Raw genomic sequence first — 57,671 nt, 5'->3', positions numbered from 1 at the left:
AATTAGCATCGGTTACAGGTGTTGAACTGCCCAAAAATCTTAGTATTACAAAAGAGGACAATAAACTATTTTTAGCGCTTGATTTAGCTGCAAATTGGTTTGCACAAAAAAATCAAGGTGTTGTAGATTATTTAAAGCAGCGTAAGATTTTACCTAAAATCATAGATAAATTTAAGATAGGTTATGCACCAAGCTCTGGTTTGAAAGAGTATTTAAACTCTTCAGGTATTGAAGACAGAATTTTGATTGATATTGGATTAGTAAACAAAAATTTTCATGATTATTTTTATGACCGGCTGATATTTCCTATACAGAGCATTGCAGGGAGAGTTATTGGTTTTGGCGGACGTGCGCTAAGTTCTGAGCAACAGCCGAAATATTTAAACAGTCCAGAGAGTCAGCTCTTCAAGAAGAGGGAGAATTTATACGGATTAAACTTTGCTTTAAGCGAAATACGTAAAAAACAGCACATACTCGTTGTTGAAGGATATATGGACGCTATAGCGCTACATCAAGCAGGAATTAGTAATGCAGTTGCTCCGCTTGGTACCGCAATTTCTGCAGAACAGATAAAAAATCTATGGAGATTTGCTAAAGAAATCTCCATCTGTATGGATGGCGATAGTGCTGGACGTCATGCTGCTACTCGAGTTGCAGAACTTGCTCTGCCAATATTAGAGCCTGGATACACGTTAAAGTTTGTGACTTTGCCAAGTAATAAAGATCCATACGATATATGTAACGAACTGGCATACAAGAAAGAAGACGTGTTGACTGCTCTTGACCATTCAACAAAACTGCATTCTGAATATTTATGGCATCACATAATCGATAGCAATTTGCAAAATTATGAAAAATTTGCTCCGGAAAAATATTCAATTCTTGAGCACAAGTTCATGGAATATGTAAATACTATTAGCAACAGCAGTATTAGAAGGTATTACAGAGATTATTTTTACAATAAGGCTAGTGAACTAAGAAGTAGCTTCAAAAAACAGATTTTTAATAGTAAAACTAGAGCAACAAAAGGTGAGTATCTTCATAACAAGTCTCCAGAGCTAATTGAAGCAGAGCAAAATCAGGCCGTAATTTTGCGTATAGCCGTAGAATTTCCTGAAATCTTGAACCGTCCTATATTTTTTGAGCAATTTTCTCATTTTGAATTTACTAATGAGATGAAAAGATTACAACAGCGTATAATTGATGTAATAAGTAACAAAAGCAAACTCGATAAAGAGGCTTTGTTACAAGAATTGAAACAGTTTAACGTTATAAAGTATGTATTTGAAAAAACTAGTGTACTAAATAGCCAACTGAACGAGAGAAAATCTGCAGAAATTGTGTGGAATAATATAGTGTTACTAAAAGAGTTAAATGCATTACGAAAAGAAAGAACCGAGGCGAGGCTGAGCGGTAATCTTGACTTAGAGGAAAGGTTGATAGAACAAATAGAGCAAATAGAAAGCAGTATACAAGAAATGCAAATGGAGTTTATTGAAAAGTAGATATCGTCTCGTTAGTCAACAAGAAAATTACAAAATAAGACAATATTTTACATAAGATTGAAATTTTTAACTAATTAAGCCTTCCTCTAACAGCTTTGCCCTGTAGTTTTTGATATGGTTAGGATCACTTGAAAATGTATAATTTTTGTAGTTAGCTCTGCTGTGCATATAAAGTTTACTATTGACTTTTATCACATTATCTCACATAATATGCATGTGAGAAGAATATGAACTGGAAGAATTTTCGTCTTAGTACGCGTCTCAACCTAGAAGGGCCTGTAATTGAGCAAGTGTACGAGTTAATTACTGCAGTTGATAGTGTTAAAAATAGCTGGCAGATAACGAAAAAACTACTACCACAAACAATTGAAAGATTAACTCATTCAGTTATTGTTACATCTTCTGGCGCTTCTAACCGTATTGAAGGAAATCGTCTAACCGATAAAGAAGTTGAGGATCTATATAAAAACCTACGTGTCAAAAAATTTAAAAATAGAGATGAGAGGTTGTCCGGAAACAAGTAAAAGGCTATAATATCTGAAATTTTAGTACGGGGTAAAGATGAGAAAAAAGTATCCAACAGATCTAAGCGAAAGGGAATGGGCAAGAATAGAAAAACACTTCAGAGTATCATACAAGAAAGGAGGAAGGCCGCCAAAGTATAGCAAAAAAGAAATATTAGAAGCAATTTTCTATGTATTGCGTACAGGGTGTCAATGGCGGTATTTACCAAATGATTTTCCGCTATGGAAGACTGTGTATGAGCAGTTCAGGCAATGGAAGAAGCAGGGAATTTTTGAGAAAATGAATTATGAAATTACAAAATATAGTAGAAGAAAAATAGGAAGGAATGAGCAGCCGAGTGCCTGTATAGTAGATAGTCAATCTGTAAAGACTACAGAAAAGGGGGGATCAAAGGCTATGATGGAAGTAAAAAAGTAAAGGGTAGAAAAAGGCATATAATTACAGACACTCAGGGTTTTATACTAGGTTGTTACGTAGGCGCTGCTAACGAAAATGATAGAGATGGTATTAAAATAGCATTAAACAATATGAGAACAAAATATACTAAAGTTAAAAAAATGTGGGCTGACATGGGATACCAAGGAAGAAATTTAAAGAATCACATAAAGGAAGAATATGACATAGATATTGAAATTGTTAAAAGGCCTCCATGTAGATTTTGGGTGCACAAAGATACGCCACCTGAGCTACTACCAACAAGAGAACAAGGGTTTAAAGTACAGCCAAGAAGATGGGTTGTAGAAAGGACTTTTGCTTGGGTTAATAGGAATAGAAGGCTATCGAAGGAGTATGATTTACTCACAACATCCACTGAGAATTTCATATACCTAGCTATGAGTAGGGTTATGTTAAAGAGGGAATATGCTTGAATTTACTAGTTTCCGGACAACCTCCTATAGTATTTTCTAAAACGAATGATAAACGTCTAAAATGGTATTACCAACTAAAAGGTGTAAGTTTGTACATTGATGCATTAGAGGTCTGAGGCGACTTTTGATGGTGTGCCAACAATGCTCTATCGGATTTAGATCTTACTATTACCCACAAATATAAATGTTTGTTGCATAGCTCTTAATGGCATAACTTTTGCTTGAAATAACTGTTTATATGGTGCAATTTACAGCTTTTAGTTGCTAAAATTATAACTCTTAGTTTAATAATTTTAATCTAATAAGCTTTCAGGTTAATAAAATTAAATTATTTGAGTAAATACAATACTATGTTTTTATTTGTGGGTAATAGTAAGGCTTAAAGCAAAATGTAGTACGAACGGTAGGTGGATCTAAAAGATCGAATTACAATCCTGTATACAGCATTTTGCATTATTGTTTGATTATATTTATAGGTACAAAAATGGCTAGAATAATTTTCATGGGAGTAGATGTTTCCAAGGAAGCATTGGACATCTCAATTAATGGCAAGCATAAGCGCATAGCAAACGTGAGTGATGCTATATCTAAGTTTATAGAAACAAATATAGTCGATTTACCCATCAAGTTATGTGTAAGCTGGTGGCTATGAAAAGCTCATTATAAAATTGTTGCAAGATAACTGTCCATAAAGCTCACCCGAATCGGGTATATGCATTTGCCAAAGCTTGCAATCATTTTGCAAAAACTGACAAGTTAGATGCTAAATTACTGGAAAAATACGCTGAATTTGTCAGTAAAGACGGTGAAGTAAAAGGATGTATAATTTCACAAAAGCAAGAGGAATTAAAGGAGCTGGGGGCAGTTGAGCGTAATTTAAATGATGCAATTCATGCAAACAAGTGTCGCCTGCAAAGTGCGACGGGAAAAGCTAGAGAATACATAGAAAGACAGATAGGGTTTGCTGAAAAACAATTGAAAGAAATTAGGCAAGACATAGAAGACGCAATAGCTGAATTGAAAGGAAAAAATGAGCTTTTAATCAGCTATAAAGGTATTGGATCAAAGACGGCGAGCGTTCTACTGACAGAGGTGCCTGAGCTTGGTAGATTAGAGAATAGAGAAATTGCATGCTTAGTTGGAGTTGCACCTAAAACTAGTGAAAGTGGAAGAAAAGTTGGCAAAGCTCAAATCAAAGGAGGCAGGTTTTATGCAAGGAAAGCACTATACATGTCAGCTCTTGTTGCTATGCGCCACAACAGAAAAATGAAAGCGTTTTATCAGCGTTTGGTTGATTCTGGCAAAGCTGCTAAGGTTGCATTAGTTGCTGTCATGAGAAAAATTATCGTTTGTTTAAATGCCATGATAAAAAATAACAACTTTTATCTTGACTCTTAAGACGGTAGATGACAGACCATTGATTGTATGGGTTCCATCTGTTATATATAATCTTTTTGAATACGAAGAAAACTGATGAATGAGTATGATATTACGGTTATAGGTAGCGGTCCTGGTGGTTATATAGCGGCAATTAGGGCGGCACAGCTTGGGTTTAAAACTGCAATTGTGGAAAAAGAAAAAAATTTAGGCGGTATATGCTTAAATTGGGGATGTATACCAACAAAATCACTGCTTAGAGCATCTGAGGTTTATAGGCTAATAAAAAGATCAAAAGAGTTTGGTATAGAAGTAAAGGGAGCGAATTTTGATATACAATCAATAGTGAAATACTCAAGAAACGTTGTTGATAAATTGTCAAGCGGTGTTGCATATTTGATGAAAAAAAATAATATCAAAGTTCATCAAGGTTTTGGTAAACTTGCAGGCAATGGTACTATAAAAGTCGTTAGCGATAAGGAAGAACAAGAAATTGTTTCCAAGCATATCATTTTAGCAACAGGCGTGAGGGCACGGAATCTGCCTGGAATAGAGGCAGATGGAGATTTAATATGGAATGCGCAGCACGCTATGACTCCAGAGAGATTACCAAAATCGCTACTAATTATAGGGTCTGGTGCAATTGGAATAGAATTTGCAAGTTTTTATAGTACTTTGGGTGTTGATGTAACAATCATAGAGATAAAGAGCACTATTTTGCCGCTGGAGGATAAGGACATTTCAGATTTAGCACAAGAAATATTCACAAAACAGGGGATAGAAATATATACAAGCAGTAGCGTAAAAGCTCTTACTAAAAGTAAAGACTCTGCTCAAGTGCTACTAAGTAGTGGTGAGAGCAAAGAATTTGAGAGGGTGATTGTTGCGGTTGGAATTCAAGCAAATATTGAAAATATAGGTTTAGAAAATACAAAAATTAAATTAAGCCCTTCTGGCTTTATTGAAACGAATGAATGGTATGAAACTAGTGAATCAAATGTGTATGCAATAGGTGATGTAGCTGGCCCACCATGTTTAGCACATAAAGCGAGCCATGAAGCCGTGATCTGCATTGAAAAGATTGCTGGTAAAAATGCTCATGCGTTAAAAAAAGAATGCATACCAAATTGCACTTATTCTCATCCACAAATAGCGAGCATCGGCCTTACTGAGGAACAGGCAATAAAAGGTGGGTATGATATAAAAATAGGAAAATTTCACTCTAACTTTAATGGTAAATCTGTTGCACTCAGTGAAACTGAAGGGTTAGTGAAAACGATTATAGATAAAAAAACCGGAGAAATTCTGGGTAGCCACATGATAGGTGCAGAAGTAACGGAGTTAATTAGCAATTTTGCTCTTGCAAAGCAACTAGAAGGAACAGACTTCGACATAAAATCTACGATTTTTCCTCATCCAACCATTTCAGAGATGATACATGAATCAGTGCTTGCTGCAGATGTTAAATAGTTGAACTAACGTTCCATCGTTTTAGAGTTGTCAATGTCTTGAGTAGTAGTTTGATTAGGCACTTTAGTTTCAATAGATTGATTACCACCAGCATCAGAATTCTGTAACTCTTCTTTCAATCCCTTAGCTGCTTCTTTAACTTCAAGCTTTGCCTTTGGATGAAGATCTTCTGGGCCTTTTCCTTTAGTATCCAAACCTTGTTGTAGATTAGTGCTTTTCATTTTATTATGCTGCTCGTGCTCAGGTAGGTCAACGACCGAATTGAAAAGAATTTTTATTATATTTTTTAGCAGTTCTAAAAAACCTCCGCTTCTGCCTTCTCTTTGTTCTTGAGGTTTATTTTTCTCATTAGGTTCTTTTTTACTATTACTTTTAGGCATTTTTAACTCAACTATCATAACGCTTAATAAAATTCTACGTGCAAATTGTTAAATAACAGTTAACAATCTAGGATTTATTATTTACAGATGGATATTATTTTAGCAACAGGTGGCACAGGTGGGCATATCTTTCCGGCCATAGCTTTAGCAAAAGCACTAAAGACACAAGGATACAATTGCATATTATTCACTGATAAAAAAACAAATAAAAATACCGACATAGAAAGCTACACCTTACCATTACGTAGACCAAGCAGCAACAAATTTAAGTTTTTCCTTTTCTTGATATACAGCTCTATGTTAGCACTGTATCAAGTAAGAAAATTAAAACCAAAATCGGTCATTGGTTTTGGTAGCTATGCTTCTTTTCCAACTCTTCTTGCAGCAAGAGTTCTTTCTATACCTATAATTTTACATGAACAAAACACAGTTTTAGGGAGAGTAAATAGATTCTTTTTCAAGAGTGCAAAATTAATTGCAACCAGCTTTCCGGAGACTAAATATGCAGAGGGCAATAAATGTATTTTTACAGGAAATTTTGTTGATATAAAAGCACAGAGCCATTCTAGCACTGAGAAAATCCTAAATATATTGGTCATAGCAGGCAGCCAAGGTGCAAATTTTTTTGATGATGTAGTAAGCAGCGTAATTTGTGATTTACCTATTAAAATGAAAAAGAAAATTAGAGTGACGCAGCAATGTACGAAGAAAAATGTAAACAAGGTCAAAAGTCTATACAAAAGTGAAAAGATCGATTGTGAATTGAGTGAATTTTTTGATGATATGGAGAATAGACTGGCCAATGCTCACTTGGTAATTAGCAGAGCAGGAGCAACTTCAATAGCAGAGATCACTCTTGCTAGGCGTTCTGCTATATATATTCCTTACCCTTACTCAAAAGATAATCACCAATTTTATAACGCAAAATATATTGAAGACTCGAGAGCAGCTATAATAGTTAAGCAGAATAGTGAAGCAAAAAAAAATCTAACAGAGGTACTATTTGATCTATTAAATAATTCTCAAAAATTGCGTGATATGACCAATAGTACAGAAAAAACAGGGATAAAGAATGGGACTACTGAGTTTGTTAAGGTGATTGTTCACAGGTTTAGTTGATGGCTGCTTGCTTTTTCTTCAAACACGTCCCAAAGATCCTTTTCTAGCGATATATTATACAATTTATTGATATAAACTACTCCCGTGGGTGAAGTTGTGTTAATTTCGAGCAGGAAGTCATCTATAATATCAATACCAACAAATATTAGCCCTCTTTTCTTTAATTCAGGACCAATTTTGTTACATATTTCATTGTTTCTATCGTTCATTTGAGCGGGCTCAAAACTTGCTCCAAGTCGCATGTTTGTTCTGATCTCTCCACTGATTTTTGGAATTCGTTTCATTACACCAATTGGTTGGCCATAAAGTAGCAATATTCTTTTATCTTTATCTATGTTTTTACAAAATGATTGTGCAATCACAGGGCATTCGTATTTTGCTATCATGAGATCCACTACTACTTGAATACTATTCTCATCTTGTATTCTTATCACATCGTTTCCTCCATAACTATACAATGGCTTCAGAATAATATCTTGATAGTTGTAGTAGAAATCTCTAATCATTGATATATTTTCAGTAATCAAAGTTGGCGGAATTAGTTCTGGAAATAATGAAGTTATCAATTTTTCAGGACAATTTCTTATTTCTGTTGGATTGTTAATTACCAATGCGCTAGTTTTTTCTAAGATATATGTTGTTGTAATGTAACGCATATCAAAAGGTGGATCCTGTCTGATAAATATGATGTTCATTTCATTCAAGTTGATAGCTACATCTTTTTTGGAGATAAAACTAAAATCATCAACGCTGACTTTCTGAGCAAAAGCAATTGGATAGTTTAGCTTTAGTGCTAAATTATCAGGAGTATAAACAAAAATTTCATACCCCCTCCTTTGTGCTTCTTTTATTAGCGCAAATGTAGTATCAGTTTCAAAATTTATATTTTCATCCATCTGAAAGGCAATTTTCATTTATGTTCTCTACCTATTGTCACAACTGTACAAATGTTATAATTTGAAAGCGATTTTTGCCTAATGGCGTAACTTACTGTACCTGTATCGTACATAACTTACAACTTGTTTTACTCCCTTTACTTTTCTTGCAATTGCTATTACAGCTTTTAATTCCGCTTTATTTTGGGCTATACCCATCAAATAAACAACTCTATCAACCGTATTAACGCTATAATTAATTGATTTAATATTTCTTTTCCCCAGAAGTCTTGTTCTTATTTCCGCTGTTATCATGCCATCTACAGTAGTGTCTAGCATGGAAGCCATTTGAATTGGTATTACTCTTATTTCATTTATCACTTCTTTAATTTCTTTTTGCTGCCAAGCTATTTTTTCTGCTGTAAGTTGTTTTTCAGGAGTGTCAACACTTCCAATGAGCAATACTCTTCCTTCACTTACTTTAACCTTTATGGATGAAAATAGCCCATGTTTTAAGAGCCCCTTATTAATTCTGATGACCATAGTCGTATCATCAATGATATTTCCCAAGGATTTGTCCTGCATTGTTATTGCTGTAGCCACCACACCACCTATTATAAGGGTTGTGCAACCACTTTGTGTAATCAAAAAAATTGCGAGTAAGAAGCTTGTTATTAATCTCATTATTGATTTTCAGGGTTTAGAGCTTTCATTAAGAAATGTTAATAAGCTTTTTTGATTGTGTAAATACCATAAATTAAGTAAGACTTTAAACCTTGAATATTTTTAATGGAATACCTATAATAGGGTACTGAAAATTTCTTGCGGATATGGCGGAATTGGTAGACGTGCCAGGTTTAGGTCCTGGTGAGCTTGCTCGTGGGGGTTCAAGTCCCTCTATCCGCACTTTAAAGTCATGTAACTTAGGTTTTAAGGGAAAATTTATAATCACTAAATACACTTTTGTTTGTGTAAAAACCTGTTCTTAAGGATTGTGTTTAACTTAAATTCTGGTAAAATGACTCTATTAAGATATGAATTAAAATGTTAATAAATGAATTATGATGTCTAATAATATACCTCAAAATACAGTCGAAGTAAGTAGCGTATATACCTACAAAGAGCTTAGTATAGATAAACTAAAGTATGAGTATGAAATCACAGTTGGTAGTGATTATATAAAACAAAAGGTAAATTCCAGGTTGCAAGAGATAGCAGAAAATGCAAAATCACCTGGATTTAGGGCTGGAAAGATGCCCTATGACCTTGTTGTTGCAAATTATAAAAACGAGGCTTTGGAATATGTGATAAATAATACAATTGATTATTGCTCAAGTGATTTGATGAAAAAAATTGAAGTCAAGTCTCACATTTATCCTAAGGTTGATGTTATATCATTACCAGATCTGGGCAAAGAAAATGAGGAGGGCAATTTTGTATACAAGCTATCTTTTGAGTCGATGCCTGAAGTACCGATGATAGATCTTGACAAAATAAACTTAAAGAAAATTGAAGCAAAGATTGAAGAGGAAGATATAAAAGAATTTATTGATTCTATCAAAACAAAGTTCCCCAATTTTGCCTCTGTTGATGATGCTTCTTATCAAGCGAAAGATGGGGATAAATTGATAATTGATTTTGAAGGGCGGATTAGGAATAAGCTCTTTCAAGGTGGAAGTAGCAAAGATTTTGCCGTTAATTTAGGGTCTGGCACATTTATTAATGGTTTTGAAGATCAATTAACTGGTATGAAAAAGGGAGAAACAAAGAACTTTAAGTTGAAATTTCCTGAAAATTACCAAGCCATTTCCCTTGCAGGACAGGAAGCTGATTTTTCTGTGCGAGTTAATGAGATTCAAATTGCCAAAGATTTTGAAAATGATGATGAAATAGCTAAGAGTATTGGGTTTAAAGATTATTCTTTGCTAATAAATCATGCAAAAAAAATGATTGGTGATCAGTGCACCGAAATGAGAAATCTCTTAATTAAAAAGGAGCTGTTTGATTATTTGGATGCTAATTATAGTTTTGATTTACCCACAGACATAGTAAAACAGGAGCAACAAAGAATGGAAGGAGAATTGGGTGCTCAAAATGATTCTCGTAAAGAAGCTGAAAAACGTGTAAAGCTTGCTATGTTATTTATGAAATTTAGTGCAGAACATAAAATATCATTAACTCAAAATGATGTTTTGAGTGTTATTGTAAATCAATATGTCAGTAAAGATGTGCAATTTGACAGAGTACTTAAGCATTTTGAATCAAATAAACAATTTCAAGAATTAGTTAGAGGGCAAGCGCTTGAGTATAAAGTGACAGATTATATAATAGAAAAAGTTAGTAAAGAAGAGCAGATTGTTTCTGTGAAAGAATTAAAGGAATTATTTGATAATATTTAATAGGAAAAGGTATGACTCTTATACCAATTGTAGTTGAACAAACTAGTCGCGGTGAGCGCGCTTATGACATATATTCAAGACTAGTGAAAGAAAGAATAATTTTTGTAACAGGTCCTATTGAAGACAATATGGCCAGTGTAATAGTAGCACAGCTTTTATTTTTAGAATCGGAAAATCCCGATAAAGACATTTGTATGTACATCAACTCACCAGGTGGTGTTGTAACTGCTGGTTTGTCGATCTACGATACAATGCAGTATATAAACCCAGACGTTTCAACTTTATGTATAGGTCAAGCTGCGTCTATGGGTTCTTTATTGCTTGCAGCTGGTACAAAAGGTAAGCGCTACTCTCTACCTCATTCAAGAATTATGATACATCAGCCATCTGGTGGTTATCATGGTCAAGCAACTGATATAGAAATACATGCTAATGAAATTTTGCGGGTTAAGAAAAAACTAAATCAAATTTATGAAAAACATACTGGAAATTCACTGAAGAAAATTGAAGGAATGATGGAAAGAGATAAATTCATGGATCCTGAAGAAGCAAGGAAAATTGGCTTAATTGACAGGGTGATAGCTGAGCGTACAGATATTGAAATTGAAAATATTAAAGTTAAACAAAAGGTGGGTTAATGGATAACAATAATGATTTACACTACTGTTCTTTTTGCAACAAGGCGCAAGATGAAGTAGATAAATTGATTACTAACTCTTCGGATGGTTTAAAGGTGTTTATTTGTAATGAGTGCATAGAATTATCCCATAAAGCAATAAGTCAAAAGAAAGATAGATCTTTTAATTCAGATCGTATATCTGATATGAAGCTATTACTAAAGAAACCTGAGGATATAAAAAACTTTCTCAGCAAGCATGTTGTAGGTCAAGAACACGCGCAACACGTTTTATCTGTAGCTATGTATAACCATTGTCAATCCATGGTACAATTTCATGCTATAAGTGATATTGAAATCGAGAAGTCAAATATAATGCTTATTGGTCCCACTGGTTCTGGTAAGACTTTGCTAGCCAAAACACTTGCTAAAGTTTCAGATGTGCCATTTGCTATGGCTGATGCGACAACTTTAACTGAGGCAGGTTATGTGGGTGATGATGTAGAAAGCGTGTTGTCGCGTTTATTACAAGCTGCAAATTATGACGTTGTAAAAGCACAGCGTGGTATAGTGTTTATAGATGAAATAGACAAGATTACAAGAAAATCTGAAAGCACTTCAATAACCCGTGACGTTTCAGGTGAAGGGGTCCAGCAAGCTCTGCTTAAGATTATGGAGGGTACAGTTGCTTATGTTCCGCCACAAGGAGGGCGAAAACACCCACAACAAGAGTTTATACAAGTGGATACTAGTAACATACTGTTTATTTGTGGAGGAGCTTTTGAAGGCCTCGATAAAATTATTGAAGCGAGAAAAAAGGGAACGTCAGTTGGCTTTGGAGCAGATATAAGTCAGTCTAAAGAGCAAAAGAAAAAGAATGCTTTACATGATGTTCAACCTGAAGATTTAATCAAATTCGGTTTAATACCCGAATTTGTAGGGCGGGTTCCAATAACTGCTGTTTTAGATGAGCTGGATCATGAAGATTTAATACATGTGTTGACAGAGCCAAGGAATGCACTAATAAAACAGTACAAAGCATTGCTTGCGTTTAGCAAAGTAAACCTTGAGTTTTCAGATGAAGCAATATCAGCTATTGCTAAAAAGGCTATAAGCTACAAAACAGGTGCAAGAATGTTACGTGCTATCTTGGAGTCACTTTTGCTTGACATTATGTATACATCTGGAAACGGAGGCTTTGAAGGTAGCACTATAGTAATCACTAAGAAAATGGTAGAATTAGGAAAAGCAACGGTTAATCATAATAACAATGGCAATGTTATAACGGTTAATGATTAATTTGAGGCATATATTATGAACATTGAACGTGCTGTAAGCTCTAGTTTTACTGCATTGCCAGTATTACCTTTAAGAGATGTAGTAATTTTTCCAAATATAATGGTGCCTTTATTCATAGGCAGAGAAAAATCTGTTAATGCACTAGAGTATGCAATAAGTAGTAGTAATCACCAAAATGAGATTTTTCTTGTAGCACAGAAAGATGGCTCTGTTGATAATCCAGAGCCTGAAGATCTTTATGAAGTAGGTGTGTTAGCAAGCATTGTACAACCGTTAATAAAATTACCTGACAATGCAGTAAAAGTTATAATCCGGGGGATAAGAAGGGGAAGAGTTGTAGAATATATTAGCTCTCATACTTTATTACAAGCCAGGGTAGAGTTAGACAATTATTATAAAGAAGATGAAGACAATATTGATTTAGAAGCTTTAAGGCGGTCTGTTGTAGACGCGTTCGATAGCTGGTGTAAGCTAAACAAGAAAAATCAACCCGAGGTTGCCATTAACTCCATTGATCAAATCAAAGAAGTTGATCAACTTGTAGACACGGTAGCTTCACATTTAAATATAAAAGTATCAGATAAACAAAGTATACTTGAGGCTTATGACCCAGAAGAGCGTTTAAAAAAAGCTTTTACTTTTATTGAGAGAGAAATGAGTATTTTGAACGCACAAAACCGTTTATATAAGACAATTAAATCGCAAGTTGAAAGCACTCAGAAAGTTTACTACCTTAACGAGCAATTGAAAGCTATACAGAAAGAATTAGGCGAATTTGAGAATGGTGATGAAGGGAATATACTCAATGAATTTGAAAAAAAGATAAATGAAACAAAGCTTTCTCAGGAAGCAAGAGAGAAAGCTATAACTGATTTGAAGAGATACAAGAAAATGAATCCCATTTCTCCTGAAGCTACAGTTATATCTAGTTACTTGCATTGGTTGCTTGAGTTGCCATGGGGAAAGTACAAAGATGCAAAAATTAACTTAAATGCAGCTAAGAAAATCTTAGATGAAAATCATTATGGCATAGAGAAAGTAAAAGATAGAATAATAGAATTTTTAGCGGTATTAAAAAGAGTAAAAGAGATAAAAGGTCCTATACTTTGCTTAGTTGGACCGCCAGGTGTTGGTAAAACTTCTTTAGCTAAGTCTATGGCAAGAGCAGTAGGAAGAGATTTTGTTCGCATAGCTCTTGGTGGTGTGCGTGATGAGTCTGAGATACGAGGGCATAGGAAAACTTATATTGGCTCAATGCCTGGTAAAATCATTCAACACATGAAAAAAGCTAATTCATGCAACCCGCTTTTTCTGCTTGATGAAATAGATAAGATGGGTTCTGATTCGCGTGGCGATCCTGCGTCTGCATTACTTGAGGTTTTAGATACTGAGCACAATAAACACTTTACGGATCATTACTTGGAAGTTGAGTTTGATCTTTCAAGTGTAATGTTTGTAGCTACGGCAAACAGCTTAAATTTACCACATCCTTTGCGTGATAGGATGGAAATTATACAATTGTCCGGGTATACTGAAGATGAAAAAATCAGTATTGCTACACACCACCTTATTCCGAAGTTAAAGAAGGAGCATGGTTTGTATCAGAAGGAATGGGACATAACTAATGAGGCGTTATACGAGTTGATACGTTTATATACACGTGAAAGTGGTGTGCGGAGTATGGAAAGGGAGCTTGCAAAGCTCATGAGAAAGGCAGTTAAAGAAATATTGACTGATAAAAATAAGAAAATATCCGTAGGGGTTGACAATTTACAAGATTATTTAGGGGTACGTAAATATACCTTTGGCATTGCGGAAAATGAGAGTTTAGTAGGAATAGTAACTGGGCTCGCCTATACTGAAACAGGTGGTGATATTTTGATGATAGAATCAGTCCTAATTCCGGGCAATGGAGAAATAAAATACACAGGAAAGCTTGGAGAGGTTATGCAAGAATCTATAAAAGCTGCGTATAGTTATATTCGATCAAATTGTTTGTTTTTTGGTATAAAGCCCGAAAAATTCCAAAATAATGATATACATTTGCATGTACCTGAGGGTGCTGTACCAAAAGATGGCCCTTCTGCTGGCGGCGCGGTATGTACGTCTATTGTTTCTCTTATGACAAATATACCAGTTAACAAAAATGTTGCTATGACAGGCGAAGTGACATTGCGTGGTAGAGTTTTAGCTATCGGGGGCTTGAGAGAAAAATTGCTTGCAGCGCTCAGAGGATCAATCAAAACTGTGATTATACCAAGTGAAAATGAGAAAGATATGCAAGAAATTCCGGCAAGCATCAAAGAGGGGATCAACGTAGTTTTTGCTAAGAATATTGATGAAGTTATGAAAGTTGCTTTAATGCACCCTACTACTCCAATTAATGGTGATGATAATCAAAATAGTGTGCCTTCCTCTATAGAAAGTAAAGATGATACTTTTCCTATGTCGGAAACATTGAAGCATTAGATTAAAAAAATATTATCAATCTCCATTTCTCTTTTATCCGGCAAAAATCCACCAACTTGTGCATCCCATAAGGATATGACTTGCTTTGTTGTTATGTCATTCATATTTTTTACTTATTCTATCTCCCAGTTTAATTCAAGTAGATGATATATTATAATAGTCCTTTTCATGGAAACCTTTTCTGGTAGATTGCTTTCTAGAAAAACCTTGGTCAAGGTGCTAACTGTGGTTTATAATAATATAAATCATATCATAGTTGATTTGCGTTTATCAGAGCTGGAGTAGAGGTATGTTTTATCTTACAAATTTTTTGCCTATTTTACTGTTCCTATTTCTTTTTGTAGGAAGTGGTATATATTTTACTATTCTTGGCGTGTCAAATGCTTTTTATCAGTTATCTCCACTGGTATCCATTGTTCCTGCCATAGCTCTGGGTTGGGTTTTATACAAGGGCAATACTGAAGAAAAAATGTATGCCTTTCTAGATGGGGTAAGAGATCGTAATATTATCACTATGTGTATCATTTTCTTACTTGCAGGTGCATTCAGTGAAGTAACTAAAGCAATCGGTAGTGCTGATGCCACAGTTAATTTGGCTCTTTCATTTATACCAACACAATTTTTACTCATAGGATTATTTTTTGTAGCAGCTTTCATCTCCACTGCTATTGGTACATCAATGGGCACCATTGCAACAATTGCTCCTATTGCAGTTGAACTGACACAAGCTGGGATTTCTCCTTCCTTAGGAGTTGCAACCGTTGTAGGAGGAGCAATGTTTGGCGACAATTTATCTATTATCTCTGATACTACAATTGCATCTGTGATGTCTCAAAAGGCTGATATAAAGAAAAAATTAAAACTGAATGCAAAAGTGGCACTAATTGCTTCTATATTCACAATAATTATATTATTTTATAGCTCAAGCAATAGTGCTGCTATTTCAGTTAAGGAGTATTCTTTATTGCTTGTGACTCCTTACATAATACTTATATTGCTTGCAAACTTTGGAATAAATGTATTTACGGCATTGGTTTTAAGCATAACTTTTGCTGGAATCATTGGATTTATAAATAACAACAATCATGGTTTATTGTTTTTAAGCCAAAACATCACCAAAGGGTTTATGAGTATGCATGAAATTATGCTACTGTCATTGATGGTTGGCGGGCTTTCAGGACTGGTAGGTAAAAATTCTAAGGAGCTTGCAGATAAACTTTCATCTTGGGTTATGATACAACGTGGTGGACAAAAAACTGCGCAATTATTTATTGCAAAAATAGTCAGCATATTTGATATTTTACTTGCAAATAACACCATCGCTATAATTTTTAGTGGTGAAATTGCTAGAGATATTGCTAAGAAATATGAAATACCGCCTCACTATAGTGCAGCATGGCTAGGCATATTTTCTTGTGTATTTCAAGGATTAATACCGTATGGCGCTCAATTGCTTTTGGCTAGCACTATTGCTGGAGTTTCACCTTTGGCAGTCGTGCCACACGTATACTATTGCTATGTTTTAGGTATTATTGCAGTGTTATATATTGTATTGAACAAAATTGAGAAAAAAGATTGTGCTTAATATACAAGACAACGCTCCGCTCTGTAGAAAATGGATGTTCTTGGCAGTATGTGCTCTTGCTTGCTCTGGGTTACTGTCAATAATTGTTATTTTTCTACGATTGCCTTTTATCTCCTCTCTTGTTCCTTCTGCACAATATATTTTTGATAATGCGCTGGTAATACACGTGAACTTGTCAATTTTAGTGTGGATGTGCTCTATAATATCTCTGCTCTTTATCATAAACCTACAAAATACCAATAGTTGGTTTAACTTTTCATGGGTTCTATCAACCCTTTCGATGCTGCTCATGTTTATATCCGCATTCGTTCCAAACACTGAAGTTATCAAAAGTAACTATATTCCCGTATTACAAAACAAATTATTTTTACTTGGACTCAGTTTATTTATTGCCAGTATATTAGTAAATACAATGCTAGCATACACATCAAAAAAAGAGGTTTCATTTCTCTCTGTTGGGCAAATTGGGCTAGTTATTATACTTGTATCGTCATTTCTTTGCTTTGTTTTAGCATATAATAATATGCCTCCAGGTCTATATCACTCAGATAATAATTTATTTTACGAATATCTCTTTTGGGGAGGCGGACATTTATTGCAGTTTGCTTTTACTCAAGGAATGTTTTTAGTCTATTTAATAATGCTAAGTTCCAATGATATTAGTTTAGCTTCAAACAATAAAATTACTATTTTACCACTATTTATAAACACGATTTTAGCTGTAGGCGCACCGTTTGTATATTTTGTTTATCCAGTTGATAGTGCCAAGTTAATACAGTTTTTTACTTGGCATATGAGGATTGCTGGAGCAGTTTTGCCGTGCTTTTTGATAATATTAGTGTGCTACAACATCAGAACTTTTATTAATGATAAAAGCAACTATTTATTACATTCATTTTTGTTGTTCACTTATGGAGATGTGCTCGGAGTGTTGACTATTGAAGGTAATGTCACGATTCCTGCTCATTATCACGGTTCTGTAGTTGGTATCACTATAGCTTTTATGAATTTTGTCTACTGGATGTTACCTAAATTAAACTTTAAAGAGATAAAAAGTTCCATGGTAAGATTACAGATTTATGCCTACAGTATAGGGCATTTTCTCCATATCACTGGCCTTGTGTGGCTTGGTGGATATGGTGCTTTAAGGAAGGTTGCAGATCTGCCAAGTATTTCGTCAATGTTAGCACGCACGTGCTTCATTATAGGTGGCGCTATATCAGTTGTTGGTGGAATGTTGTTCGTAATAATTGTGCTTTTACATCTGTTAAAAGGCAAAGCGCGTACCAACTGACCCATAGAAACAAAAAAAACTTCCTTGACAAACTCCGCCAGCCCCCTTATCATGAAACTGAAGCTATTTATTTATCTTCTCTGTACAGATTAAATGACAAAAAAACTCACGTATCTGGCGTCCCATGTTTAATTTTTTGCACTATGTGCACCTTATGTCTTTATAAAATTTCTAGGTTTTTACCTAATATAAGCTGAAATGCGCTTATAAAGCATTTAAAACATCAAAAAACGCCGATTTAAAAAATGGATAGTGAATAACTAGCTACCCTAGGGTTTCTTTTGCCTTTTTTTCTGTTTAGTAAATTTCTTAATGTTTATAATTTAGATTAGTTGCGGCTTAAAAGCAACTAAATCGCGGTTATTAAGCGTTTAGAATAAAAAAACGCCATACTTGAAAGTATAATGTAAGTAATTAGCCAACCACGGGGCTTCTTTTGCCTTTTTTTTCATTTGGTAAATTTTTTAATATTTATACGGAAGGTAGCGCGTGACGCTGGAACCCCAAAAAAAGGATGATGTCATCCCAGTGCTCCTTTTTTTGTCATCCGAGTAGCTGACACTGTCCTCCTTTGTCATCCCAGTGCCCAGACACTGGGATCCAGCATTTCACGCAATCCCATCAAGAACGTTGTATTTTACATAACACTTTTATGCTTACCAACTTAATAAAATTCCTGGATCCCAGTGGGCTTTGTTGCATCGCTCTTCGGATAGTAGGTAACGCACAATAAATTTATGAAGCTATCTCAAATTTAGCCATACCAATATCAGTGAACTTATTGAGCAAATAGCATTTAACAAGTAGTTCCTTCTCTCTATTTGTCTCAGATTTATTCCTAAAACTAAACCCGAATGTTTGTTTCAGTCGCGAGAAAAAACTTTCTATATAAGATCTTTTTCCATAACTCATCTCTTTTTTCCACTTCTTTATACTATCTTCATCATATGACTTTATGAGCTTGACTGCAGAATTTCTCTCAGCCATATAGTCTAACTTTGGATGCTCTGCTGCGTTGTTTTTCGGAGGAATTTTCGTTTTTATACCATATTGATTACACAGCTTATAGAGCTTTTCTCTGTCATATGCCCTATCTGCATATAGTACTTTTATGACATACTGAAAATCGACTTCTTTTAGCAAATCACAAGCTCCATAGTGATCAGAGTAGACACCGTTACTGTATTTTACAGCTATGGCTTTTTTGCTGTTTGTATTCAACATTACATGCAATTTTCTTGTCTGTTCATAGCTGCGATACTTTCTATCTTCGCTATTTTCTTTGCTATGACCAGGAGTGTTGTTGTATATACTAATTCCTGTACTGTCTATAGCAATTTCGATATCTTCCATATTATTTTTATCAATTCTGCAATCATTGATCTTAATATTGAGTTTCTTAAACCTTCTTGATGATTGTGAATAGCTGATAACTTGCAAATTTTTCCCAATTTGCTCAAGGTATCCTGCTATAAACCCAACTGTTTGCCTCAGGCCTATTCTAAATAAACAAGTTATTATGTGCACCAAAATTACAACTTTATCGCTATAAATATTGTTGCCACCTGGTATTTTTGGACCATTCTCGTACCACTTTTCTATGGCTTCGTTGATATAATGAAAAATATTTCCTCTTTTTTCTAGAAATTTGTTATATTCGCTATGGTTACTGACCCTCATTTTTTGTGGCATATTTTTTCTTTCAAGGTTAAATGGCTATTTTATAATGAATTTTGTCAGTAGCCACCAGATTTTTTCAGTTGCTATGCAACAAAGCCATCCCAGTGTCAGCTACTCGGATGACAAAAAAAGGAGCACTGGGATGACAGGAGAGGGAGGCTACTTGGATGACATCATAGGGGCACTGGGATGACACCATTCTTTTTCCTGGATCCAAATAGTCAAGGCACTGGAATGACAAAAAAAGGAGGCACTGGAATGACAAAGTGGAGTGTCTGCTTCTGTCATCCTATGATAGCTAAAAAGACCTGGTCACGCGCTGGAATGACACCGAAGGGGCTACTGCCCTCTTGGATGGAGACCAGTGTCAGCTACTTAGATGATACCTTTTTTCTACTTAGTTTAGGTTATGCAGAAGTCTAATACAATTATAGAACAAGCTTAAAAATTCTGGTAAAGTAGTTTTATTTACAAAGAAAGAATATGCTACTTGAAATTGAAAAGCGCAGCATAACAAATGCATTGTGGAAGTTGCAAGAAGCAGATCAAAGGCAAATCTTAACTCTTACACAGAGATTTGAGTTACCAGAAATATTAGCAAGAATATTGGTTACTCGTGGTGTTAACATAGAAAATGCAAGCGACTTCTTATATCCACTAATCAGATCGCTATTACCAGATCCCTTTCACCTTCTTGATATGGATAAAGCTGTTTCTCGTATAATACGGGCAATAAAAAATGATGAAAACCTTGCAATATTTGGTGACTATGATGTTGATGGTGCAACGTCGTCAGCATTGATTAACAGGTACCTGAGAGCAATCGATATACACTCTATAATCTACATTCCAGATCGTGTTGATGAGGGTTATGGATTAAACACAGATGCTTTATTACAACTTAAAAAGAATGGAATTGATTTATGTATTTCCGTTGATTGTGGTACGCTTGCATATCAACCAATAGAAGATGCAAAGGCTTTTGGTCTTGATATTATAGTTGTTGACCATCACCTTGGTACGGAAAAATTACCAAGCGCCGTAGCAGTTGTGAATCCAAACCGCCTTGATGAGAGCTCTCCTTATAATAACCTAGCAGCAGTTGGAGTGTCATTTCTGCTAATTGTTGCTCTTAATAAAAGCCTACGTGAGCAAGGATTTTTTACCAACAAAAAAGAACCAGATTTATTTGATCTGTTGGATTTGGTTGCCCTGGGAACTGTCTGTGATGTTATGCAGATCACAGGCCTCAATAGAGCACTTGTCTCACAAGGATTAAAAGTTATGTCAACAAGAAAAAACGTTGGCTTGCGTGTTTTATTTGATGCTTTGGGAATCCTTGAAAAACCAAGTGTTTCTCGATTAGGGTTTAGTATTGGGCCATGCATAAATGCTGGAGGAAGAATTGGAGAAGCATCGCTTGGTGCAAGGTTGCTTTCCACCGATGATGATGAAGAGGCACATTCAATCGCGCTAAAATTAATAGATTTGAATAATGCAAGAAAAGTGTTAGAAAATGAGGCTCTCTTGGAAGCTACAGCACAAGCGGAAAAGTCTGCCCAATCAGGTGCGAATTTTATAATGACAAGTGGCAATTGGCACCAGGGAATAATTGGTATAATTGCATCAAGGCTAAAGGAGCAGTTTCACTTGCCAACAGTAGTGATATCTTTAAATAATGGAATAGGAAAAGCAAGCTGTAGATCAATTTTGGGAGTTGATATCGGTGCTGCAGTCCTTTCCGCAAAGTTTATAAATTTGATTATTGAAGGTGGTGGCCATAGTATGGCGGCAGGATTTTCAATTAAAGAAGACAAAATAAATGATTTGCATGATTTTTTTACTGAAAGATTTTCAAACTCTATAAATGAGAAAACTTTAAAAGCTGATAGTATAGTAACTGCTAAAGCAATAAACTTATCTCTGTGGAACCAACTGCAACGCTTGGGACCATTTGGAGTTGGAAATCCTGAACCAAGGTTTATTATCCAAGGAGCAAAGATAAGAAAGCCTGAAGTTATAGGAGTTGACCATATAAAATGTTTTATTGCTGATGATAATGTTATGGTAAGAGCTATTGCATTTCGTTCTGCAAATACTCATCTTGGCTCTGCTATCATGCAGGGTAATGTTAAAGCTATTTTGGGTAAAATCTCTATGAATTACTGGAATGGCAATGAATTTGTACAATTTTTAATAGAAGATGTATTGACCATTAGTTGAGTGTATCTGTTCAGCAGAGTGGCAAAATAGGTAGACAAGATAAACCAAAAAATCGAGAAAAAGTGAGTTTACAACAACTGGTGTCATGAAATTATCTGACACTGATTTCCATCCAAGAGGGTGTCATCCCAGTGCGTGACACTGGGATGACACCCTACTTAACCGTCATACCGCGATTCATTCGCGGTATCTCTTAGCCGCTAACAAGTAGCGGGATGACGAGCTTATCGTCACGCCGCCACGAACCGTCATACCGCCGCGGCGCTAACAAGAGATCCCGCTAACAAGCAGCGGGATGACGGTTGTCGTTTAGCCATAAACATTAAAAAATTTACCAAATGAAAAAAAAGGCAAAAGAAACCCTAGTCATTGTCTATTTTCAGTATTGGCGTTTTTAAGTCTTAAACACTGCAATTTAGCTGCTTTTGAATGCAACTAACCTACGCTGCAAATGTTTAAGAAATTTACTAAGCAGAAAAAAAGGCAAAAGAAACCCCGTGTTAGCTAGTTGTCACTCTCTAATCCTGCAAATTGGCGTACTATACTGTCTTAAACGACTTATAAGCGCGTTTCAGCTTATATAGGTAAAAACCCAGAAATGTTGTGAAGACATAAGGTGCACATAGTGCAAAAAATTAAAAATAAGACGCCAACTACGTTGTTTTCTTGCTGTTTAATCTGCACAGATGAAGATAACTGAATACCTTCAATACCATGATAAGGGGGCTGGCGGAGTTTGTCAAGCAAGTTTTTCGTTTCTATATGCGCTACCTTAAGACTTCAACGTCTTAACGCACCTAACTCCATCTGCATATAAATTTGCATGGCTCTTTCCAGTATTAAGCAATGCAAATCCAATGTTGTCTACACTAGAGCGCAGTTCCCCTATTTCCTCATTGTTTTCATTTGTCACTTTAGTGCCAATATCTGGAAGTGCGTTATCCCCCTCAACAAGGTAAAGTTTTCTTCTGAATATTTCTTGTCTGCTCATTCGATTTACAACTTCCTGACCTATATAACACCCCTTATTAAAGCTTATACCGTTTACTTTATCGATTAAAAATTGCAGCGGAAACGATGAATTCTGCACCATATCTTTCGCTCCATCTGGAACGAGATTTTGAATTCTGACTTTTTCATACTGAGTAAAATCCCCAACCGGCTCTTTTATTTCATCTTTATGTATGATCCTCATTCCTAGCAGCTTGTGCCTTGGATCTTGAAAAATAACTTGTGACTTACCACTACACTCCGCCAACTTAGTATTAAACAAAACTCCAACCTTATATAGTGCGCTAACGTCTTTAATCTTCACTCTCAAGTAAGTTTTAAGCAAATCCAGTTTCTCGATTATTTGCTGCAAGTGCATGTTTTCGCACTCTAAGAGGGTGTATTTACCATATTCAATAAGAAAAAAATCATATAGATATTTTCCCTGAGGGCTAAGCAATAAAGAGTAAATGGCTTTTTGGCTATCCAACTTATTAATATCATTGGTTATAATACCCTGCAGAAAATCTCTAGTGTCAGGCCCATATAGCACTATCACACCACGACTTAAAAATGGTATATAACTCATGAAATCTCTACAAATAAATCTAAATTTTATTATATAACATTAGGCTCTTTTAGAAACTGCTTTTGGCGTGCATATTTTATAATGGCGTGCATATTTTACAAGCTCCAGCCCTTGAAATCTAACTTACGAGTATATATATATAAACTCATAAGTTAATTTGTTGATGAGGAAAAACAAATGTCAAGTATAAGTTTAAATGTATTAGATGATAGCGTGCTGATCAAGCCTATTAGCGAAGAAAAGCAAGGTGGAATTGTGCTTCCATCAAGTGCTGAAAAGAAACCTACTAAAGGTGAAGTTATAGCAATTGGTGAAGGTTCACGCAATTCAAGTGGCGAACGCGTAACTTTAACTGTGAAAGCTGGTGATAAAGTGTTCTATCGCCAATGGGCTGGTACAGAAATAGAACATAATAATGAGAAGCTTATCGTGATGAAAGAGTCCGATATACTTGCTGTCATTAAGTAGCAGTCTTTATTTTACTAAACTAAAACAAAGCACGACATAGTGCATTGTAAGTAATTTTATTATAGTTTTCTAAATTTTTTATTAACAAGAGGTGATAAAAATGACTAATGTAGTAGTATCAGGTGAGCAGTTGCAAGAAGCCTTTCGTGAAGTTGCAGCAATAGTGGATTCAACGGTAGCAATAACTGCAGGACCTAGAGGAAAAACAGTAGGGATTAATAAGCCCTATGGAGCACCAGAAATTACAAAAGATGGTTATAAGGTGATGAAGGGTATCAAGCCTGAAAAACCATTAAACGCTGCGATAGCAAGCATCTTTGCACAAAGTTGTTCTCAATGTAACGATAAAGTTGGTGATGGTACAACAACGTGCTCAATACTAACTAGCAACATGATAATGGAAGCTTCAAAATCAATTGCTGCTGGAAACGATCGTGTTGGTATTAAAAACGGAATACAGAAGGCAAAAGATGTAATATTAAAGGAAATTGCGTCAATGTCTCGTACAATTTCTCTAGAGAAAATAGACGAAGTGGCACAAGTTGCAATAATCTCTGCAAATGGTGATAAGGATATAGGTAACAGTATCGCTGATTCCGTGAAAAAAGTTGGAAAAGAGGGTGTAATAACTGTTGAAGAGAGTAAAGGTTCAAAAGAGTTAGAAGTTGAGCTGACTACTGGCATGCAATTTGATCGCGGTTATCTCTCTCCGTATTTTATTACAAATAATGAAAAAATGATCGTGGAGCTTGATAATCCTTATCTATTAATTACAGAGAAAAAATTAAATATTATTCAACCTTTACTTCCTATTCTTGAAGCTATTGTTAAATCTGGTAAACCTTTGGTTATTATTGCAGAGGATATCGAAGGTGAAGCATTAAGCACTTTAGTTATCAATAAATTGCGTGGTGGTTTAAAAGTTGCTGCAGTAAAAGCTCCAGGTTTTGGTGACAGAAGAAAGGAGATGCTCGAAGACATAGCAACTTTAACTGGTGCTAAGTACGTCATAAAAGATGAACTTGGAATCAAGATGGAAGATCTCACGCTTGATGATCTTGGTACGGCTAAAAATGTTAAAATTACTAAAGATAATACCACAGTTGTCAGCGAAAATAGCGATTCTGACAGTGTGAAAGCTAGAATCGAGCAGATTAAATCTCAAATTGAAACTTCAACTTCTGATTATGATAAAGAAAAGCTAAGAGAACGTTTAGCGAAATTATCAGGTGGCGTTGCTGTGCTCAAAGTTGGTGGAGCAACTGAAGTGGAAGTTAAAGAACGTAGAGATAGAGTCGAAGATGCGCTGCATGCAACAAGAGCTGCAATTGAAGAAGGTATAGTTCCAGGTGGTGGGGTTGCGCTTCTTTATGCTTCATCTGTTCTCGACAAATTAAAAGGTGCAAGTGACGAGGAACAAATAGGCATAAACATTATCAAGAAAGTTCTCAGTGCTCCAATTAGAAGGTTAGTCAAAAATGCTGGTCTTGAATCTGCTGTTATAATTGACTATTTGATTAAGCAGAATGATAAAGAGCTTATATACAACGTTGAGGCTATGAATTATGCTAATGCGTTTACAGCTGGTGTGATTGATCCAGCAAAAGTGGTGCGTATTGCTTTTGAAACAGCGGTATCTGTTGCGAGTGTGCTGATAACTACTGAATCTATGATAGTTGATGTACCAAGCAAAGAAAATGCTTCATCTCCTATGGGTGCAGGAGAAATGAGTGGCATGGGTGGATTCTAAGTAGAATGAAACCGTGGAGCAATTGCTCCACGGTAGTTCCAAAAAATCTCACATTTTACTATTCGTTAAAGGTAATACGTTTGGTGCAGAAATGCACTACTGTTTGCATCCGTTTCACTCCTTTATATTGTGGTTGTCTAATAACAAAAAGGCAGCATAAGAAAACTATAACCCCTAGTATATTTATACTATAGCTGACCCAAGCAACACGTCATACCGCGATTCATTCCACAACTGTACGAACATTACAATATGGCACATAGTAAACAATGTCATGAAAGTAGCTGACACTGGAATGACACCCTTTTGGATGGAAACCAGTGTCACGCACTGGCATGACACCCATTTGTTCCTATAGTTGTCTTTTCTCGTCTACCTTATTTTGCCACTCTGCTGAACAGATACAATTTACAACCACCCCCCTACCCTTTTTAGTTGTTCAGCAAATATAGAGAGGTTAAAGGGAGTGGTATTACTTAAACAACTAAATAAAAAACCAGGTAGATCATTCTGAAATTCTTGCATTTTTGTCCATAATTTTGTTAAATAACTTCCCTTTTGGTCATATCGAACCAAATTTCTTTTTCACGCCACCTTTTAAGCCACTTTCGTTAGTTTTTGTCATAATGCGATCAAACACTCCCAATAACCTCTTTAATAGGTTTGGAGTTAGCGAAGAGATAAGATCAACAGATACGTTATTGTTTTTGTCATCACCACTTGCTTTATAGTCTATTGAAACGATTCCCCTACTTTTCCCACCAGTAAGAAGTTTTCCAATTATAGGAATTTTTAACAAAGATTTATTAATTGAATATGCTGGTATTACTTGTCCTGCAACCTGGAATTTATAATCTTTAATATCGAGCTTACCACCAGTGCTAATACCTAACTCCGCCCCTTCAAGCCAAGATTCTTCAATTTCAATAGTGCCATCTTTGTATGAAAAAGGTGCATTACATTTGTAAAAGTATACACCTTCATTTTTTATGGCATTTACAATGCCAGGCAATGAAGACATCGACAATAAAGTAGTAAGTAGTGGAGCATCTTTGATGTAGAAATTGCTAATGGATAACGTACCATAATGTTCTCCACTTTCTCTCTGAGGAGAGAGATAAAAAGACAATTTGCCGTTTTTAATTGATTTACTAATGCCTAAGGAACGCGAAAGTATACCTGCATTATCCGCATATATTTCGAGCCCTATTCCACTGTATTCCGCTAGTATGTTGCTGCTATCTTCTAGAAACTGTCCTGTAAATTGACTTCCATTGCAATTACCTTTAGTACAGGTTACATTCAGCTTAGCATTTTTGATAACGATGCCTTCTTTCATCATTACATTGTCAACATTCATACTAATCTCTATATCTTTGTTTAATCCATTACTGTTTTTACCAAGCAAGCCTAAAATATCACTTAAGTTAATTTCCTCACCATGAACAGTTATAACATTTCTCTCCTTACCTGATTCAATTTCTATACTAAAATCATTATCAGGCAATTTAAAGCTACTAGAATTTAAATATAAATTTCCATTTTCTACTCTTCCGCTGAATTTTATATCTAGGTCATCTCCTATAACATCTAATCTGTCTATTAACAATTCATCGGCACCTTTTAATTTTACAGAGAACAAAACTTTATTGTGATCTTCAAAACGATTTTTCCACCCAAAATAACTTGAACGTGATTCAAGCTCTGATAAATCCATATTACCATTAACATGTCCAGTCTTATCTTGATTTATCACCGATTCTATATTTGCATTAACATAGCCACCTATATTTTCATCAAAATTAAGTATTTGAGCGGGTAAATCTCCGGTCAAATTCCAGGCGAAGCTTTTATTCCTATTGCTACTTTTCAGGTCAAATAATAGCTGTGTGTTATTCACCATACCACTACCATTTAAATCTATAAAGTCACTGCCAAAACTAAGCTTAATATCATATTTACCAAGACTTGCATTATAGACGGCCAAATTGTCAATTTCAGAATGAAAATTTGCTGAGAAGTCTACTTTTTTGTCATCAGCATTTAGATTAAAAATGCGAAAATTAAATATAGATTTTGCCATTCCACTGACTTTATCCCTTTCAACCTTCACCACATCATCCAGCTTAAATCTTATAGGCTCATATAAACCATACGCATCACTTACAGCTTGGCCATTAATGGTTAGAACTGAATTTTCCTTATTGAGAGATTTCATTTCAATATCACCACCATTAATAGTGAAATTCTGAAACTTAGCACTATTTACAGTAATTTTAAGATTGTTATTCTTGATGATCAAATCACCCTTTAATTCCTTTACTTGCTCAAAATCTTCATCAAATTTTACGCTACCGTTTTCTATATCAGCAACAATTACAATGTCTGACAGATCGTCATCAACCAAATTGTTAATTTTGCCATTGAAACTTACAATGGTATTTAAAACATCCCCATCAATATTATCACAATACCAGCTTTTAAATTTATTATTCACTACACCATCTGGTACATAAGTACATAAATCTTTTGCAGCAAACTTACTAATATTAATTCTAAGCAAAGCATGACTTGTACTAAAGTTCATTTTGCCTATTAAAGAGAGATACGTGTCATTTAACTTAAAATGGAAGTTTTTTACACTAATAATTCCATTACTATATGTTAAATTTATATTTACATTAGTTAAGGCCAAATTTTTGTTCAAATAATTTTCTGTATTTAATACGTATATATTTCCATCTACAATTTCATCCTTTTTATTAATTTTCACTGAGAAGCTTCCTTTGAATCCTATATTTTTGTCCAAATTGTAGCTTTTAACTAATGTAGAAAACTTGCTCAATAGTCCCAATTTTAGATCATAAAATGTCCCGTACACATTTAGCAAATTGTTGCGATTTTTTATCGTAATTGATAAATCATCCAAAAATCCCTTTCCATCTTTTGTATTCACATGAATATCTAAAACATTAAAATCTTCCCCCTTCCCTATATATAATTTATCAATAAAAAATTCATCTTCTGTGCTTTTATCAATAGCGATGTTAGTAAATTCAATTTTTGAATCCGCACTTAAGTCAAAAAAAAATTCCCTTATTGTTTTTACTGAGTTTTGCAGATTAAAATTTACTGCTTTAAAGTCAGCTTCTTTCTGATTGATACATACATGCACATTATCAGCTGAAACCTGAGAGAGATTTGTGCTAGCTTTAAATAAGGAACTTAACTTAAAATGTACAAAAAGCTCAGGAACTTTTATAGTAAAATTAGGGTTTGCTATTGCCAAATCTGTAATGACTAAATACGGATCTTTGCTACCTTTCTGCCAAACAACTGAGGTATTCTCCATATTAACGCTTGAGCCAACAAATATTTTTGATATTTTATGTTTAACATAAAAATTAATATAATTAATATTGATTTCTAAAGGCTTTAAAAAAATAAAGAAGCACAATATGAACAATAAAACTACGGAAAATAATATAGTAATTTTTTTAAGCATCGATTATTGCTTTTCTCGCTAAACTATCAGCCTCCTCATTATACTTATCGCCACTGTGTGCTTTAACCCACTTCCAATCAATTTCGTGTTGTGAAGCAACGTTGTCTAGCTCTTTCCACAATTCCATATTTTTTACTGATTTTTTATTACTTGTTTTCCAGCCATTCATTTTCCACTTATTTATCCATTCTGTTATGCCATGCTTAACATAAAGACTATCCGTATATAAATTAATATTACAAGAAAATTTCAATACTTTCAGCCCATTGATCACCGCTGTTAACTCCATTTTATTGTTTGTGGTATTTTCTTCTCTACCATAAATGTCTTTTCTGTAATCTTGAAATAATATGATAGCTGCCCATCCTCCCGCTCCAGGATTACCAGAACACGCCCCATCCGTATATATTGTCACTTCTTTTTTACTCATCTTTGTTTATATCGGTTAACAAAGTATATAGTTGCTTTTATGAAAGCACAATTTCTAAAGGTAGTTTAAGCTGCACCTTTAAATTTTATTATAGAAACAAAAAAAAGTGTGACAACGAGCATTACCAAAAGGAAAAGTAAAAAATAGTTTTTATGCTTCTGCCGTTCTTTCATAACTAAAATAAATCAATAGAACAAAAAATAATACTGGCGAATAGGGAAAATAGATAAGAAATTGAATAAGAAAACATTTTTTTCTGTGAGCTGTGATTCTTGAACTTCATAACAGATACAGCGTACCAAATAAAAACGCAACCTTCAAAGGTTGCCATGCTTAGATAAAGTAAAGCCTTTTTCAAAAATAGAGCCGGAAGCAAGCTAGTTAGCACCAGCAAAACACTATAAATTAATATATATTTTCTTGTTTTTTCCGGACCATAAACAATATTGAACATTGGAATCGATGCCTTTGCATAGTCTTCAGACTTATTTAAAGATAGGGCCCAAAAGTGTGGTGGAGTCCACATAAAAATTACTAAAAATAAAATGAAACTTTCCCAACTTACAGAATTAGTCACAGCTGCCCAGCCAATCATTGGAGGGAAAGCACCTGCTGCACCACCGATAACGATATTCTGCGGAGTACGCCTTTTTAGCCAAATTGTATATATGAAAACGTAAAATAATATGCTAACAGCAAGCAAAGCAGCAGAAATATAGTTTACTGCTATTGCCATGATAAATACTGACAATATTCCAAGAGTTATACCAAATTCAAGCGCACTTTCTGCAGAAACTCTACCTGAGGGTATAGGGCGGTTTTTTGTCCTTTCCATGAGCAGATCTATGTCTCTGTCATACCACATATTTATAGCACCTGCAGATCCTGAGCCAAGAGCAACACATATAAGAGATATTAGTGCTAGAAAAGGGTGCATACTACCTGGTGCAGTAACCATACCAGCAACTGCAGTAAATACCACAAGATACATTATCCTTGGCTTCAGCAAACGCCAAAAATCCAGTATTGTTGATTCAACATTTAGCAAAACACTTGTGTACATTCTATTTTACCACTGGTGGCTTTTCGAAAGTATGAAAAGGCGGTGGTGAAGATACCGTCCATTCCAAGGTGTCACCTTCCCAAGGATTATCTCCAGCTTTCTTGCCCCATTTAAAAAGATGTATAACTATAAACACAAAAAACATAACTGAAACAAAGGACATATACGAACCAATTGAGGATATATAATTCCAAGGGATAAACGCATCAGGATAATCAGGTATACGCCTTGGCATACCAGCTAATCCTAAGAAATGTTGAGGTAAAAAAGTGATATTGGTGCTAATAAAAGTAAGCCAAAAGTGGATTTGACCTAAGCGCTCATTATATTGTTTACCCGACATTTTACCAATCCAATAATAAAAGCCAGCAAAAGCTCCAAATAATGCAGCAAGTGACATGACATAATGGAAGTGAGCAACAACATAATAGGTGTCGTGCAGGAGCTTATCTATTCCACCATGAGAAAGAATTATTCCCGTTATGCCACCGCCAACAAACATGAAAATAAAACCTAGTGCAAATAGCATAGGGGTCTTAAACTCAATTGCTCCACCCCACATAGTTGCAATCCAGCTAAAGACTTTTACACCAGTTATAACACCGATAAAAATTGTGGTAGTGCTAAAAAATGCAGCAGCGTCAGCACTAAGCCCAACAGTGAACATATGGTGAGCCCAAACCATAAAGCCAAATACTGCTATACCTATCATTGCATAAACCATCCCTATGTAACCAAATACAGGTCTGTGAGAAAAAGTTGATACAACCTGACTTATGATGCCAAATGCAGGAAAAATAATTACGTAAACTTCTGGATGACCAAAAAACCAAAATAGATGTTGAAATAACACAGGATCGCCGCCACCGGCAGGATCAAAAAAGGAAGTACCAATATTGCGATCAGTAAGAAGCATAGTTATAGCACCGGCAAGCACTGGTAAGGCAACAATCAACATAAATGCTGTTAGCAAGACAGACCAAACAAACAGTGGCATCTTAGTTAATGACATTCCTTTTGTGCGCATGTTAAATATAGTAACTATAAAGTTGATCGCCCCAACAATTGACGACATACCAGCAACATGAAGTGCAAGTATAGCAATGTCAACTCCTGCACTTGGATGGGACATTACCTGTGATAGAGGTGGATATAAAGTCCAACCTGTACCTGGACCTTCACCAATAAACACTGAGAGAATGAGCAAAATAAAAGATGACACTAATAACCAAAAACTTAAATTATTCATACGAGGAAATGCCATATCTGGTGCGCCAATCATGAGAGGTACAAACCAGTTACCAAATCCTCCCATGAGGGCTGGCATTATCATAAAAAACACCATTATCAACGCATGCCCTGTAACCATTACGTTATATAATTGATAGTTATTGTTAAGTATATTAATGTGCATTAGCTGAGTGCGAATAATCACCGATAATAATCCACCAATAATTCCAGCTAATATGGAAAAAATAATGTACAGTGTCCCTATATCTTTATGATTGGTGGAAAACAACCAACGCTTTATGCCCTTTGGTACGTCACTCATATCTATACTCCAAATTTAACTCACTAATTTTCTATTTTCAATCCACTTATTAAAATCTTCTTTGCTTACTGCTTCAACAACAATTGGCATAAATCCATGGCCTTGACCACACAATTCGTAGCACTGCCCATAATAAACACCAGGCTTTTTGATATTAAACCACGCCTCATTCAGCCTACCTGGTATCGCATCAATTTTTACACCGAAAGCCGGTACTCCCCAACTGTGTATCACATCTCCTGCTGTAACTTGTAAACGAACGTTAGTATTAACGGGTAAAATGATGTTGTTATCAACAGAGAATAGCTTTAAATCTCCTTCGATAAAGTCTTCTTTTCCCTTAATATAACTATCAAATGACACACCTTGATATTCTGGATATTGGTAACTCCAATACCATTGATGGCCAATAACTTTCAGTGTTATATCAGCTTTCGGTATTTCTTCCTGTAGCTTCAGTAATTTAGCGTTTTCAAAGGCTAATATTCCAACAATGATAGTTGGTATAACAAACCAAATAATTTCTAAAGGAACACTATGGGTAGTTTTACTTATGTTTGTTACTTTGCTTTTACGAAAGCGAAACGCTATATAAGCAAGCAGCGCCCACACAAAAAGCATTATTGTAACCATCACAAGCATCACAAACGAATGTGACCTAACTACAGCCTCCATTACTTCAGTTGCAGGAGCAGGAAATCCAAATTGCCAGGAAGTAGGAGCAGAGGCAACAGATATATTTGAGTAAAATATTATCAATAGTGCAAATAACTTCACCATATCTTTTATTTGTTTGCTATAAAACTAAGTGATATACTGTATAATAGTATATATAAACTTACTATGCAAATAGAGATTAGTGATGGTTAATAATTTTTTAGCATTCAACAAGTATAATAGTACAATACTAATTGAGGAAAAAAGCATTTACATAAATCTATTGTAAGTAAAAATATTATAATATTTTAAATTAAGTATTTACTTTAAGTAAGTTCTATAATAAGTTTAATAGTGTCTGTTACTGCTAATAACCCTCTAGCCTCACACCTAAAAGCAGTAACAGACACTATTAAACTTTATGACAAGTTTATAATCTGTAAGATCAAAGTCTTACAAGTTTCTTTATTTCATTATACATTGCAGTTTGTTAATTAACTTTTAATGCCTATGGTGGCATTTACAGCTTGGACCAAAGGTTTATGTATTATAGAAAATAATTATAAAAAAAACACACTATTTGTATACCATACAAACTTTTTTTATTCTGCATAGCTGAGTTACTAGATTCTGTAAACGAAATCTTTAGAGAAGCCAAATGGGCAAAGTTTCATGAAGGTCTTTGGCATCTCTTAGCATAGATCCCTTACTTAACCATCATACCGCGATTCATTCGCAGTATCTCAAAGCATAGATCCCGCTAACACGTAGCGGGATGACGATTGTCGTTTAGCCATAAACATTAAGAAATTTACCAAATAAAAAAAAAGGCAAAAGAAGCCCCGTGGTGGTTGGCTATTTACTATGTACTAAAATATCGGCGTTTTTTTTGACCTTATCCAGAAAAAGTGGAGAGAAAGTTTGGAATGTTTTTCACAAAGAGAATGATGAATCAAAATGCTCAGGAATGCAATAGTTAATAGTGACGTTGTTTGTTATAAAAAATTTCTATGTATTCAAATATTGCAGTTCTAGTTTGTTGAGCAGAGTGTTGTGAAGTATCAATAAGTATTTCTCTTTTCAATGAGCTAAAGAAGCTTTCCACAACAGAATTGTCGTAACAACAACCTTTATGACTCATCTATGTTTTTTATGGATAAGAGATATTGATAACCTTGCGAAGTATATTGTGAACCTTGATCACTATGTAATAGTAGATTTTTGGCAGGTTTACGCTTGTTAACGGCCATTAATAAAGAGTCCATAACCAATTGTTTATTTATTGAACTGCTCATTAACTACCATGCGTGAATATAGATCGATTATTGTTGCCAAATATAGCCATCCTTCTTTGGTTTTTATATAAGTAATCCCATACTTTATTTGGTTGATCGACAATAAAGTTTTGGTCTAATATATTGGGAGCTACTGTCCGTTTGTTGTTTCTTAATTTTAAATTTTCTTCTCAATATAGCCTGAATACCATTTTTCTGCATAATACTTTGCACTGTTTTTAAGTTGCAACTTTTACCCAAAGCCTTTAATTCAGCATGAATTTTAGGAGCTCCATATCTACATTTAGAAGCTTGATATATTTTTTGAATATCTGCTAATAACTCTTTATTTGCTGATTCTCTACTGCTTATTTTCCTTGTAGTCCACTTATAGTAGCCACTAGCAGAAAACCCTACATAATTCCTGCACTTTATAGTGTTTACTATGCTCTTTTATGAAAAAATATTTTACTCTTTTTGACTGGCCAGGGCTTTTTTTAAAATGTCTCTTTCTCTTGTTACTTTTGCTAACTCTTTCTGTAAATCAAATCTCTCTTTGTCATAAGGTGCTACATCTGGAAATGCATTTGCCGCTGACTTTTTTTCGTTATATTTCTTCATCCATTTTCCTAATACACTATCCCTTATTCCTAGATCTCTTGCTACTTTTGCAACTGGTTGACCTACCTTTCTTTGTTCATTTGCCAGCTTAACAGCTTCCAATTTGAATTCTGCCGTGTATTCTCTTGCCATTTCTAATCCTCCAAAATTTTATTTTACCCGAAAAAACTCCTTTCTTTCTCTCCACTTTTTCTGGGTAAGGTCAATTCGGAACTCTATTTCTTTTTTACGATCTTTACTTTTATTCTTATTGTTCATATAATATACCCTTCACTAATAATAAATTATTTTTAAATGTTTACTGTTATTTTCTTAGCAGTATTGGCATAAAGCCATAGCTTTTGGGTGAAGTCAAATCAAATTTTCAATTTTTTTTTGTTTATTTTTTTATGAAAAGGTAGAAGATATTAATAGCTGCTAATTTCTTTAAACGATGTTGTCGTAGATTCGTATTTTTATACACCAAAAAGGGTATCTTTGATGTCTCCTACAGCTCCAAACTCATAGCATCCATTTGCCGGCCTTTTAAGGCGCTTTATAGAAGGGTTAATAAAAGATGTACAAAAAGGACGTCTAAGGTGCGTAGTAGCATTCTAAAGCCATCTATGGGAGACATTTTTTTCATCAACGCATTCAAAACTTAAAAAAATAAAAAACTTGAACATTTCTTCAGAATTATGTATAATTATTAATGCTTTTTAAGGTTCTTTCTTATGACTTTTTCTAAGTTTCTTGATCCCAAAAATGATGTATCGTTTAAGCGTATCTTCGGTACTGAAAAAAATAAAGATATCCTTATTCACTTCCTCAATGATATTCTTGGCTTTACTGGTAAAAATGAAATAAAGGATATAGAGTTTTTAAGTACTATTCAAGACCCTGATATCGCCGCTAAAAAGCAAAGTATTGTTGATGTTCTCTGTAGAGATTCTACAGGTGCTCAATACATTTGCGAGATGCAGGTCGCTAAAACTAAAGGCTTTGAAAAACGTGCCCAATACTATGCAGCTAAAGCTTATTCAAGACAAGCTGATAAGGGCGATCAATACCATAACCTTAAGGAAATTATCTTTATTGCTATAGCAGATTGTGTGCTGTTTCCTAATAAATCTGAGTACAAATCAAAGCATACTATTCGAGATGAAGACACTAATGAGCATGATCTAAAAGATTTCTATTTTATATTTATTGAGTTGCCAAAATTTCCAAAGAACAAGGAAGATCAGTTGGAAAATATAGTTGAAAAATGGGTTTATTTTTTTCGATATGCAGATGAGACTAGTGAAGAAGAGCTGGAAAAAATAATAGGTAGTGATGTAATAATTAAAAAGGCCTATGAAGAACTAAATAGATTTAACTGGTCAGAAAAAGAATTTATTGCCTATGAACAGGAAATAAAACGTATTCTTGATGAACAGGCTGTCCTCGCTCAAAAACTTGATGATGCTACTGAAAAAGGTAGAGAAGAAGGTAAAGAAGAAGGCATCCAAATCGGACATGAAAAAGGCAGAAAAGCAGAGAAAATCGAAGTGGCAAAGAACTCACTTAAGGCCGGTGTCTCTATTGATGTTATCGCTCAAATTACCGGCCTTTCGATAGATGAAATTCAAAAATTAAGGAATTAATACTTTACCTTGACCTCTAGCTTGAGTTAAATGACATTGAACAGAAGTATTATTTAGATAACTTTTAGGCTCCAAGCTTATTTGTTGTTCTTTTACGTCACTTACTTCTAATCTGCTTAACATTTGTTGCATTAATTGATTTATTACTGGGTCTATTCTTCTATTAAATTCAGCCATAAACTTATCAAACTTTTTCGGACTTAATCTACCGGGATCTCCGGGTTCTCTACCAGGCAATGCTTCCTCTGCGTATGATTTTAAAATCCCTGAAATTTCATTAAATTCACCACTCCTAATTTTTTCATTAATCTTCTCAAATAATTTCTCAAAATTAATATCTAAGCGGTGCATTTTTATACCACCTTTCGATTCAGCTTGCTTCTCTAATACTTCCTTGAACGACTTTATAATATCCGATGTGTAAAAAAGAGCCTTTACAGGATTAACATCAGAAAACTTAGGAAGAGGACACTTTTTATCTAGAAAAGCTTGTAACAAGAAAAACATCAAGCTAGCATTATTACTCGCACAAACTTCACGACTAAATTGGCTAGTATATTGGATATTTGGGTTTCTTACTGTATCAGAATGATTGGAGCTACTTCCTGCTGTACCAGAACGGCTAGAGCTATTTTCTGAAAATGAAGGCAACGCAGCCCTTAAAGGGGAAGAGATAAACTGAAAAACACCTTTAACAGCATCTATCCATGAAGACGGCTTACTTGCTCCGCTTGTAGCTCCTATTTTGTTATAGCCTATTTCGTCACTTTGCGATGAATTGTCTGATGCATTATCATAAGATAGATCACACTTAGCTTCTTTTGTAATACTATATTGTACATCACGCTTCTTGCGAGTAGATCCACAATCCTCAATTTTCCATTGACATGGACTATCTTTGCCCCTGGCCTCCAAGTAAATACTCTCCTTCTATCCCTATCATGGCTAAGATAATCACTAGCAGGATATAAATACTCATTAAAATAAGTGCTTTTTATATATATGTTGTTACCTTCAGGTTCAAATTTCCATTGACATGAACTATCTTTGCCCCCTGGCCTCCAAGTAAATACTCTCCTTCTATCCCTATCATGGCTAAGACCATTACCAGCAGGATATAAATACTCATTAAAATAAGTGCTTTTTATATATATGTTGTTACCTTCAGGTTCAAATTTCCATTGACATGAACTATCTTTGCCCCCTGGCCTCCAAGTAAATACTCTCCTTCTATCCCTATCATGGCTAAGATAATCACTAGCAGGATATAAATACTCATTACTATAGTAAACACTTTTAATACATACCTCCGATGAAAATACTGCATTCTTTACTGACTCTGGTAATTCTCCTTTTATCCTTTCAAGCTCAGATTTTTTTCCGAATGAACATTATGGTAATTACTCATCTCCATAATTCTTTTTACATAACGGGCTAACCTAAACTCCGCATTTTCTACACCTTTAACTTCAATACTAGCTCCAATATTGAGAAGATTTGTAACTTCACTAACATTCCCACTTTCTACAGCAGCAAATAAAAGTCTATCATACTCACTTTGCTTTGGTCCTAAAAAGTTTACTACTTCTGACTGACGAGAGGTATTTGCTACATCTAAAGGTTTTCCACCATCCTTATTTTTAGCTCCAATGTTAGCCCCCTTATCTATAAGAAATCTAATTATCTCTAAATGACCTCCTTCAGCAGCCCTATGCAAAGATGTGTAACCATCACTATCTCTAGCTTCAATATTAGCCCCTTTCTCAAGAAGTTCTCTAACGTCACTAAGGCGTCCTGCTCCTGCAGCACTAACTAATAAATCATCATTGTTTAAAGTCATTTGTCCCTCCACATTTATAAAAACTTACCTAACTTAACTAAGCAATCACACTATAACAAGCCACTCTTACCCTGAGCTTTTTTCTTTCCTCAAGCAACACAGAAAGGACCATCTTCCCTCAAACAAGAATTCTGGAATGCCCTCACATAACATAGCCCGCTCACAAAAGTAAAATTACCTTAGCCATCACACACTTACATACCATAAAAAATTAGTAATCTAATGTATTTCAGGAATAGTACTCCACTTTTAAAACTTGTCAACCCCTAATTTAAAATTTTTTTGAAATAATTTTTGATGAAAATTTTTAATGAATTACTATTAATTTAATATTAAATATTACTAAGAACCTAAATAATACAACCACTTTCAGCAATAAAAACCAGCTAGCATGAGAAGATTTTTTTGGAAATCGATTGGTCTTGCAAATGTGCTTAAAATCTTCGTTTCAAGCCCTGGATGTAAATTTATTTGCCTTTTTTTGACTATTTGGGGTTCCTTCTCTATCTCTTGGTGTTAAAAGTTCAAATGAATCTGCACTTGTACGTAAAGCCTTTGCATTTCTCCCATTTTTTCTATTATTTTCTTCACTTTCAGCCAATAAGTGGTTTTCTATTTCACCTTTTTATATCAATTTATTACTTTCTTTTTGATTTGACACACTTTTTTGAACATCTCTATTGTGGAACAAACTTTCTCTTGGTTCTCCAATTTAGACACATGAGCAAAGATTGTGAGCTTTCTCCTCTTACTTCAAAAACCAATATCTTCTTTAATATGATTACTTCTATGTACTTACTAAATTAGGCTACTTAAATTCCTTAGGCAGGTTATAAACGGATACCTTTGCTGAGCTTTCAAAGCTCTTTATAGAGGTAGGTGATTCTAATGTTCCAGGTACGTCATCATAATCAGATAGTTGCGTAGAAATTGAATTCGTCCTAATACCCTGAGATGTACCTTCTTGAAAATGAAGTAATTTATTTTCCAACTTATCTCTTGCTTCTCTAAAACTGTCCAATTTTTTTTGCAAGCTAACACTTTCTTCTTTATACTTTGAAAGTGTTAAATCGATAAAATGATTACACAACACTATTAGACCTGTAGCACTAGAAAATAACAACAAGAGAGGATGAATGGTAACACCTGGCATATCTCCACTTCTTGCATCATGAAAATTTTTATACATATTAAGACAAGAGCCAAAAGCTGCAGAGCATACAAAAGCAAGTTTTGTTCTGCACAGGAAATACTCGACTTGCGCTAATTTTTCATTGCAATGTGCTAATTCTTTACGCAAATCATTAATTTTATCACTATAATACCTAATAAACAATTGTTTTGTTTCTTCATTATTAACATATTTCCATGCTCTGTAAGATCTTCCATCTATGAGCTCAACGTTTACATGCTCTGATTTTAGAAGCGCACTAATTGCGTTACTACTTCTAGAACGCACAGCTTCATGTAGAGGTGTGTAATCGCTTTTAACATCTTTCCTTCTGTTAATATTTTCATAAGTTAAATACTTGAAAAGAGCCGAAATACATTCTGGGTCATTACCTTCAATAGCCAGAGTAATTGCATCTTTTCCGTCTTTATCCTTAGAATTAATAACTTTAGAAAGCGGCTTTTCATTTTCTTGCTTATCTTCAAAATACTTGCACTTATACACCTTATTCGAACGATATGGCTCCTTAAGAATACACAAAAGTTCTTTTACAAGATCAACCTGATTTTCTTTAATAACCACATGCAAAAGTGTGTTTTGATTTTCCTCATCTTGTAACAGTAAAACATCATACAAATAAGCATTTTCATGTAGATAACTAATCTCTTTATTGAAACGTGTTTTATCTATACCTTCTCTTCCTCCTTTACAGATACTGAAGAGTCGTAAACTACCTTCCAAAGCATTGTGATCAATTGCAGAGGCACGTTGCCTTCTGTATAAAATTGGCGCTCCTTCTACGCAAACACTTCCGAAGTAACGAGCAATAGGGGAATGGATACATGCACTTAAAAAATTAGTAAGAGGGTTACAAGTGTTCACACCATTCCTACCTTCAAGCAGTCTAACTACATCTAATTTATTATACGAATCAGCATAATATAAAGGATCCCGATCATAACAGTCCTTAGCATCAATTATAGCATCACATTCAAGAAGAAGTTTAGCTACATCTAAATGACCTTCCCTAGCAGCATAATGTAAAGGTGTTCTAGCTTTTTCATCCATGGCCTCAACTTTAGCACCTTGGCTTATAAGAAAGCTAACCATACCCTCTCTATTGTAGTAAGCAGCATAGTGTAGAGGAGCTATACCCAAACGGTCTTTAGCATTAATTATAGAATCATGGTCAAGAAGAAGTTTAGCTGCATCTAAATGACCTTCCCCAGCAGCATAATGTAAAGGTGTTTTATCTTCTTCATCCATGGCCTCAACTTTAGCATCTCGGCTTATAAGAAAGCTAACCACATCCTCTCTATTGTAGCAAGCAGCATAGTATAGAGGAGTCATACCAAAACGGTCTTCAGCATCAATTATAGCACCACGGTCAAGAAGAAGTTCAGCTACATCTAAATGACCTTTCCCAGCAGCATAATGTAAAGGTGTTTTAGCTTCTTTATCCACGGCCTCAATTTTGGCATCTTGTTTTATAAGAAAGCTAACCATATTTTTTCTATTGTGGTAAGCAGCATAGTGTAGAGGAGCCATACCAAAACAGTCTTCAGCATCAATCATAGTACCACGGCCAAGAAGAAGTTCAGCTACATCTGAATGACCTTCCCTAGCAGCATAATGTAAAGGTGTTTTTCTACTATCATCTTGAACGTTAACCTTAGCATTTCTACTGAGAAGAAGTTTAAGGACATACAAATTACCCTTACAAGAAGCTACACACAAAGGCGTTTGATTGTTTATACCTTTAGCCTCAATATTAGCACCTCCATCAAGAAAATCACTAACCTTTCTAATATCTTTTCTTTCTATAGCAGAAAATAAATATTTATCTAGCTTTGCTCTCAAAAAGTTTGCTACTTCTGTGTTACCAAGCTCATTTACTATGCGTAAAGGTGTCTTAACATTATTATCCTTAGCTAAAATGCTGGCACCTTGATCAACAAGAAATCTAACCATATCGTATTGACCTGCACTAACAGCATAGTGTAGAGGTGTCCAATTTTGGTCACATCTAATGTCAATATCAGCACCAATACTAAGAAGAAGTTGAGCTACATTTACACTATTTTTACAGGCAGCCCAGGACAGCAAAGGCAACTTATCTAAAAGTTCACGATTAACATTATATTTATCAATATGTTGATCAATATATTCCTCCAACCGTTTAAAGTCGTCATTTTCTATAGCATGCGTAAAATCCGTTGTAAGGCTCGTTTGATCTTTCATAACTATATAAAAAAAACTATTTTCCTACTCAGTACAATACTCCATTTTTAAAACTTATCAACCCCTATTTAGAAATTTTTTATGGAATAATTTTTGATGAAAGTCTTTAATATATTGCTACTAATTTAGCAATATATACTGTTAAAAACCTAAACAATATAACCATTTCCAGCACCCAAAACCAGCAAGCGTGAGAACAATTTTTCTTGGAATCGGTTGGTCTAGCAAAAATTACATTACCAATTCCAAGAAAGCGGAGCATTTGGATCATCTGGAATTTCATAAAAAGGCAGCCTATCAATTAACAGACTTTCTTCATCTCTACTAAGATCTCTTGTTACAATATTGCAAAAATCTCTATTGCTCCCAAAATTAGCTGTTACTGCAGTCCTTAAATCTTGATTTCCTGCCACAGCTTCCTGAAAGCTGCTGTTATTGGCAAGATGAGTTTCCAGCACAGGTTTTGCGTCATTACCAAATTTGTTTTTCACATTCAGAATAGCTTGTCCCAATTTATTTGTGTTGCTACTAATTAATTTTTCTGCCACTCCTTCCTGCAAAATACGACTACCTGCTAAGATCTCTCTATTTTCATTATCCTTCACAACCGCTTTCCCTATTTCATCTACCTTGGTATTCAAAAGGTGCTGAGTTACGTTATTGACTAACGTCTTCGACTCATCTATATTATCGCCTAAGCCACTTGCATTAAACAAATATTCAGCTAATTTTTCAGGGCTAACCTTCCCTTCAGTAATTCTTTTTGCTTCACCTTTCTCTATACTGCCAGCATTAAATAACAACTCAGCTAACCTAGAAGTGCCGACATTTTTTATTATATCTTCAATAAAGCTCTTTTGATCCCACTGATAATTCTCTGCTAGTGCATTCTTAGCATCGTTAAATACTAGTTCAGAAATCTTATACGAGCTAACTTTATCTTCGGCAATCTTTTTGGCTGCAAGTTGATCTAAGTTACTTTTATTAAAAAGCAACTCAGCGAGTTTTATTGGATCAGCTTTATTTATAAAATCCTGCGAATTAAGATTTATTTTATTAGCAACATGAGTAGCAAGATTTTGACCAGTGCTATCAGTTATATCAAGTACTGTTTTTCCCAATATATCTTTATTTTCATCAGTAAGTAGCTGTACAGCGACTTCCTCAATTGATGGGCTTTTTCCATCTCTACCTGCCGGACCTTGAGGACCATCTGCACCTTTTGATCCCTGCACCCCCTTGTCTCCTAAAAAAGCTTTTGCTATCTTACCATCATAAGCATTTTCGTTATCAGCAGTTTGATCAAGAAATCTGCCTAATTTCTCCACTAAAATTGATTTCTTTTTCCCATCTCCTATATCCTCTGTTGCATCAAGTATTTTTTTCGTGAATTCTAAAATTTTTATATTAGAGCCATCAGCTTTAGCAAAATTACCCTTTTCTGCCAAAAAATCTTTTGCTGTTTTATTATCACCATATATTTCATATTTTTCATCAAGAAGCTTCCCTAATGTATTAACTAAAATTGAAGTTGCATTGGGATCATGTTTATAAAATAATTCCCTTGCTAATCTATTGATTCCGTCACTGTCACGAGAAATAAATCCTCTATCTGTATCTTCCTTAGTATATACATTTTCAACATCAACCTTTTTATTTAATCCTTCATCTACTTCTTCCTTAGTATATACATTTTCAACATCAACCTTTTTATTTAATCCTTCATCTACTTCTTCCTTAGTATATACATTTTCAACATCAGCCTTTTTATTTAGGTAAGCAGGCAGAACATCTCGCCTAGAAAATGTACTATCTAGTATCAAGTTAGAGATTCTATCACCCTTATCAAAATCTTTTGCATAAAATATCGCCTCCACTATGGACTTTTCTGCTAACTTCTCTTCAAGTACTGTATGTTCATCATTGTTAGTACTTTTCATATCAAGTAGACTTTTAAAAGCTGCCGCTAAACCTCCTACTTTATAGCTTATTTCACCTTGACCATCTTGTTTATATTTTAATTCCAGACTACCATTGCTTGCATCTAAAGTATACTTATTACCTTTCTCATCGCTCAAGGTTATAATTTTAACATTTTCCAAATTTGATATTGATGTGCCGTGATTATCTTTAAACTCTACATTAGGTGTCATATCACTTCATATTAATTAAAACGAAAGGATACGCAAAAAAATATATTTTTTTATTAATACATGATGCAAAAAGAGCTTTATTCTATTTTAAATATAGAATTGCAATGAATTTTCCTTTTATTTCCAAATAAACTAATTTTCACTCTTTAACATTAATTACCACTAACTCAAATAACACAACCATTTCCAGCATTCAAAACCAAGGGTCGTGAGAAGAGTTTGTTTTGGGATGGATTGGACTATCACTCAATACGTGCGAACTTTTCTATATAATAATTCTACTATACCATAAAAGCAGCTATATTAGCCTACTTTTACTACATTTACATACGAACTAACTTACCTAACTTTGTTGCAAAGATTGCAAGTTCCTATTTTCATAACCCTACTTTTACGTAGCTTGTTCTCACAAAGATACGATCTTTTTGGGATCTTTGAAGAAGTAAATAATTGAAATCTTTGTAATACTTGGTTGCAATGTTTTTTAGAGACAAAAGGTATTTTCCTATATCTGAATACAATAAATTTGTAATTCTGAAAAAAAATATAAAACTATTGCTAATTATAATAATTGTGTAATAATTAAAACATAAGTTTTTAAGTTAAGGTAGTGTTGTGAATAATCAATTGAAAGAAGTATCTAATCCAATAAATATTCAAGCAGATTTAGAAGAGAACAGTATGGTTGATGGAATAGAAAAGCGGTCAAAAGAACAAGGTTTTTATGCAACACAGACCATACCAATTTATCAAGTTAATCAAAATATTACGTATTCATATTTAGCTACGCTCGATAGTCACTTAAAAAAAGATGAGCATTGTGTACACGAAAGTAATATACATACTGACTTACTTAATTTTGCTTTTCATGGTCACTTAGAGAAAGTTCAAGATCTATTAAACAAAGGAGCTAGCGTTGAGACAGAAGACAACGATGGTAACACGCCTTTGCATATTGCCGCTGAAATGTGTCACTTAGATGTAGTTCAATTTCTGTTAGAAAAAGGAGCCAGTGTTGAGGCACGAAACAACGAAGACCGTACTGCTTTGCATATTGCTGCTAGCGAGGGCCACTTAGAAATAGTTAAAGCTCTATTGGGCCAAATGAATAATGCTGACATACGAAAGAATAGTTTCAAATGTGTCTTGCATATTGCTGCTCGAAAGGGTTACTTAGAAATCGTTAAAGCTCTATTAGACAAAGGTACTGATATTAATGCAACAAACTATGACGGCGATACTGCTTTAAATGAAGCTGCTGGATGTGGTCGTTTGGAAGTAGTTCAATTTTTGTTAGACAAAGGAGCTAGTTTTGAAGCACGAAACGAAGAAGGATGCACTGCTTTGCATATTGCTTGTGAGGTGGGCTGTTTAGGCATAGTTAAAGCTCTGTTAGAAAAGGGATCTGATGTTAATGTAGTAAGCGAAAAAAATGGCGATACTCCATTACATGAATCTGCTAGAATGAATTGCTACAATATAGTTGAATATCTTGTAGAGGAAGAAAAGGCTACTATTGATGTAAAAAACTTGAGAGGTGAGACTCCTTCCGATTTGGCAGATTCTAATGGTTACAAAGATATAGTTAAGTATCTTAGTCTTCGAGTAAGGGAGTGTCCCAAAACCTCGGGAAGTCTGGCTGATGATAAAAATGTGATACAGTATCAAAAAGTGACAGAAAATAAACACCTAACTATAACTAATAGAGCAATAAAGACCAGTTTCTGTGTAAGGATAATGACCATGTTGACAAGTGTGGCTATTGTATGTACTGCTATTCATCTTAGTTTATCAATATCAGCTACTGCTGCATTGATTGTTGGGGCCATTGCTGGTGGCATTACATATGCAGTATTAAAGCCTAATAGTAGGCTAAATGAATGTGAAGTGAATAGGCAAAGCTTACCTCAAATGCCTAAGGACGAATGTTGCATGTCATATTAGTTCTTGCATTTTATGTCATGCGTGTGAAAATGGTGTGTAGTATTTTTAACCGAGGTGGAGTTATGGAATTGAATAAATTGCAGGAAGTATTAAATTCTGCTAACGCTGATGTTGGTTTCAGTAAGAGTAATGTAGTTAGTAAAATAGAAGAGAGATTAAAGCAAGTAGATCCAGGTACATTGTGCCAATTAAGTTTTGCTGTTTTAAAAAACAACAAACAAATGGTAGAAACCCTTATAAAAGGAGGAGCTGATGTTAACACAATTGATGCGTACAATCGTGATCCATTATATTATGCTATCTCACAAGGGAACACAAGAATGGTAGAGATCCTAATAAAAAATGGAGCAAGTGTTAATAAGAAGTATAATGACGGAAGCACTCCTCTACATCATGCTGTCTTGAGCCAAAAAATAAAAATAGTAGAGTATCTTATAAACAATGGAGCTGATGTTAATGCGTTAGATGAAAAACGGCGCACTCCATTATACTTAGCTGGACGAAGTACAAAAATGGTCTCGATTCTCATGAAGAAGGGGGCATTACCTTTACTGGAAAACAGAGATATTGAATTTTTAAAGGATCTAGCTAAACGCATTAAAGATGATGATACAGAGTATTTAAAGGAGGTAAAGGTAGAACAGAAGGAGGGGCGGGTAGATGATAAGTATGAGTCAATTAAATACTCGTTGCTGCTTAGTGATAACAGCTCTTTGACCTCTATTATTAAAAGGGGAAAATTCAAAAATTTAATATCTGATTGGTCTTTCAACGTACCTGATTTAAAAGATAACCAAAAAAATTTGAATAAGGCACTGTTAAATCTTCTTACAGACTTTCCATTTTGTGACATTACAAGGTTTGAGGACTTTTTACACGATAACAAAGGTGATGATCTAAAAGCTGTTCTCAATCTTCAAAGGGGAGAATCCAAATTGACAATACTACATGTAATACAAGGTATGGAGTATTTAGCAGTGGAAAAAGACATAGGTTGTGCAGTTAGTGCATTTATGACTTTACTTTTAAAATCTGGTGCTGATCCTAACATAGTTAACAGTGAAGGGCAAACACCTTTGCACTATGCTGCTTATTATAATACTTTAAATATACCTTTGCTTCTGAAAAAAGGAGCACGTGGTCAAACTGACAGACAAGGAAAAACTCCTCTAGACATTGTAATTATTAACAAAAAACCTTTTGAAGTGAATCTTTTAGAACAGATCTTTTTAACTCAGGAGCAATTGGAAGCAAAAAATGATTTAGAAGGTATTTGCGGTCATAGCTTTAACACTAATCGACTAAGAAAGTTTTTCAATCAGCACAAAGGAAATGAAGGTCTTAAAGAGATTCTCAATCTTCGTGATTGCGAAGGAAAGTCTCGAGTTTTTCAAAAGATTAGGGAGGCTTGTTATGGTAATGAAACTCATTTCAAAGAAGCAAAAAAGTTGCTGCTAGAAGCAGGAGCGATTGATTACGAAGAGTGGAAGGACAAAAAACGTTTGCCTAAGCTTAGAACTCTATGGGATGATTTAATATTAGATCAGTCGGAAAAGTTGAAAATATTTTTGGGTAGGGTAAATAAATCCAAAGATATAGATGAGTTAAAACGCGTTGTAAACGAAGCTATAGAACTTGGGGTAAGGCTGAACTTTCCTAACCAGGGTAGTATATACGGAAAGGTATATGAAAAGGAATATAGTTTTACAGATTTTGTGATAAGAAAGATTAGTGAATTAAGAAAGAGTTCCGAAGGTTCAAGGAATATAGAGGTTGCTAGTGGTATAGTATGTCAATTGATATCAAAAGGGGCAATTTTGTACAACATAAGCAGTATATATGTAATTGACGAACTGGAAGAGTTTGAAAGCCACAAAGCTAATATGAAAAACGCTTATGCAGATTATGAGAATCGTGCTTTAGATTTCATAACAATCGTTCAAAGCGCAACAAGTGGTAAGGTAAGAGACGTAAAAATCGACAACTCTACTCTCTTTCTTGAATATTCACAGGATAGTAAAGTAGATGTTGCAAAGATTACAAATGGAGCAAGGGGTTTAGGTATCACTCAGGAAGGTGTACAATACGGAAGAAATATAATAAAGATAGGTAAGAGTGAGGTAGAAATTATAACGGAAAACGCTATAAGGAATTATGTAGGCCTAGCAGATGGTAGTAATATAGTATTGACTTTCGATACTGGCTTGGGAGAGTTGGAAGTGAGATTATACCCTGATAAGCAAAATCTAATAAAGGTAGAAGTAGAAGATCAAGAAAAGTGGAAAAAATTACAGAATTGTGAGGAACGAATAGGGGAAAAATGTTTGCTTGGTGGGTGTTCAGTACGTGATGCTATTGAACGAGGTTTTTTTACTAGATCTGGAGAGTTGATTCGTTCTGAAACAATTAGTCAATCTGATGCAACAAAAGTGGGCCCTTGGGCAAAGCGCGAAAAAATGAGAAAAGCTTCAAGTCTTGAAGAAACAGTAGGCCGTTCTCTATAATGAAGTGAGGGAGTGTTAAATAAACCATACGCGTCAAGTTAAGGAAAAGTGTAAGTAAAGTTGATAGAGTGAAGGAAAATAATAAGGTATAAATTCTCTTGGATATATGAACGAGAGAACTTACAATGGACAGAATAGCTTGCTTATCAAAAGACCTCAATGAATTCTTTAATGAAAAAGCAGACGAAATATCAATTGCAGTAGGTTTTATAAAAAGAAAGAGAAAACTTAATGGCTCATCATTCATAAAAGCTATAGTTTTTGGTAACATAGGAGTTGATGATTGCAGCATAGAAACAATGTGCCAATTGCTAAATGAAGACTCGATAGAAATTACAAAACAGGGTTTAGATTTTAGGTTTAGTGAAGAAGCAGTTGAGTTCATGAAAAAAATGTATAACGAAGCTTTGTGTTTATTTAAAAAAAGTCTACAGATTGATTGCAAAATTTTACAGCAATTTGGAAGCGTTAAATTATTGGATAGCAGCTACATTAGCCTGACCAGTAGCATGAAAGATATGTACAAAGGATATGGCAGTAGCTATAGAGATTGTGAGAATAATACCAGATCAGGAATAAAGCTACAGTTAGTCTTTGATTACCTGAATCAAGCGCTAGATAAGTTAAATTTTATGGAAGGAATAAGGTCGGATCAAGGTTATAGGGATTATCTGAACGGTTTATCAGCCAATGATTGCTAATATTTGACTTGGGCTACTTTGTGCCTAGTTCTTTTAAACAGATTGATGAAGCAGGTGCATATTTTGTTAGTCGTTATAAGTCTGATACCAATATATATGATATAGAAACAAATCAAAAAATAGAGCTATTGGAGTATTTAGAAGGTCAATTATCTTCAGAAAAAGAAGTATTATTAGGAAAGGAAGTAAAAATTAAGGTAAGAATTATATGTCAAAAGCTAACTGAAGAACAGTCTATGGCTAGAAGAAGAAAGGCTAATAAATTAGCAAAGTCACATGGATATACATCTTCTCAAAAGAATCAAAAGTTATTAGATTGGTCAATATTTATAACTAATGTTCCAGAGAGTAAAATTAATGCTGAACAAATATTGACGGTTTATAGAGTAAGATGGCAAATCGAATTACTATTTAAACTATATAAAAGTCATATCAATCTTGATAAACTAAAAGGAAAGACAAATCCATTTAGAGTATTGTGCGAGCTATACGCAAAATTATGTGCTATTCTCGTATTTCACGAAATGATTGGCTGTGTAAAACTAAAAAAGAACACGGAGCTCAGTTTAACAAAGGCATTTATTGAATTGAAAAGGCGGGTTAGAGAGCTCTTTTTGATATTAAACAATATTGTCAATAATTTAAAAATTTTTCTAAAAAAGCTTACTATAATCTGGTCAAAGTTTTCTTTGAAAGACAGATATAGGAAGACCAGGGTATCTACTTTAAGCTCTCTACATTCCTTAACTTGACGCGTATGGTTTATTTAACACTCCCCCACTGGACATTAGGTTTGGGACAAAAGGCTGAATAATGGGAGCTGTGTGAGTCGAGAGGGTGCGCCGTGGTACGCATTAAGAAATACTTAGCGGAGCTAAGCGGGGTTCAGAATAAATGGCCCCGAGGTGAACAACTAACTTTAACCCGAAAGGGAAGGAGGACAAGAGCATGTATGTAAAGCGAGAGTTATCTGAAGATGTGTAAGGTAACGGCTTGCAACACCTGATCAATATGGTTAAAGCTAAACTGCTTGAATTCTAATCTTCAGGGGTGGGATTTCACATCCATGGGTATCACATTTAAAACCCCATGTCTACAGTAAGCACAAATTAAACTTTCGTTTGTGTGACATTCTGGCTGTAGAACGATAAGTAGTGAACTTATTTAAGAGGATGAATAGAAAACCTAAGTTGATCTAGAACAGTTCTTAGTGACGGAACATGGGATGACCTAAGGAACGCGAGTTCTATGGTTACGGAGTCATCGTAGTAGTCGTGAAAGTAACGAATCACCGGGGAGTGTGGGAAAGCCACATACAGGGCAAAGGGTGACAGATAATTGAATGTTGAAATTGGGAGGTACGCAAGATGCGGAAAGCTGAAACAATACTTAACATTATACGTGAACGTGGACAAAGAAATTTGCCGGTTAAAAACGTATATCGCCTACTCTATCAGCGTGATCTTTACCTTCGGGCGTATGGCAAACTTTGTCGTAATAAAGGTGCTATGACAGAAGGTGTGACAGTTGAAACAGTTGATGGTATGTCTTTGGAAAAGATCGATAAAATCATAGAGGGTTTACGCTATGAGCGATATCGGTGGACACCAGTAAAACGTATCTATGTTTTAAAGAAGAGTGGTAAACGCAGGCCGTTAGGGTTGCCAACATGGTCAAATAAGTTACTTCAAGAAGTAATTCGATTAATATTGGAAGCCTACTATGAGCCTAAATTTAGTGAATGTTCACATGGATTTCGACCAAAGCGTGGATGCCACACTGCATTAAGAGCAGTAATGCAAAAAGGCAGAGGTACAAAATGGTTTATAGAGGGAGATCTCAGTGCATGTTATGACTCAATTGATCATACTATGTTGTTGAAAATACTGAGTGAAAGCTTCCAAGATAACCGTTTTATTCAGCTAATCAATCGACTGCTAAAAGCAGGATATATGGAAAATTGGAAGTACAATAAGAGTCATAGTGGGGTACCACAAGGTTCTATTATTGGTCCAATTCTGAGTAACATATTACTCGATCGGTTAGATAAACATGTGGAGCATATACTAATACCAGCAAATAACCGAGGTAAGCGAAGAAGGACAAATCCAAAATATTTAAGGTTAACCATGCAAGTATCGATGATGAGAAAACAAGGGAACTGGGATCAAGCAAAACAACTGCGTCAATTAGTGCAGGGTATGCCATCTAAGGATTCTTGCGATCTAAATTATCGACGTCTTTGGTATGTTAGGTATGCTGATGATTTTCTGGTAGGGTTTGCAGGACCAAAGAATGAAGCTGAACAAATTAAGAATGAGATTGCTGGGTTTCTCAATGAGGAGCTCAAACTTATGCTTAATGAAGATAAAACGTTTATTACACATGCGTGTGATAGCAAAGCCAATTTTTTGGGTTATGAAATACATGTTTTGCATGCAGATGATAAACATGATCATCGGACACAACGATGTATTAACGGTAGTATTGGGTTACGTGTACCACATCATATAAAGCAGAAAAAGTGTTCTGAATATATGCGTTGTGGTAAACCGATACATTTACCTCAACGTACAATTGATACAGCTTACAGTATTGTTGCTCAGTATCAAACTGAATATCGAGGAATTGTACAATACTACAAAATGGCCTACAACCTTCACACACTAAGTTATCTGAAATATGTGATGGAAGTATCATTAGTAAAGACTTTAGCATCTAAATACAAAACAACTTGCAGGAAAATTTATAGAAAATTTGGTGCGACGATCGAAAATGATGAAGGTGAAAAACGAAAAGTCATCCAAATCAGAGTAGATCGTTTACCATCAAAGATACCATTAATTACACACTTTGGTGCTGTGTTGCTAAAATGGAATAAATGGGTAAGCATAAGTGATAACCTTATACCAATATGGAATAAGCGTAGTGAAATAGAGCAAAGACTATTGGCACAAACTTGTGAATTATGTAAATCACAAGAGCAGATTGAAGTACATCACGTACGTAAACTTGCTGATTTGCTAGGTAAACGTAATACTGAACTACCGGAATGGAAAAAGAGAATGATTGAACGACAGAGGAAAACTCTTGTTGTTTGTCATGAATGCCATAAGAAAATCCAATATGGAAAATATGATGGTGACTCCTTAAAACGTTAGATTATTGGAGAGCCACGTGATACGGAAACGATCATGCGTGGTTCGGAGAGGGGTTGTTGGAAAAGTACTTAACAAGTAACTCGCTGGCTGCCCACTCTACCACAAGTCCGGTTTCGAAGTCGAGTGGGGAGAGGTGACTTTCCTCACTTAGATAACTCAAGTGTGTCAAATAAAACGGACTTCTTGGTTGTCGGCGAAAAACCCATACGCGTCAAGTTAAGAGATTGTGAGCAAATTTAGAGAGGTTAAAGTGGATACTCTAGCCCTTCTGCGTTTGTCTTTTAATGAAAATCGCGACCAAGTTATAGTGAGTTTTTTAAGAAATACTTTTAAACTATTAATCTTGGTTAATACTAAAAATAACTCTCTAACCCGTCTTTTTAGCTCAATAAATGCCTTTGTTAAGCTAAGTTCTGTATTCTTTTTCACTTCTGTGCAACCAACTATGCCGTGAAATATAAGAATTGCGCACAATTTAGCATATAGTTCACATAATACTCTGCATGGCTTTCCTTTTAGCTTATCAAGCCTGATATGGCTTTTATACAATTTAAATAATAACTCAATTTGCCACCTTACTCTGTAAATCGTTAATACTTGCTCAGCACTAATTTTATTTTCTGGAACATTAGTTATAAATATTGACCAGTTCAACAATTTTTGATTTCTTTTAGAGGATCTGCGATCTTGCTAATCTATTAGCTTTCCTTCTTCTGGCCATAGACTGTTCTTCAGTTAGTTTCTGACATATAATTCTTACTCTAATTTTTGCTTCTTTTCCTAACAATACCTCGTTTTCTAAAAATAACTTATCCTCTAAACATTCTAATAACTCCATTTTTTGATTTGTTTCTACATCATATACGTTGGTATCGACGACTTATGAAATAAGCTCCTATTTCATTGATTTGTTTAAAAGAACTTGGCACAAAATAACCGAGATCAGATATTAGCAAATCATTGCTTGATATATTACTTAAATGTTTCCTATATCCCTGGTCTGATCTTATTCCCTCCGTTAAATTAAGTTGGTCTATTATCTGATTCATGTAATCGAAAACTAATTGTAACTTTATTCCAGACTTAGTATTGCTTTCATAGCCACTGTAGCTAGTACCATAACCTTTATACATCTCTTCCATACTGTTAGGTAGAGTAATATAGCTACTGTCCAATAATTTAACACTATTAAATTGCTGTAAGATTTTGCAATCAACTTGCAAGATATTTTTAAAGAGAATCACAGATTCATTATACATCCTTTTCATAAATTCCACTGCTTCTTCAGTAAATCTAAAATCCAAACCTTGTTTTGTTATATCTCTCGTTTAGTAATTGACACATTGTTTCTACGCTACAATTATCAACTCCTATATTACCCAAGACCATGGCTTTTACGAATGATGAACCTTTTAGCTTTCTCTTTCTTTTTATAAACCTTGTTGTAATTGAGATTTTGTCTGCTTTTTCATTAAAAAATTCTTTGAGCTTTTTTGATAAGCAAGTTATTTTATTCATTGGTTCTCTCACTAAAAGTACATCTGGGAGAACTTATACCTTATTATTCTATCTCTTTCATACCTTTATTTCCTTAACTTGACGCGTATGGTTTATTTAACACTCCCAGATTCTTTGCAATTTTGGCTTTTTCCGCCTTCTTGACCTTTCCTTCGATAATCTCCATACCTTCAGATAAGAACTCATAAAGTTCGTTGCGTATCCCTGTATTTCTCCATTAAACCACTGCTTGCTTCACTATGTTGCCTTGTAAGCAGATCTTTAATGCTGACTGATAACGCCTTTGCTATTTCATATAACTTTTCAAGTGGAACAGCAATGTTCATAGTCGCTTATTTTTTGACGCGTTGTACTAATTTTTTTTGCCAAGTCTTCCTAAGTGCATTTTCGCATTATCCTTAGCTTTTTTATCCTTTGTCCCATCCTGTAGTCTACAGAAGTAGTTTTTTCTTCTGCATTACTATATTCTTCAGTTCGTTGCTTGGAAAATTATTTCAACAGAAACTCCTACTTTAACTAGATTCTTTGCCACCTCTATTCTTGCCACTTTTCTACTATTTTCCTTGCTAACTTGTGCAGATGTAATTAATGAATAAACTACATTACGTAATTCTTGATTCTCAATTTTCTCATACTTTTCTATTAGATCTAATCCCTCACTCTCGAGATAACTGTTTTCATTTGATACAGGAATAAGATCTATAATGCTAACTGATAGTGCTTCTGCGATGCTATATAACCTTCTGATTGAAATTTTACGCTTTCCTTTTTCATACTGTAGTATGACCTGATATTTTGTACCGATTTTACTTGCTAAATCCTTTTGAGTATATCTCTTCGCTAGCCTACAACTTCTTACTTTCTGTCCTACTTTGTAGTCTAAAAAATTAGAGCAGTCACTCTTTATCTATAAAAACAAATACTTACATTCTATACTGACTCCTTAATAACCAGAAGAACTATCTCAATAAAGATCATTTCAACAAGCTTAATCTATCTTCTTTCAAGCAATTTCTCTATATCACTCAGTTTCATTTCTATATAAGTTGGTCTTCCGTGATCAGAATATGGCGTTTCCTCCATTTGCCTTAGCAACTCATTCACTTCTTCTAACCTCATTTTCTACCCGCTCTAATTGATCCATGACAAGCGATAGTTGCCAACACTTTATCTTCTACTGGCAATGTATCTTCTTTTTGTCCATGCTAATAGGATATAGATTTAACATAAAATTTGCTACTAAAATGTTGACATTAAGTTTCAAGATCTTTATCATGTAAAGGTGTGGGCTCACGATGTTAGGTAATTGAGCTTGTGGGCTCGTGTTTTTATTAGGCTCTCACACCAGAAATAAGCGTTTTTAAAGCTCTTTATAGCTACTAAATCTATGAATTCATTTGCTGGCGTTTTTAGGCGCTTTATGAGGGAGTTATAAAAAGATGTACAAAAGGACGTCTAAAGTAGAGGGTGCTATTCTAAGATGATCTCTGAAAGCCGTTTTTTTCATCAATACATTTAAAACTTTGAAAAATAAGCTAAAAATAAAAGAGTTGAACATTTCTTTAGAATTGTGTATAATTGTTAATGCTTTTTAGGTTAATTTTATGGCTCTTTCGAAGTTTCTTGATCCAAAATTAGATTTAACATTTAAGAAGATCTTCGGTACTGAGAAAAATAAGAATATCCTTATTCACTTTTTAAATGACATCTTAGGCTTTACTGGTGTTAACACTATACAAGATGTTGAGTTCCTTAGCACTATCATGAATCCTGAGATTGCTTCTGATAAACAAAGCATCGTTGGTGTTCTTTGTAAGGATTCATACGGAAATAGGTATATTGCGGAAATGCAACTCGCTCGTGATAAAGGCTTTGAAAAACGCGCCCAACTCTATGCTGCTAAAGCTTACTCAAGACAATCTGGCAATTACATTGATTTTAAGAAAGTATTCTTTATTGCTATTTCTAATAGTACGCTATTTCCTACAGAGGTTGAGTATATTTCTACTCATAATATACGAGAGATAAAAACCAACGGACATTATCTAAAAGATTTTCAATTCGTTTTCATTGAGTTGCCTAAATTTACAAAAAACAGAGTAGAACAACTAGAGAACACAGTAGAAAGGTGGTGTTTTTTTTTCCGGTATGCAGAAGATACTACAGATGAAGATTTAAGAAAAATAGCAGAAAAATCACCAATAATAAAGCTAGCATATGATGAGTTAGACAAATTTCATTGGAATGAAAAAGATCTAATGGCGTACGAGGAAAGAATAATGAATCTACAGAAAGAAGAAGCCATCCTTGAATATAGGCTTGATCTTGCTAAAGACGAAGGCATCCAAATCGGTCATGAAAAAGGCAGAGAAGAGGGTGAGAAGGAAGCTAAAATAGCAGTTGCAAAGAATCTACTTAAAGCAGGTGTTTCTATTGATATTATAGCTCAAACTACTGGTCTTACAGTTGATGAAGTTAAAGACTTAAGCTGATTCTATCTTTTGACACCTAGATGAACATCTTTGTACTAGATGAAAACCCAGTAATTGCAGCACAAATGTTGTGTGATAAGCATATAGTAAAAATGCCATTAGAAACTGCTCAGTTATTAAGTAATGTTTTTTCAATAGCATTAAAAGCGCCAAATCCTTTTGTCAGTACCACAGATCATAATATAGCAGTTCCATATAAACTCACTCACAGCAATCATCCTTGTTCTTTGTGGGCTAGGCAATCGAAAGGGAACTTTTGTTGGTTGATAGAGTACGGAAAAGAATTATGTAAAGAGTACACTTGGCGATACAAAAGAAAGCATAAATCAGAAGAAGTAATAGATTGGTGTGATAGTAATAAGGATTTACTCATTTTTCGATCAACTGATATGCAAGCTTTTATACAAGCACTGCCCGATCGGTATAAATGTACTAATCCTGTAAAAGCTTATAGGGAGTATTACCTACAGGAAAAGATGAGATTCGCTAAGTGGGAAAATGGAAGAGAAGCACCAGGTTGGATAGTAGGAAATCCTGCTACACATTTTTTCCACATCTTTTCTTGATAAGGACACAAGGTTTACGATATCCAAGGGCTAGCAGCAGTAATACGCACACGTGCAAGATTATTGGGTATATAATGATAGGGAATAATTTCTTCATATACAATGCGAATTGAACTAGGATTCACTTTATATAGCAGTGATATTTCACCCTTAGCTTCGTTTCTTATATTTTTCAACACATTTTCTCTATCAGTTAAAGAAACTACAGTATCCTTTGTTACCGAAACCTCTGCAAAAGCAGCTCCATAAGCATTTGCAACTTCAGCATATTCAGGAATGAACGCATATTTTGGTAAAAACGGTGATGCAAGCAACATAGCGCCACCACCTACAATGATAAAAGGAAGGTCAGCATGCGGTCCAGAAATTTTCTGATAAAGTTTTTCAAGCTTCAATACTATTTCGCTCATAATACGCTTTGCACACATAGCTTCCTGTTTAGTAAACTTAACAGAAGAAAAATTAACATGCCCTAAAGCTTGTGCCATATCAGTGAGAGTTATCTTGCTGCCTCCCCATAGTTTTGCATGTTGCTTTATTAGATATCCTGCACTTTCAGGTCCTATATTAACTTTATCATCTTTTGCTTCTATATAACTGCCACCTCCTAATGCAATAGACAAAATATCAGGCATAGCACAATTGAGTGTAATACCACCAATAGAAGAATTATAAAGCGAACGCCGCGGAAAATTGTTTAGCACTATACCTACGTCTGTTGATGTTCCTCCAATATCTGCAACTACACATTCATTTTTACAAGCAAGACGTGCTGCCCCCACAAAAGAATTAGTAGGGCCTGATGAAATAGTCAATATAGGGTACTGCAGTGCTTCTTCTAAAGTAATAATAGTACCGTTATTCTGAGTAATAAACAAAGGACATGTTAACCCGAAAATGCTTAATATATTTTGCAAATCTTTAAACCCTGCATTCATCGCTTTTATAAGAGCAGTATTAAGTATAGCTGAATTCTCTCTTTCGATATAACCAACTCCACCAATCTTATGTGATAACGTAAATGGAAAAGCTTTCCCTAAAATTTCTTTGATCTCATTTCCTACTATGTTCTCTTGTTCACAATATAGAGGAGAAAACACTCCCACTACTGCAAATCCTTCTGCTCCTTTATTGTGCAACTCGTATATGGCAGAGCGTACTTCAGAAATAG

Annotated in this window: 46 protein-coding genes, 1 tRNA gene and 4 pseudogenes (2 of these 51 running past the window's edge); 26 read left to right on the top strand and 25 right to left on the bottom strand. The window is 34.7% G+C overall.

Annotated features, from left to right (window positions below; genetic code table 11):
* From dnaG to lpdA, 6 genes are all read left to right on the top strand, one after another.
* Positions 1-1,505, top strand: partial view of a DNA primase gene (gene dnaG, locus ABWU48_RS02680; protein WP_353288488.1) — the 3' portion only. The gene continues 244 nt to the left of window position 1, outside the view; only the last 1,505 of its 1,749 coding nucleotides appear in the window; the start codon falls outside the window, past its left edge; the stop codon is at positions 1,503-1,505.
* A 227-nt stretch (positions 1,506-1,732) separates the two neighbouring features.
* Positions 1,733-2,029: a hypothetical protein gene (locus ABWU48_RS02675; RefSeq protein ID WP_353288487.1), complete on the top strand. Its 297-nt coding sequence runs from the start codon at positions 1,733-1,735 to the stop codon at positions 2,027-2,029.
* Positions 2,030-2,066: 37 nt separating this feature from the next.
* Positions 2,067-2,899, top strand: a protein-coding gene (locus tag ABWU48_RS02670; protein WP_209472412.1) for an IS5-like element ISWpi1 family transposase whose coding sequence is annotated in 2 segments (ribosomal slippage) — positions 2,067-2,436 and positions 2,436-2,899 — 834 coding nt in all. Because the reading frame shifts where the segments join, the coding sequence is not laid out codon by codon here.
* 484 nt (positions 2,900-3,383) lie between these two features.
* Positions 3,384-3,551 carry a hypothetical protein gene (locus ABWU48_RS02665; RefSeq protein WP_155968863.1) on the top strand — a complete coding sequence of 56 codons (168 nt, stop codon included), beginning with the start codon at positions 3,384-3,386 and terminating at the stop codon, positions 3,549-3,551.
* Between the two features lie 323 nt (positions 3,552-3,874).
* Complete coding sequence (locus tag ABWU48_RS02660) at positions 3,875-4,297, top strand: IS110 family transposase (RefSeq protein WP_049973639.1); 423 nt, start codon at positions 3,875-3,877, stop codon at positions 4,295-4,297.
* A 75-nt stretch (positions 4,298-4,372) separates the two neighbouring features.
* Positions 4,373-5,746: a dihydrolipoyl dehydrogenase gene (lpdA, locus tag ABWU48_RS02655; protein ID WP_151807945.1), complete on the top strand. Its 1,374-nt coding sequence runs from the start codon at positions 4,373-4,375 to the stop codon at positions 5,744-5,746.
* 5 nt (positions 5,747-5,751) lie between these two features.
* Here the strand turns inward: lpdA and ABWU48_RS02650 are convergent, their stop codons facing one another.
* On the bottom strand, positions 5,752-6,144 hold the full coding sequence (locus ABWU48_RS02650; protein ID WP_006279962.1) for a hypothetical protein: 393 nt from the start codon (positions 6,142-6,144) through the stop codon (positions 5,752-5,754).
* Positions 6,145-6,213: 69 nt separating this feature from the next.
* Here ABWU48_RS02650 and murG point away from each other — a divergent pair, with 69 nt between their 5' ends.
* A complete protein-coding gene (gene murG / locus ABWU48_RS02645; protein WP_007549072.1) occupies positions 6,214-7,245 on the top strand; it encodes an undecaprenyldiphospho-muramoylpentapeptide beta-N-acetylglucosaminyltransferase in 1,032 nt (343 codons plus the stop codon).
* Here murG and gshB read toward each other — a convergent pair.
* Both gshB and ABWU48_RS02635 read right to left on the bottom strand, forming a co-directional pair.
* Positions 7,230-8,159 (bottom strand): glutathione synthase, encoded by a 930-nt coding sequence (gene gshB / locus ABWU48_RS02640; RefSeq protein ID WP_038198626.1) that lies wholly within the window; start codon positions 8,157-8,159, stop codon positions 7,230-7,232. The genes murG and gshB overlap by 16 nt on opposite strands.
* Before the next feature lie 60 nt (positions 8,160-8,219).
* Positions 8,220-8,804: a BON domain-containing protein gene (locus ABWU48_RS02635; protein WP_209472974.1), complete on the bottom strand. Its 585-nt coding sequence runs from the start codon at positions 8,802-8,804 to the stop codon at positions 8,220-8,222.
* 140 nt (positions 8,805-8,944) lie between these two features.
* Between ABWU48_RS02635 and ABWU48_RS02630 the strand changes: the two genes are divergently transcribed.
* From ABWU48_RS02630 to ABWU48_RS02600, 7 genes are all read left to right on the top strand, one after another.
* Positions 8,945-9,026: transfer RNA gene (locus ABWU48_RS02630), tRNA-Leu, on the top strand.
* 158 nt (positions 9,027-9,184) lie between these two features.
* Positions 9,185-10,519 carry a trigger factor gene (tig, locus tag ABWU48_RS02625; RefSeq protein WP_155968869.1) on the top strand — a complete coding sequence of 445 codons (1,335 nt, stop codon included), beginning with the start codon at positions 9,185-9,187 and terminating at the stop codon, positions 10,517-10,519.
* An 11-nt stretch (positions 10,520-10,530) separates the two neighbouring features.
* Positions 10,531-11,157 carry an ATP-dependent Clp endopeptidase proteolytic subunit ClpP gene (clpP, locus tag ABWU48_RS02620; protein ID WP_006280254.1) on the top strand — a complete coding sequence of 209 codons (627 nt, stop codon included), beginning with the start codon at positions 10,531-10,533 and terminating at the stop codon, positions 11,155-11,157.
* Positions 11,157-12,434: an ATP-dependent Clp protease ATP-binding subunit ClpX gene (clpX, locus tag ABWU48_RS02615; RefSeq protein ID WP_006279985.1), complete on the top strand. Its 1,278-nt coding sequence runs from the start codon at positions 11,157-11,159 to the stop codon at positions 12,432-12,434. The genes clpP and clpX overlap by 1 nt, the downstream gene beginning before the upstream one ends.
* Before the next feature lie 15 nt (positions 12,435-12,449).
* Positions 12,450-14,903 carry an endopeptidase La gene (gene lon, locus ABWU48_RS02610; RefSeq protein WP_353288486.1) on the top strand — a complete coding sequence of 818 codons (2,454 nt, stop codon included), beginning with the start codon at positions 12,450-12,452 and terminating at the stop codon, positions 14,901-14,903.
* 289 nt (positions 14,904-15,192) lie between these two features.
* Entirely contained in the window at positions 15,193-16,488 is a 1,296-nt protein-coding gene (locus tag ABWU48_RS02605; protein ID WP_353288485.1) for a Na+/H+ antiporter NhaC family protein, read from the top strand.
* Between the two features lie 34 nt (positions 16,489-16,522).
* Positions 16,523-17,782, top strand: coding sequence for a cbb3-type cytochrome c oxidase subunit I (locus tag ABWU48_RS02600; protein ID WP_010962509.1), 1,260 nt, complete (start codon positions 16,523-16,525; stop codon positions 17,780-17,782).
* A gap of 735 nt (positions 17,783-18,517) precedes the next feature.
* On the opposite strand, the gene ABWU48_RS02595 is transcribed toward ABWU48_RS02600, so the two are convergent.
* Positions 18,518-19,474, bottom strand: a complete 957-nt coding sequence (locus ABWU48_RS02595) for an IS5 family transposase (protein ID WP_209472359.1) — start codon at positions 19,472-19,474, stop codon at positions 18,518-18,520.
* Positions 19,475-19,508: 34 nt separating this feature from the next.
* On the opposite strand from ABWU48_RS02595, the gene ABWU48_RS02590 reads away from it, so the two are divergent.
* The 3 genes from ABWU48_RS02590 to recJ are packed head-to-tail and all read left to right on the top strand — an operon-like array spanning position 19,509 to position 21,685.
* The gene (locus tag ABWU48_RS02590; RefSeq protein WP_353288484.1) at positions 19,509-19,655 is read left to right on the top strand and encodes a hypothetical protein; all 147 of its coding nucleotides are present in this window, start codon (positions 19,509-19,511) and stop codon (positions 19,653-19,655) included.
* Positions 19,652-19,885 (top strand): hypothetical protein, encoded by a 234-nt coding sequence (locus ABWU48_RS02585; protein WP_353288483.1) that lies wholly within the window; start codon positions 19,652-19,654, stop codon positions 19,883-19,885. Before ABWU48_RS02590 ends, ABWU48_RS02585 begins: the two co-directional genes overlap by 4 nt.
* A 60-nt stretch (positions 19,886-19,945) precedes the next feature.
* On the top strand, positions 19,946-21,685 hold the full coding sequence (recJ, locus tag ABWU48_RS02580; RefSeq protein ID WP_264706129.1) for a single-stranded-DNA-specific exonuclease RecJ: 1,740 nt from the start codon (positions 19,946-19,948) through the stop codon (positions 21,683-21,685).
* A 772-nt stretch (positions 21,686-22,457) separates the two neighbouring features.
* Here recJ and ABWU48_RS02575 read toward each other — a convergent pair.
* Positions 22,458-23,264 (bottom strand): YgfZ/GcvT domain-containing protein, encoded by an 807-nt coding sequence (locus tag ABWU48_RS02575; RefSeq protein ID WP_015589111.1) that lies wholly within the window; start codon positions 23,262-23,264, stop codon positions 22,458-22,460.
* Positions 23,265-23,450: 186 nt separating this feature from the next.
* Between ABWU48_RS02575 and ABWU48_RS02570 the strand changes: the two genes are divergently transcribed.
* A complete protein-coding gene (locus ABWU48_RS02570) occupies positions 23,451-23,732 on the top strand; it encodes a co-chaperone GroES (protein WP_173862895.1) in 282 nt (93 codons plus the stop codon).
* A gap of 100 nt (positions 23,733-23,832) precedes the next feature.
* A complete protein-coding gene (gene groL / locus ABWU48_RS02565) occupies positions 23,833-25,482 on the top strand; it encodes a chaperonin GroEL (protein ID WP_010962503.1) in 1,650 nt (549 codons plus the stop codon).
* 223 nt (positions 25,483-25,705) lie between these two features.
* Here groL and ABWU48_RS02560 read toward each other — a convergent pair whose 3' ends face one another.
* The 10 genes from ABWU48_RS02560 to ABWU48_RS02515 form a co-directional block, all read right to left on the bottom strand.
* The gene (locus ABWU48_RS02560) at positions 25,706-25,828 is read right to left on the bottom strand and encodes a hypothetical protein (protein WP_255703183.1); all 123 of its coding nucleotides are present in this window, start codon (positions 25,826-25,828) and stop codon (positions 25,706-25,708) included.
* A 216-nt stretch (positions 25,829-26,044) separates the two neighbouring features.
* The gene (locus ABWU48_RS02555; protein ID WP_353288482.1) at positions 26,045-28,987 is read right to left on the bottom strand and encodes an AsmA-like C-terminal domain-containing protein; all 2,943 of its coding nucleotides are present in this window, start codon (positions 28,985-28,987) and stop codon (positions 26,045-26,047) included.
* Positions 28,980-29,417, bottom strand: a complete 438-nt coding sequence (gene rnhA, locus ABWU48_RS02550; protein WP_151807582.1) for a ribonuclease HI — start codon at positions 29,415-29,417, stop codon at positions 28,980-28,982. Before rnhA ends, ABWU48_RS02555 begins: the two co-directional genes overlap by 8 nt.
* Positions 29,418-29,592: 175 nt before the next feature.
* A complete protein-coding gene (locus ABWU48_RS02545) occupies positions 29,593-30,480 on the bottom strand; it encodes a heme o synthase (RefSeq protein ID WP_155968887.1) in 888 nt (295 codons plus the stop codon).
* A 1-nt stretch (position 30,481) separates the two neighbouring features.
* Entirely contained in the window at positions 30,482-32,032 is a 1,551-nt protein-coding gene (gene ctaD, locus ABWU48_RS02540) for a cytochrome c oxidase subunit I (RefSeq protein ID WP_010962499.1), read from the bottom strand.
* Between the two features lie 15 nt (positions 32,033-32,047).
* Complete coding sequence (gene coxB / locus ABWU48_RS02535) at positions 32,048-32,812, bottom strand: cytochrome c oxidase subunit II (RefSeq protein WP_010962498.1); 765 nt, start codon at positions 32,810-32,812, stop codon at positions 32,048-32,050.
* A gap of 853 nt (positions 32,813-33,665) precedes the next feature.
* Positions 33,666-33,830 (bottom strand): IS3 family transposase, encoded by a 165-nt coding sequence (locus ABWU48_RS02530; RefSeq protein WP_080717614.1) that lies wholly within the window; start codon positions 33,828-33,830, stop codon positions 33,666-33,668.
* Positions 33,820-33,984, bottom strand: coding sequence for a DDE-type integrase/transposase/recombinase (locus ABWU48_RS02525; protein ID WP_156768661.1), 165 nt, complete (start codon positions 33,982-33,984; stop codon positions 33,820-33,822). Before ABWU48_RS02525 ends, ABWU48_RS02530 begins: the two co-directional genes overlap by 11 nt.
* Positions 33,985-34,068: 84 nt before the next feature.
* Positions 34,069-34,284, bottom strand: coding sequence for an IS3 family transposase (locus tag ABWU48_RS02520; protein ID WP_245836010.1), 216 nt, complete (start codon positions 34,282-34,284; stop codon positions 34,069-34,071).
* Positions 34,285-34,431: 147 nt separating this feature from the next.
* Positions 34,432-34,716, bottom strand: coding sequence for a transposase (locus ABWU48_RS02515; protein WP_038198869.1), 285 nt, complete (start codon positions 34,714-34,716; stop codon positions 34,432-34,434).
* Between the two features lie 581 nt (positions 34,717-35,297).
* Between ABWU48_RS02515 and ABWU48_RS02510 the strand changes: the two genes are divergently transcribed.
* Entirely contained in the window at positions 35,298-36,209 is a 912-nt protein-coding gene (locus tag ABWU48_RS02510; RefSeq protein WP_353288481.1) for an Rpn family recombination-promoting nuclease/putative transposase, read from the top strand.
* On the opposite strand, the gene ABWU48_RS02505 is transcribed toward ABWU48_RS02510, so the two are convergent.
* From ABWU48_RS02505 to ABWU48_RS02485, 5 genes and pseudogenes are all read right to left on the bottom strand, one after another.
* A complete protein-coding gene (locus ABWU48_RS02505) occupies positions 36,198-37,124 on the bottom strand; it encodes a hypothetical protein (protein ID WP_015589129.1) in 927 nt (308 codons plus the stop codon). The genes ABWU48_RS02510 and ABWU48_RS02505 overlap by 12 nt on opposite strands.
* 439 nt (positions 37,125-37,563) lie before the next feature.
* Positions 37,564-38,049 carry an ankyrin repeat domain-containing protein gene (locus ABWU48_RS02500; protein ID WP_015589130.1) on the bottom strand — a complete coding sequence of 162 codons (486 nt, stop codon included), beginning with the start codon at positions 38,047-38,049 and terminating at the stop codon, positions 37,564-37,566.
* Positions 38,050-38,454: 405 nt separating this feature from the next.
* Positions 38,455-38,674, bottom strand: a pseudogene (locus tag ABWU48_RS02495) (transposase); the annotation flags it as partial.
* A gap of 183 nt (positions 38,675-38,857) precedes the next feature.
* Positions 38,858-41,461 carry an ankyrin repeat domain-containing protein gene (locus ABWU48_RS02490; RefSeq protein WP_353288480.1) on the bottom strand — a complete coding sequence of 868 codons (2,604 nt, stop codon included), beginning with the start codon at positions 41,459-41,461 and terminating at the stop codon, positions 38,858-38,860.
* Positions 41,462-41,697: 236 nt separating this feature from the next.
* Positions 41,698-43,614: a hypothetical protein gene (locus ABWU48_RS02485; RefSeq protein WP_353288479.1), complete on the bottom strand. Its 1,917-nt coding sequence runs from the start codon at positions 43,612-43,614 to the stop codon at positions 41,698-41,700.
* 615 nt (positions 43,615-44,229) lie between these two features.
* Here ABWU48_RS02485 and ABWU48_RS02480 point away from each other — a divergent pair.
* The 4 genes and pseudogenes from ABWU48_RS02480 to ABWU48_RS02465 all read left to right on the top strand — a co-directional run bounded on the left by ABWU48_RS02480 (position 44,230) and on the right by ABWU48_RS02465 (position 51,924).
* A complete protein-coding gene (locus ABWU48_RS02480; RefSeq protein ID WP_353288478.1) occupies positions 44,230-45,558 on the top strand; it encodes an ankyrin repeat domain-containing protein in 1,329 nt (442 codons plus the stop codon).
* Entirely contained in the window at positions 45,540-48,062 is a 2,523-nt protein-coding gene (locus ABWU48_RS02475) for an ankyrin repeat domain-containing protein (RefSeq protein ID WP_353288477.1), read from the top strand. The genes ABWU48_RS02480 and ABWU48_RS02475 overlap by 19 nt, the downstream gene beginning before the upstream one ends.
* A gap of 125 nt (positions 48,063-48,187) precedes the next feature.
* A pseudogene (locus tag ABWU48_RS02470) lies at positions 48,188-49,515 on the top strand (IS4-like element ISWosp9 family transposase).
* A gap of 615 nt (positions 49,516-50,130) precedes the next feature.
* Positions 50,131-51,924 (top strand): reverse transcriptase/maturase family protein, encoded by a 1,794-nt coding sequence (locus ABWU48_RS02465; RefSeq protein WP_182282558.1) that lies wholly within the window; start codon positions 50,131-50,133, stop codon positions 51,922-51,924.
* 216 nt (positions 51,925-52,140) lie between these two features.
* Here the strand turns inward: ABWU48_RS02465 and ABWU48_RS02460 are convergent.
* The 4 genes and pseudogenes from ABWU48_RS02460 to ABWU48_RS02445 all read right to left on the bottom strand — a co-directional run.
* Positions 52,141-53,442: pseudogene (locus ABWU48_RS02460) on the bottom strand (IS4 family transposase).
* Between the two features lie 182 nt (positions 53,443-53,624).
* Positions 53,625-53,768 carry a hypothetical protein gene (locus ABWU48_RS02455; protein ID WP_182282559.1) on the bottom strand — a complete coding sequence of 48 codons (144 nt, stop codon included), beginning with the start codon at positions 53,766-53,768 and terminating at the stop codon, positions 53,625-53,627.
* Between the two features lie 143 nt (positions 53,769-53,911).
* Positions 53,912-54,247, bottom strand: coding sequence for a helix-turn-helix domain-containing protein (locus ABWU48_RS02450; protein WP_406832348.1), 336 nt, complete (start codon positions 54,245-54,247; stop codon positions 53,912-53,914).
* 188 nt (positions 54,248-54,435) lie between these two features.
* Positions 54,436-54,635: pseudogene (locus ABWU48_RS02445) on the bottom strand (DNA mismatch repair protein MutL); the annotation flags it as partial.
* Positions 54,636-55,046: 411 nt separating this feature from the next.
* Between ABWU48_RS02445 and ABWU48_RS02440 the strand changes: the two are divergent.
* Both ABWU48_RS02440 and ABWU48_RS02435 read left to right on the top strand, forming a co-directional pair.
* Positions 55,047-55,934, top strand: coding sequence for an Rpn family recombination-promoting nuclease/putative transposase (locus ABWU48_RS02440; RefSeq protein ID WP_353288476.1), 888 nt, complete (start codon positions 55,047-55,049; stop codon positions 55,932-55,934).
* Between the two features lie 20 nt (positions 55,935-55,954).
* Positions 55,955-56,500 (top strand): pyrimidine dimer DNA glycosylase/endonuclease V, encoded by a 546-nt coding sequence (locus ABWU48_RS02435; RefSeq protein WP_353288475.1) that lies wholly within the window; start codon positions 55,955-55,957, stop codon positions 56,498-56,500.
* 14 nt (positions 56,501-56,514) lie between these two features.
* On the opposite strand, the gene ABWU48_RS02430 is transcribed toward ABWU48_RS02435, so the two are convergent.
* Positions 56,515-57,671: the 3' portion of a hydantoinase/oxoprolinase family protein gene (locus ABWU48_RS02430; protein WP_353288474.1), read on the bottom strand. Its footprint extends 388 nt past the window's final position; the window shows 1,157 of its 1,545 coding nt (coding positions 389-1,545); its start codon lies off the right edge, out of view; its stop codon occupies positions 56,515-56,517.

The sequence above is a fragment of the Wolbachia endosymbiont (group A) of Tromatobia lineatoria genome, from assembly GCF_964028565.1.
GTDB classification, from domain to species: domain Bacteria; phylum Pseudomonadota; class Alphaproteobacteria; order Rickettsiales; family Anaplasmataceae; genus Wolbachia; species Wolbachia pipientis.
Note: the sequence above shows the minus strand (reverse complement) of the source record. Positions and strands in the feature narration are given on the sequence as shown.

Coding starts and splice junctions, on each gene's coding strand:
- lon (WP_353288486.1), top strand. CDS start 12,450: ATGAACATTGAACGTGCTGTAAGCTCTAGTTTTACTGCATTGCCAGTA.
- ABWU48_RS02530 (WP_080717614.1), bottom strand. CDS start 33,830: ATGAGTCATAAAGGTTGTTGTTACGACAATTCTGTTGTGGAAAGCTTC.
- ABWU48_RS02605 (WP_353288485.1), top strand. CDS start 15,193: ATGTTTTATCTTACAAATTTTTTGCCTATTTTACTGTTCCTATTTCTT.
- ABWU48_RS02585 (WP_353288483.1), top strand. CDS start 19,652: ATGACACCATTCTTTTTCCTGGATCCAAATAGTCAAGGCACTGGAATG.
- ABWU48_RS02545 (WP_155968887.1), bottom strand. CDS start 30,480: ATGTACACAAGTGTTTTGCTAAATGTTGAATCAACAATACTGGATTTT.
- groL (WP_010962503.1), top strand. CDS start 23,833: ATGACTAATGTAGTAGTATCAGGTGAGCAGTTGCAAGAAGCCTTTCGT.
- coxB (WP_010962498.1), bottom strand. CDS start 32,812: ATGGTGAAGTTATTTGCACTATTGATAATATTTTACTCAAATATATCT.
- lpdA (WP_151807945.1), top strand. CDS start 4,373: ATGAATGAGTATGATATTACGGTTATAGGTAGCGGTCCTGGTGGTTAT.
- clpX (WP_006279985.1), top strand. CDS start 11,157: ATGGATAACAATAATGATTTACACTACTGTTCTTTTTGCAACAAGGCG.
- ABWU48_RS02590 (WP_353288484.1), top strand. CDS start 19,509: ATGAATTTTGTCAGTAGCCACCAGATTTTTTCAGTTGCTATGCAACAA.
- recJ (WP_264706129.1), top strand. CDS start 19,946: ATGCTACTTGAAATTGAAAAGCGCAGCATAACAAATGCATTGTGGAAG.
- ctaD (WP_010962499.1), bottom strand. CDS start 32,032: ATGAGTGACGTACCAAAGGGCATAAAGCGTTGGTTGTTTTCCACCAAT.
- ABWU48_RS02595 (WP_209472359.1), bottom strand. CDS start 19,474: ATGCCACAAAAAATGAGGGTCAGTAACCATAGCGAATATAACAAATTT.
- ABWU48_RS02465 (WP_182282558.1), top strand. CDS start 50,131: ATGCGGAAAGCTGAAACAATACTTAACATTATACGTGAACGTGGACAA.
- rnhA (WP_151807582.1), bottom strand. CDS start 29,417: ATGAGTAAAAAAGAAGTGACAATATATACGGATGGGGCGTGTTCTGGT.
- ABWU48_RS02575 (WP_015589111.1), bottom strand. CDS start 23,264: ATGAGTTATATACCATTTTTAAGTCGTGGTGTGATAGTGCTATATGGG.
- ABWU48_RS02435 (WP_353288475.1), top strand. CDS start 55,955: ATGAACATCTTTGTACTAGATGAAAACCCAGTAATTGCAGCACAAATG.
- ABWU48_RS02650 (WP_006279962.1), bottom strand. CDS start 6,144: ATGATAGTTGAGTTAAAAATGCCTAAAAGTAATAGTAAAAAAGAACCT.
- ABWU48_RS02490 (WP_353288480.1), bottom strand. CDS start 41,461: ATGAAAGATCAAACGAGCCTTACAACGGATTTTACGCATGCTATAGAA.
- ABWU48_RS02675 (WP_353288487.1), top strand. CDS start 1,733: ATGAACTGGAAGAATTTTCGTCTTAGTACGCGTCTCAACCTAGAAGGG.
- ABWU48_RS02555 (WP_353288482.1), bottom strand. CDS start 28,987: ATGCTTAAAAAAATTACTATATTATTTTCCGTAGTTTTATTGTTCATA.
- tig (WP_155968869.1), top strand. CDS start 9,185: ATGTCTAATAATATACCTCAAAATACAGTCGAAGTAAGTAGCGTATAT.
- ABWU48_RS02455 (WP_182282559.1), bottom strand. CDS start 53,768: ATGAACATTGCTGTTCCACTTGAAAAGTTATATGAAATAGCAAAGGCG.
- ABWU48_RS02635 (WP_209472974.1), bottom strand. CDS start 8,804: ATGAGATTAATAACAAGCTTCTTACTCGCAATTTTTTTGATTACACAA.
- ABWU48_RS02600 (WP_010962509.1), top strand. CDS start 16,523: ATGTTCTTGGCAGTATGTGCTCTTGCTTGCTCTGGGTTACTGTCAATA.
- ABWU48_RS02510 (WP_353288481.1), top strand. CDS start 35,298: ATGACTTTTTCTAAGTTTCTTGATCCCAAAAATGATGTATCGTTTAAG.
- clpP (WP_006280254.1), top strand. CDS start 10,531: ATGACTCTTATACCAATTGTAGTTGAACAAACTAGTCGCGGTGAGCGC.
- ABWU48_RS02525 (WP_156768661.1), bottom strand. CDS start 33,984: ATGAGCAGTTCAATAAATAAACAATTGGTTATGGACTCTTTATTAATG.
- ABWU48_RS02475 (WP_353288477.1), top strand. CDS start 45,540: ATGTTGCATGTCATATTAGTTCTTGCATTTTATGTCATGCGTGTGAAA.
- ABWU48_RS02485 (WP_353288479.1), bottom strand. CDS start 43,614: ATGACACCTAATGTAGAGTTTAAAGATAATCACGGCACATCAATATCA.
- ABWU48_RS02500 (WP_015589130.1), bottom strand. CDS start 38,049: ATGACTTTAAACAATGATGATTTATTAGTTAGTGCTGCAGGAGCAGGA.
- gshB (WP_038198626.1), bottom strand. CDS start 8,159: ATGAAAATTGCCTTTCAGATGGATGAAAATATAAATTTTGAAACTGAT.
- ABWU48_RS02665 (WP_155968863.1), top strand. CDS start 3,384: ATGGCTAGAATAATTTTCATGGGAGTAGATGTTTCCAAGGAAGCATTG.
- ABWU48_RS02515 (WP_038198869.1), bottom strand. CDS start 34,716: ATGGCAAGAGAATACACGGCAGAATTCAAATTGGAAGCTGTTAAGCTG.
- ABWU48_RS02440 (WP_353288476.1), top strand. CDS start 55,047: ATGGCTCTTTCGAAGTTTCTTGATCCAAAATTAGATTTAACATTTAAG.
- murG (WP_007549072.1), top strand. CDS start 6,214: ATGGATATTATTTTAGCAACAGGTGGCACAGGTGGGCATATCTTTCCG.
- ABWU48_RS02560 (WP_255703183.1), bottom strand. CDS start 25,828: ATGGGTGTCATGCCAGTGCGTGACACTGGTTTCCATCCAAAAGGGTGT.